Source organism: Xanthomonas sp. BRIP62409, from assembly GCF_003992965.1.
GTDB classification, from domain to species: Bacteria; Pseudomonadota; Gammaproteobacteria; order Xanthomonadales; family Xanthomonadaceae; genus Xanthomonas; species Xanthomonas euroxanthea.
On the sequence record NZ_QEZJ01000028.1, the window covers coordinates 57,672 to 115,342 of the forward strand.

Genomic DNA, 57,671 nt, shown 5'->3' on the forward strand with positions numbered 1-57,671 from the left:
CCGGCCGGCTTGCCTGCTTCGTCGGCGGCCAGCGCGCGGGTCAGTGCCTGCTTCTCCTGCGGGTCCAGCCAGCTTGCCTGCTGCACGCCATCGCTGAGCAGGAACCACACCCCGATGCCCAGCAGCACCGTGGGCAGGCCCTGCAGCAGGAACATCCATTGCCAGCCGGCCAGACCGCCCTGCCCGGCCGAGAAATGGCTGAGGATCCAGCCCGACAACGGCCCGCCCAGCACCCCGGAGATCGGAATGGCCGACATGAAGACGGTCATGACCCGGCCATGCTGGGCGCGCGGGAACCAGCGCGTCAGGTACAGCACGATGCCGGGGAAGAAGCCGGCCTCGGCCGCGCCGGTGAGCAGGCGCAGGGTGTAGAAGCCGGCCGGCGTGCGCACGAACATCAGGCAGGTCGACAGCAGGCCCCAGCTGACCATCATGATCGCCACCCAGCGGCGCGCACCGATGCGCTGCAGGATCAGGTTGCTCGGCACCCCGCAGGCCAGGTAGCCGATGAAGAAGATGCCCGCGCCCAATCCATACACGGTCTCGCTCATGCCCAGGTCGTCCAGCATCTGCAGCTTGGCGAAGCCGACATTGACCCGGTCTAGGTAATTGAACAGGTAGCAGACGAACAGGAACGGGATCAGCCGCCACAGGATCCTGCGGTAGGTCGGGCCCAGGCCGTCGGAGGGCGGCAGAGGCCGGGAGGCTTGGGTCATCGCACGCTCCAGCAGTGGGTAAGCCCACCGGTGCGCGGTGCGTTGGCACTGACGCCACACAGGGGTCGGCGCATTCTAGTTGGTGCTTTTTCCCGGAAGCATCGTCAGCCTGCTGCCTGTCCATGGCAGATCGGCGCTAGTTTTTGTGCAAATGCCCAGCTTCCCCAGGAGGCACGCGAGGCATACGCCGGTTTCGGAGCGCACGCACGACGGACCGCCTCGTTTTTGCGACTCCCGACTTCCGACTGCCCAATCCCAGCACTACCTCCCCACTCCCGATTCCCCATTCCCCGCCGCATACGCCTGCGCCTGCCCCATCACCCGCAGCAGGTTGCCGCCCCAGATGCCGGCGATCTGCGGCTCGGTGTAGCCCTTGCGCAGCAGCCAGGCGGTGATGCGCGGCAGGTCGGAGACATCTTCCAGGCCGACCACGCCACCGCCGCCGTCCCAGTCCATGCCGATGCCCACGTGTTCGGGCCCGACCACCTTGAGCACATGCTCCAGATGGGCGAAGAAATCCTCCTCGGTGGCGCGCTTGATCGGGTAGCGCGCATCCAGGTCCTTGAGCGCGGCGCTCAGGGCGGTGCCGTCGGCGATCTTGATGTGCTCCCAGCCGCCGTATTGCTCGGTCAGCGCCTTCTCGGCGGCCTTGCGCTCGGGGCTGGCGCCGCTGTTGACCAGGTAGCCGCCATAGGAATTGACCTGGATCACCCCGCCGTGTGCGGCCAGCACCTTCAGCCGCGCGTCGTCGATATTGCGCGGATGGTCGAACACCGCACGCGCACCGCTGTGCGAGAGCACGATCGGCACCGGCGACAGCGCGATCAACTGGTCGAACACCGCATCGGAGGCATGCGATTGATCGATCACGATGCCCAATGCCTGCGCCTGCTGCACCAGCTGCTTGCCGGCCGGACTCAGGCCCTTCCATTCCGGTCCCTTGGGATCGGTGGCCGAGTCGGCGAATTCGTTGTTGAGAAAATGCACGGTGCTCATCAGGCGCAGGCCTTGCGCGTAATAGAACCGCAGCAGCGTGGGGTCGGCCACCAACGGGCTGGCATTTTCCATGCTGATGTACACCACGCGCTTGCCAGCGGCCTTGATGCGCGCGGCATCGGCCGGCGTGGTGGCGAAGGCGAAGCGCTGCGGTTGCGCGGCCAGCAGCGTGTGGATCTTCAACAACCGCTGCAGGCCGGCATCGCGATCGTCCAGGTGCGCGGCCGCACTGCGATCGCCCTGCCCGGTGTAGACCGCCCAGAAGCCGCCATCCAGCGCGCCTTCGACCATGCGCGGGTAATCCACCTGCGACAGCCGGTTGCCGGCATGCGCCTGCAGGACGTCGAAGTCGGGGCGCTCCAGATTGGCCGGCGTGTCCAGATGCGAATCCAGCGTGACCAGCCGCTGTTGCAGCGCGGTGGCGCGCGCCAGTTCGGCCCTGGAAAACTCCAGCGCGTGGCTGGGTGCGGCCACGGCCAGACTCAGCACGATGGCGGTGCACAGGCGATGCAGGGTCATGGCAGCTCGCAGAAGTTGGGGGTGTATCGATCATAGCCGCGCTGGCCTCAGCCGCTGCACGATCAGGAGGTTCGCCTGCGTGGTCCGGGGCGTCGTCGCCGACCACGCCCCGGCGCTCACTTGCGTTCGAAGAACTCGTGATAGGCCTTGGATTTGCCTTCCGGCGACTTGCCCACCCCATTGCGGATCAGCGTCTTGCCATCTGCAGAGAACGTCCAGAACTCGCCGACGATCACGTCGTCGTCCTTCATCTTGAGGATCTGGTAGGTGTCGGCGCCGGTCTTGCTCACCGCGATCTGGTTGAAGCGCGCCTGCTCGTTGAGCGGGCTGGGTTTGCCGTCCAGCGTGGTGACGTAATCGACCTTGTACGGCGTGTCCGGGCGGGTGGTGTTGATGGAGTGGTACTCGATGCGGTTGTCGGAGAACTGCACGTTGATGGTCAGCCGCATGCCCTTGGGAAATTTGCCGTCGCTCCAGTTGGATTTGGATTCCACCAGGGTCCAGGCGCCGTCGTGCGGATCGGCCGCCGATGCGGCGAACGTGGCAGTCAACGCCGAGACGGCGAACAGGGCGGCGGTCAGAAAGGTGCGCATGGGCGGTGTCCTTGGAGGCTGGGATAGTGGGCGGTGCTGTCGGGTAGCTGCTTGGCGTCGGGCGATCGTCGGGAGCTGGGCATCAGAAGTCGGTGCGCGATTCCAGGTGCTGTTCGACCTGCTCGCGGGTGGTCCACAAGGTGCGGAACTCGCCCTTGGACAGCAGTGGCAGCTGGTCGCTGATGTGCGCCGAACCAGGCTGGCTGGCATTGCCGTAGCTCATCAGGCCCTTGGCCTTGAGCGGCGTGGAAAACTCCACCAGCGAGACCCAGGTTTCGCCGTGCTGCGGCAGGCGTTGGCCATCGGTATTGGGCGGGTTCCAGGTGATCACATCGAACGCACCGAGATTGCCGAAACCGCCGCGCCCGGGCACATCGACAGCGCCCAGGTGGAAGCGCGACACCTCGCCATACGGCCGGTCGATGGCGCCATAGGTCTTCTTGGTGCTGGCGACGGCCTGCTTGAGTTGGCGCAGCGCCAGCGCCGGGTCCTTCAGGCCGCTGGGTGTGGTCAGCGGCGCGTCCAGCGACCACGGCGTGGCATAACCGGCCTGCGAGAGGTAGCGCGCATCGCCGGTGAACAGGCGCGCCCATTCCTCAAACAACAACGCGCCGCGGCTGTCGGCTTCGAAGTGGCGGTCCCAGGCCTTGAGCACGTCGACCGCAGCGACAATGTCCGGATCGGTGCTGTCTGCGGCTGCGGCGTACAGCTGCGGCAACGTGCGATCGGCCGCCAGCGCCTGTGCGGTGCGCTTGAGTGCCACCAGCTGGTCGAAGTCGATGCTGTCGTGCTCGGCCAGCATCTTCACCGAGTTCTGCGCGCGCAACGACATCGGCCCGGTTGGGGCGACATAGGCCGGAAATGCGCTGGGGTCCAGCGCGCGCGGCCAGCTCGCCAGCCACGGCGGGTCGTTGGTGTTCTGCACGAAACCGCCGGCCGGATTGATCACCTTGGGCAGCTCGTCGTAGCTGTGCACATCGCTCCATAGCGTGGACGCGGTATCGCCGGGCACCAGGCCGCTCCAGTACTTCAGATCGCCTTGCGCATGCCTGGGCAGGATGCCGTTGTCCAGGAACAGCACGTTGCCGGCGTTGTCGGCATAGACGATGTTGAACATCGGCACCTGCAGCTGCTTGAGCGCGCGCTGGAACTGCGCAAAGTCCTGCGCCTTGCCCATGTCCCAGTACTGCTTGAGCATGTCGGGGCGATCCAGGCCAGCCACGCGCAGCGCCACGGTACTGCCGTCGTAGCGTTCGAACACCGGGCCGTGCACCGACTGCCGCACGTCCAGCGTCTGGGTTTTCAGCGCGCCATCGGCCTGACGGATCTTCAGCGTTCTGGTCTCCCGCTTGAACGGCAGCACCTTGCCGTCCAGCAGATAACCCTCGCCCGACAGCGTGAGTTTGTAGGTGGTCTGGCCCAGCAGCGTGTTCACCGTATTGGTGAAACCCAGTTGCTTGTTGAAGCCGAAACGCAGGATCGGCAGGCCCACCTGGGTGGCGCCGTACAGATCCACGCCCGGTCCGTTGAGATGCGCTTCGTAATAGGTGAAAAACCCGCTGCCCCAGGGCAGGTGCGGGTTGGCCAGCAGCATGGCATGGCCGTCGCGGGTCTTGCTCGGCATCAGCGCCCAGGCATTGGAGCCATCGCGGGCCTGGCCGTCCTTGGGTGGCTCGCCCAACACCTTGGCCGGCGAGGCGATGTAGACGTAATTCATCAGCCGGTGCGCGTGCGCCACCACGTCCACACCGGTGATCGGCAGCACCACCTTGACGTTGGCGTCCAGGGCCTCCGGGTGTGCGGCCGCGTAGGCGTTGATGCCTTGCGCGAAGGCGTCCAGGTCGGCACGAAAGCCCGGGGCCTGCTGCCGGTACCACTGCTGCGCGCGTGGGTAGACAGCGTTACTGACCAGCCAGCGATCCTGTTCGGCGTACTTCTCGCCCCAGTATTCGGCGGCGCGGCCGCGCGCTTCGCCATACAGATGCAGCAGCAGATTGCCATGGCTATGGGTCTGCGCCCAACCGAAGCCGTAGAAAGTGCCGGCTTCGGTCCTGGCATAGACATGCGGCACGCCGTAGCGGTCCCACAGGATCTCGCCGGTGTCCTTGCCGGCGCCGGCAAGCGCCGCCGTCGGAGCGCAGAGCACTGCGATCAACAGCCCTGCGCAGATGGAAGCGCTGCGCGCATGCGCCCGCATCGAAGAAAGTCGCGGCACTGGCTCACTCCTCAAAAGGTGTAGGTCAACTTGGTGTAGTAGGACCCGCCGGTGAAGCCGTACGGCACGCTGGTCACATAGAAACCGCTGCCGGTGCTGGCGACCGCACCGATGTTGTTCGGGTACTGGTTGAACAGGTTGTTGGCGCCGAGCGTCCAGGTGATGCGCCCGGACAGTGCGTAGGACGCTTCCAGATCGGTGATCCATTTGGCCGGCACGTGCTCATCGTTGGCCGGGTTGTTTTCCAGCACGTCGAAGCTGCCGAAGCGGTTGACGCGCACGTTGAGCGCGAAGTCGCCGATCACCCAGTTGCCGCCCAGCAGCAGCTTGCTGCGCGGGGTGCGCGACAGGTAGCCGCGCGAGGCACGGTCGAACAGTTCGTAGCCGGCGCCCAGCGAGTCCAGTGCGGCGGGGTTGTCGGCGATGCGGGTGATCTCGGTGGTGTTGTAGTTGTAGCCCAGGTTCCAGTTGACCCGGCCCCAGTCGCCGGCCTCCATGCGCCAGGTCGCCACCACGTCCACGCCTTCAGTGCGGGTGTCGATGGCGTTGGTGAAGTACTGCGCGCTGTCGACGCCGGACACGCCGGCGCGGGTGAGCAGGTCGGTGATCGCCGCACCGGTGATGTAGCCGGTCATGCCGATGCGGTCGTCCAGATCGATGCGGTAGGCATCCACGGTGAGGCTGAGCGCGCGCGTCGGGTTATAGGTGAAGCCGATGCTGGCATTGGTGGATTCTTCCGGCTTCAGCGGTTCGGCCCCCAGTGCCAGCGCGGCGGGGGAATCCACCGGCAGCGTCTTGGCCAGGAACAGCTCGCGGTCGCCGTTGTCCAGCGTGCGCCAGCTGCTGTTGGTGGCCGCGTACAGGGCCTGCGCCAGGGCCGGCGCACGGAAGCCGGTGCTGGCCGCGCCACGCAGCGCGAAGGTCGGGGTGATGGCCCAGCGCGCGGTGAACTTGCCCACCGCGGTGTCGCCGGCCGAATCGTCGAAGCGCTCGTAGCGGCCGGCCAGGCCCAGCGACACGCTGTCGGCCACGTCCCAGGTCAGGTCGACATAGGCCGCGCCGCTGTTGCGATCCAGGCTGCCGGCTTCGTCGGGCTGAAAGGTGATCGCGCCCTGCGCGCCGGGCGGCGGTGCCTGCCCGGCGCGCGGATGCCCGGCCGGGAACACGTAGTTGCCGGCCGCATAGGCCGCCTGCTCGCCGGCCTGGATCTCGTATTTTTCGTAGCGATGCTGCACACCCAGCGACACCTGCAGCGGGCGCTCGGCCAGTTGCAGGCCGCGGGTGATGTCCAGGCTGGTGGTCCAGTCTGTGGAGGTCAGCTGGCCGAGATAGAATTCTGTGGGGCTGGTCGGCCCCAGGCTGGCGTTGAGCGTGTGCAGGCCGTCGCGTTCGGAGGCGTTGCTGCCGTAGCTGGTGGCCAGATCCCAATCCCACTGGCCCCACAGGCCCTTGATGCCGGCGGTGAACTCGTAGTCGGTCTCGTCGATGCGCAGGCGCGGGCTGTACCCGTCCGGATAGATCTCCTGCAGGGTGTTGTTGGCGTTGGGATTGCGGAACGACCATTCCAGGTCGCTCAGGCGGCGGCTGTAGGTGGCGTAGGAATACCCACGCAGCTCGCCGCCCAGGCCCAGTTCGGCGTTGTAGGACAGGTTGGCGCCCTTCTGCCAGGGCTGGCCGAAGTTGCGCGTGATCAGGCGGTTGGCGGTGGCCTCGCGCGGGTCCGGCTGGCCGTTGACCGGGTAGTACAGCCGGTAATCGTCGGCCACCGGCACTGCGCGATTGGAGGTCTGCTGGTACCTGGCGTCGGCGGCCAGATAGACGAAGCCGTCGCTGCCCAGCGCCAGCCCCTTGCCGATGCTGGCGCTGCTGCTGTCGCCATCGGCGCGGTCGATGTTCTGGCCCCACAGCAGGTCGGCCTTGCCGCCCTCGGCATCGGACTTGAGCAGGATGTTGATGACGCCGGCGATTGCGTCCGAGCCGTACTGCGCGGCGGCGCCGTCGCGCAGCACCTCGATGTGGTCCACCGCCGAGACCGGGATCAGGCTCATGTCCACCGGCACCGAACCGCGGCCGACGATGCCGGCGATGTTGATGCTGGCGGTGCGGTGGCGGCGCTTGCCGTTGACCAGCACCAGGGTGTGATCCGGATTGAGCCCGCGCAGCCCGCCGGTGGCGATCACATACGAGGTGCCGTTGCCGGATTTGGCCGGTGCATTGAACGAGGGCACCAGATCGTTGAGTGCCGCCAGCAGGCCCGGGCGACCGGTCTTTTCCAGTTCCGCCGCGCCGATCACATCGATCGGGGTGGGGCTTTCGGTGACGGTGCGCTGCACGCCGCGTGCGCCGGTGACCACCACCGCATCCAGGTTGCCGACTGCGGCATCGGCTGGCGGTGCAGCGGCTGGTGGCGTCGGTGCGGATGCGTCCACCTGTGCGTAGCCCACGGCGGGATATCCGTGCAACGCGGCCGTCATCGGCTGCGCCGAGGCCAGCGTGATGCGTTCGCCATCGTCTTGAACCACGCTCAATCCGGTGCCGGCCAGCAACTGCCGCAGCGCCACGCGCGATTCCAGCGTGCCCTGCACCGCCGGCGTGCGGACCTGCTGCAGGTATTCGCCGGGTGCCACGATCTGCACGCCGGCCTGCCGCGCAAATTCCGGCAACGCCACCACCGCATTGCTCTCGGGGAGCGAGAACGTGCGCCCCTGCGGCGAGGCTGCCAAGGCCGCTCCCGCTGCCATCATCGCCATGGCCGTGCCGATGGCCTTGCTCAAACGCCTGCTTGCTGCCTGCATCACTGCTCTCCGCTGGCGCGCGTGCGCCGCTGTCCGGTCGTCGTCACCGTTGCTGTGTGGCCCCTGTCTGTTGGATGCGTGGCCGCCGCTTTTCCGCCATCGACATTGCGGATGGTGACGTGCAGCGGTGCACCTCACTGCGCGAGTGCGCCGCGCAAGTGGATGCCGCCACGGGTGTGTTCGATCTGCAGGCCCATGCTCAGCGCAACGGAGCGTGCGAAGCCTTCCGGATCGTTGGCCGAATACAGGCCGACCACGGTGCGCCGCGCCACCGCGGGGTCGTCGATCAGGATGCGCATGTCGTTGTAGCGGGCGAATTCGGCAGCGGCCTGCGCCAAGGTGTCGCCGTCGAAGGCGATCATTCCCTCGCGCCAGACCAGCAACTGCTGCACGCGCCGTGCTGGCAGCGGCTGCACCTGCACCGCCCGCGTCGGGCTGACCATGGCCAGCATATTGGCGGCCACCCGCTGCGGTGTGCGCCGGTCGGCCTCCACGTCGACGGTGCCTTCGCGCACGACGACCTTGACCGCATCGTCCTGCCGCCGACGCACGCTGAAACTGGTGCCGACCGCGCGCACTTCCGCGCCGGCCGCCATCACCACGAACGGGCGATGACGGTCCTTGGCCACGTCGAACAAGGCCTCTCCACGCAGCAACTGGATCTGGCGACGGTCGGCGCTGAACTCCACCACCACTTCCGAGCCGGAATTCAGCGTCACCGCCGAGCCGTCTGCCAACGGCAGGCGCAACACCTCGCCGATGCGGGTGAGGTGATGGCCGCTGCCGGGCGCGCCGGTGTCGGGGACGGCCTGCTGCAATGCCAGCATGCCGGTGGCCGCAGCGACCATGCAGGCGGCAAGTGCGGCCAGCCACCTGCCGCGTCGATGCGTGCGCCGCGAATACGTCGCTTCCGCGGCAAAGCCCTGCCCCAGCGCGCGCGCACGATCGAAATGCAGATGCACCGCGTGCGCACGTGCATAGGCGCCGCGATGGCGCACGTCTTCGGCCAGCCAGCGGTCGCGCTGCACGCGCTCGGCCGGCGTGAGCCGGTCGCGGTCCTCGCGTCCCACCCAGGCGGCGGCAATGTCGTCGATGCTGCGCATGCTCAGCTGCCGCGCTGCGGATCGGCCAGGCGCGTGGCCGGCGCGGCGTGGCCCGCGGCCGGTGCCGATGCGGGCGTGCGGCCCATGCGTGCCATCAGCAGACGCAATCCCTTCACGATGTGTTTTTCCACGGTGTTCTCGCTGATTCCGAGCCGCGCGGCGATCTCGCGCTGCGACAGGCCGTCGACCTTGCGCAGCAGAAACACCTGGCGGCATTTGTCCGGCAGTGCCGCCAGCGCTTCGCCGATGCGGCGCAGCTCCTGACCGGCAATGGCGTGGCGCTCGGGTGAGCGCTCGTCCTGTGTGATGTCCAGGCGCTCGATTTCCGCCACGCTCTCGATCGACACGATCCTGGCGCGGCGCACCTGCTGCAGCAGCACCGACTGCGCAGCGGTGAACAGATAGGCGCGCGGATTGGCGATATGACCCACCTCGCCCAGCCCGGCCAGGATGGCGTAGGTCTCCTGGATGACGTCGTCGCAATCGACGTTGCCGGGGGCGTGCTTGCGCAGCCAGCGCCGCAGCGCCGGCTCGTGCGGCAGGACCTGCGTCGCCAGCCAGGCGGCGCGCTGGGAATCGATGGCCGGCATCTAGGACGCGGCCGCTGACGTGCCCGCACGTCGAAGTGAGGAAGTCATTGCGTTCTCCGGGGGTTCGAGCGAAGGACCTGCTCTTGAAGTCACGATGCGCCAGCGGCGCAACTCCGCCATGCCCTCCGACGGGTGGCCCGCTGCGATGGCACTACCCGCGCAGCGCGCGCCGGACATCGACAATGTCCGGTCGGATGCGGCCAACGAAATGGCCGTTGGCAATGACTTGACTGCTTGAGGTTATGCAGGCACGCCACGCACACGGGCGCGCCGCCACGCCAATGGCAACGCGAATGGCAACCCCACGGCGATGGGCGGCGCCGTGCAGGGCACTGCAGTATCTGGCGGTCTGAACGTGTGGCATCCGGGCGCGACGAGCGGCGCCGATGCGCTAGCGAGTACGGTGTTTATGGGGCCGGGCGTACTGTGGCGATGTCGATCCGGGGACCATGACAAAGTCCGGTTTCGGGGCCGATCTGCGCCAGGCGGTGCCGGACATCACCGCAGGGCCGGTGGGTTGGTGATCGGTTGCCGCTGCAACCAGCCGCAGGTCATCGGCGGATGGGCCCGATACGCGCAGGCCGAAGATGGCCTGCGTCAGGCGGTCTTTCGAGCGGCTGGCAGAAGCGATCGGGCGTGCGCAGCACGCAGCACGCAGCACGCAGCACGCAAACGATTTGATCTGGCCTGCACGCAATCCATCGCACGCGCCGATCGGCGCGCAGTGGTGTTGCGCGTCGTGTTCAGTCGCCCAGTTCGGCCAGGCGCGCGCGCACGCTCTCGACATCGACGTGCTCGCGCAGGTGCAGCCACTGTCGCGCCCACACCGAGCGCAACACGATCCAGGCACCGAACACGCCCAGGCAGGTCGAGCCCAGCGCCAGCGTCAACGGATGCAACGGCGAGCCGCTGCCGGTCTGGAACAGATACATGAAGGCCCCGGAAAACAGCAGCCACACGCCGAACACTGGCCAGTTGCTGGCCAGCAGGCTGGCATGGGGCCGCTCGATCTCGCGCAGCAACCGGGTCAGCGCCTTGCGTTCCTCATCGTCCGGTGTCATCGACTGGCCGCTCCACGGATTGGTCGCCGCGCTAGATCACGCGGCAGAAAACAGCCTTCAGGTAGCGCGATTCCTGCACGTGCGCCATGAACGGATGGTCCGGACCGGCACCGGCCACCTTCAGGATCTGGATGGTGCGCCCGGAGAAATACGAGGCGCGCCGCAGCATGTCCAGAAACTCCTGCTCGGCCACCAGCCCGGTGCACGAGAAGGTGGCGAACAGGCCGCCGGGCTTGACCACGCCCAGCGCCAGCTTGTTCATGTCCAGGTACTTCTTCAGCGCCGGGATCACCTGCTCGCGGTCGCGGGTCATCTTGGCCGGGTCCAGGATCACCACATCGAACTGCTCGCCGCGGTTGGACGCATCGCGCAGCCACGGGAAGATGTCGGCCTGCACGAACTTGGGCCGCACGTTGTTGAGCTTGGCGTTGCCCTTGGCGATGGCGATCACGTCCTCGTCGATGTCCACGCCCAGCACCTCAGACGCACCGCGCGCGGCCGCATACACCGCAAAGCCGCCGGTGTTGCAGCACAGGTCCAGCACGCTCTTGCCCTCGACCTGCTCGCTCAGCCACTGGCGGTTCTCGCGCTGGTCCGCGAAGAAGCCGGTCTTGTGCGCACCGGCCGGGTCGGCGCGGAACCTGATGCCGTACTCGGTGATCACCGATGCTTCGGTGGTGGTATTGCCGTGGAAATCGAAGCTTTCCTGCTTCTGCACGTGTTCGTCGGCAAAGCTGTGGAAGCGGCAGCCCGGGAACTGCGCGCGCAGCGCCTCGTAGATCCACTCGCGGTGGCGGAACATGCCGGCGGCGAAGAACTCCACCACCACCAGGTCACCGTAGCGGTCCACCACCAGGCCGGACAGGCCGTCGCCTTCGCTGTGCACCACGCGCCAGGCATCGGACACCGCGTCGAGCTTGAGCCAGTCGCGGCGCAGGCTCACTGCCGCGGCGATCTTGCGCGAGAACCAGCCCGCATCCACCGGCACCGCCTGGTCGGTTTCCAGGATGCGCACGGCGATGCGCGAGTGGCCGTTGTAGAAGCCGCGGCCGACCCACTCCCCGTCCACGCCGACCACATCGACGATGGTGCCGGGTTTGGGCTTGGCGGCGGGCTTTTCCACCAGCTTCTGGAAGATCCACGGGTGGCTGGAGCGCCAGGCATTCTTGAGTCGGACGACGGGGACTGGAGTATTCATCCGCCCATTGTATCCGGCTGGATTGACGTGCCTGCCCTCCGGCACGCAGAATCGGGCGCAGAAGGGGAGTAGCTCCCAGCGTTGTCGCCGTCATGACGAGTCCTGCCCGCCAGGCTCCGGTGCAACGGCAACCGGCCAGGCCGGTTGTGAGCGAGACCTTCGCCGCGCAGGCGAAGGTCCGTCACCCGGAATCCACGATTTCCGTGTCACAAGGCCTCAGCCCACCGGCTGTCCAGGTCGTTTCACTTTCGGGATTCTTTTATGCAAACCATTGGCAATGTCTGGTTATGGGGCGGCTTCGCGATCGTGGTGATCGTGGCGCTGTTGGTCGATCTGGTGCTGATGCGCCACGGCGGTGCCCACAAGGTCACCTTCAAGGAAGCCACCTGGTGGAGCATCGGCTGGGTGCTGCTGGCGCTGGCCTTCAACGCCGGCCTGTGGTGGTACCTGCAGGGCAGCATGGGCGATGCGGCGGCCGACCGCATCGGGCTGGAGTTCCTGACCGGTTACCTGGTCGAGAAATCGCTGGCGGTCGACAACATCTTCGTATTCCTGATGGTGATGACCTACTTCGGCGTGCCCGAGGAACAGCGCCAGCGCGTGCTGATCATCGGCGTGCTGGGCGCGATCGTGCTGCGCGCGATCATGATCTTTGCCGGCTCGGTGCTGCTGACCAAGTTCCATTGGCTGCTGTATGTGTTCGGCGCGTTCCTGCTGCTGACCGGCATCAAGATGTGGTTCTCCGCCGGCAAGGAGCCGGATCTGGAAGCCAACCCGGTGCTGCGCTGGATGCGCGGGCATCTGCGCCTGAGTCCGCAATACCACGGCCATGCGCTGAGCGTGATCAAGGACGGCAAGCGCTGGTTCACCCCGCTGTTCGTGGTGCTGATCCTAATTGCGGTGATCGACGTGATCTTTGCGGTGGACAGCATCCCGGCGATCTTCGCGATCACCACCGACCCGTTCATCGTGCTGACCTCCAACGTGTTCGCGGTGCTGGGCCTGCGCGCGATGTTCTTCCTGCTGGCCGGCATGGCCGACCGCTTCCACCTGCTGCCGTATGGGCTGGCAGTGATCCTGGTGTTCATCGGCACCAAGATGATGATCATCGATCTGTACAAGATCCCGGTGCTGGTCTCGCTGGCAGTGGTGATCATGATCCTGGCTTTCACCATCGTGCTGAGCCTGCTGCGGCCGCCCAAGCCGGCCAGGCACTGAGGGGCTGGGATTCGGGAATCGGGAATCGGGGACGGTAGCGCCGCGTGTGTTGCTGGCATCCAAGCGCGCCGACCATCTCGACAGGTCCTTGCGCTCACCGTCGCGGGCCCTTGAGCGGCATGGATGCCGCGCCAGAGCCTGGCTACCCGAGATCCTGGTCGTCACCATCTGCTGAGTTTGGTGCGGCCACCCAAGCCGGCCCCCGCACTGACAGGCTGGGAGTCCGGAGTCTGCAATTGGGATTCGGGAAAGGCCGCGCTGCATGCACTGCTCACAACCAAGCGCACCGACCAACTCGACGGGACCTTGCCTGCCCACCGTCGCGGGACCTTACGCGGCATGGATGCCGCGTAAGAGCCTCCATGGACGGATTCACGGCGTGTCCCGCGATGGTGGGAGGGCAAGGGCCCTGCAGCCAAGCCGCAGATCGTCTGCCCTAGGACCGAGGAATCCACACCGTTCAATTCCCTCTCAAGGCCGCCGGGATTTCAGGCGCCAGGTCGCTGGGGCGTTCCCGGGCCGAACTGGCGAGGGCGTGATGCCGCGCATGTTCGTGTCGCGCCCCGGTCACCTGCATGGTGCCGTGCGGCCGCGGCGCCAATGTTCGGCGGCGGGGCTGGATTATCCCGTCGTCGGGCCTGCTTATCCCGAGGCGGATAGCTTGTAAAAAATCCGCGCGACGCCATCCGTGAAGGTATGACACCGCCTCCTGTTGCCGCCGCCGACGCCACCGCGCAAGACCGCCTGGATCGTTCCCGGGTATTGCGTGCCTTCAACTTCAGCCTGGCCGCCGTGCTGCTGCTGGTGGCGGTGTTCACCGCCCAGAGCATGTTCGACTGGCGCGCCTGGGCGGTGGCACCGCTGCAGGCAGACGGCCTGCTCGGCATCCTCACCGCACCGCTGCTGCATGGCTCGCTCGCGCATCTGGGCGCCAACGCCGCCGCGCTACTGATCCTGGGCACGCTGGCCGGCAGCGTGTATCCGCGTGCCACCGCCCTGGCGCTGCCGTTGTTGTGGCTGGGCTCGGGCCTGGGCGCGTGGTTGCTGGGCGAGCCCGGCAGCCGGCATCTGGGCGCCAGCGGCGTCACCCACGGGTTGATGTTCCTGGTGTTCGTGCTGGGCCTGCTGCGCCGCGACCGCCCGGCGATCGCCACCAGCATGATCGCCTTCCTGTTCTATGGCGGCATGTTGCTGACCATCCTGCCGCACGAAGCCGGCGTGTCCTGGCAATCGCATCTGGGCGGCGCGGTGGCCGGCCTGATCGCCGCGTTGCTGCTGCGCCTGCGCGACCCGCAACAGGCCAGGCCGCGCTACAGCTGGGAGGACGAAGACGAAGATGCTGCGTGGGAAGTGAGCAATGGCGAGCACGACGTGCTGGAACCGCCACCGCCGCGCCAGGTGCCGGTGCTGTGGCAGCGCCAGGAAGACGGCTCGCACAACGTGGTGCTGCACTTCCCACCGCGCGAGCGCCCGCCGGGCAGCTAGTGCCTGCATGGAGCAACGACCCAAACGGCCCCTGTTTCCCGTAGGAGCGTGCCTGCGCGCGACAGGGCATTACCGGGACCGCCCCATCGCGCGCAGGCACGCTCCTACAAAGGCGCTGCCTAGCGCGATGCTTGCCCCTGCAACGCACGCCGTGCCAGGCCCGGGTCGTCGGCGAAGAAGGCATCGATGCCGGCGTCCAGATAGGTCTTGAGCTCGGCCAGTGCACCGGCGTCGTTACGCTCGGTCACCGCGCCGCTGCTGCGGTTTTCGGCAGCCAAGAAGTAGTTCTCCGGGCGGAACGTATACGGCTGCACCTGCAGTCCTGCCGCATGCGCGTCGTGCACCAGGCTGGTCGGCGTGCCCAGGCGGTGCTGCGCATCCAGCGGAATGATGCTGCGGATGTCCGGGCCGATCGCATCGGCGTAGCTGGCAACCTGCGTCAACCCCTCGGGCGTGATCATCTGCCCGTAGGTCCGCGGCGCGCTGCCCACGCCCGCATCGGGCAACGCCATCTGCGCGCCGGCCAGCAACTGCAGCAGGCGGATATTGCTGCTGCGCCCGATCTTGCCGCGCAAATAACGCAGGTTGCCGGTCTCGAACGATTGGATCACCACCGGCGCGGTCTGCGTGTAGGCATGCGCACGCAGACTCGCCAGCACCTTGTCTTCCATCGCCAGATGCAGCCGGCTGAAATAGCTCGGGTGCTTGATCTCCGGAATCAGCCCGATGCTGCGCCCGGTCGCCGCCGATTCGGCTGCGACAAAATCGATGATCTCGTCGAAGGTGAGGATCTGAAACTGCCCATCCCAGCGCGTGCCACGCAACTGCGGCAGACGCTCGCGCGCACGCAGCGTCTTCAATTCGGCCAGGGTGAAATCCTCGGTGAACCAGCCTTCCATCGCCTGACCATCGATGGTCTTGCGGGTCTTGCGCGCAGCGAACTCCGGGTGACTGGCCACATCGGTCGTACCGCCGATCTCGTTCTCATGGCGCGCCACCAGCACGCCATCCCTGGTGGACACCAGGTCCGGCTCGACAAAATCGGCGCCATCGGCAATCGCTTTGGCATACGCGGCCAAGGTGTGTTCCGGGCGCAGTGCGCTGGCGCCACGGTGCGCAAAGATCTGCACCGTCTTCGCCAACGGCGCCTCTGCCAACGCGGGCCCGCTCATGCCGACCATCATCGCCCCCAACAGCCAGATACGGTGGAACTGCATCATGCCTTTCTCCAACTGAGTGTTGCCATCAAACGCTGGCCCTGATCGTCAAGCCGGCGTGGCAGGTGCTGGTTACCGTCTCATGGATCGCTGATGCGCTGCGTTGCCGAGCACGGTCGATGCCCACCTAACGACGCGTCACAACGTCTGCCAACCACGAAGACGCCCAGCATCATCCGGCATCGGGAATTCCTAAACAGCAACAAGACCCGCTTTTACGATTCCCGAATCCCGATTCCCGATTCCCATCCTCAGAACTTGGCATCCAGCGTCAAAAACACCTGCCGCGGCGCGCTGGCATGGAACGCCAGCTGGCGGCCAGTCGGATCGCTGTTGGCGAACGCGGTGAGGTTGGACGCATAGCGCTTGTCGGTGAGGTTGGTCACGTTGAGCGAGAGCTTGAGCCCCTGCAGCACGCCGGCCTGGCCGAAGTCGTACCCGGCGCCCGCATCGAACGAGGTGTAACCGCCGAAGCCCTGGTCATTGGTGTAGGTGTAGTAGCGCTGGCCGGTGTACTTGCCGCGCAGATTGATGTTCCAGTTGGCGTAGTTGAAGGCGATTTCGCTGGCGAACATGCGCTTGGGCGTATCCACCGTGGTCTTGCCGGCGGTCGGAATGGTCACCCCGTTCTGCACATAGTTGTCGTCGTAGGTCGAACGGTTGATCGAGGCCGAGTTGTACCACTGCAGGTAGCTGGTCGGCTTCCAGATCACCGTCAGTTCGCCACCGCGGCTGCTCACCGAACCCACGTTGAAGAAGCGTGTGGTGCAGGCCGGCGTGGTGCCCTGCTGGATGCTGGCGCAGGGATTGAGCGAGAGCAGGCGGTTGTCGAAGGTGACGTCGTAGCCGACCAGCGAGGCTTCGAAGCGGTCACGCACGAAGCGATAACCGGCCTCCACGGTGCGCGACTTTTCCGGCTCCAGCGCACCGGCGCTGGCATCGAACGAGGCCTGCGTCACCAGCAACGGACCACCGGCACCGCCGCCCTGGAACGCGGCGATGTTTTCCGCGTACGAGGCAAACACCTCCTGCCCGTCGGCGATGCGATAACCCAGGCCGACCTGCGGCAGCACCGACTCGCTGGCCTTGATCGAGCCGGTCGCCACCGGTGCTTCCACCGCCAGCCCCGGCGTCTCGCGCGCGGTCATTTCGGTGCTGGGGCTCTTGATGCCCAGATCCACGCTCAGGCGCTCGTCGAGGAACTTGAAGTTGCCCTGCACGTAGAACTGCCGCGTGGTGATGATGTAGTTCTGCGAGAACAGCCGGCGATCCGGATCCTGCAGGAACTTGTCGTCGCTGACCGGCCCGTCGATCCAGTAGAAATTGCGCTCCACATCGTGATGATTGCGCTCGTACCATAGCCCGGCTTCGAGGTGATGCGCGCCCAGGTTCCAGCCGAGCGACGCGATGCCGCCGGTGCGGTTGATCCAGTAGTTGGTGCTGCGGATCGAGATCGGCAGCGCCTGCGGCGTCCCCGGATTGGATGCCTGGCCCGGCGACCACCAGTGGCCCTGCCCCTTGTTTTCGTGGTGATAGACCTGGGTGTGCAGGCTGATCGCGTCGTTGGGCTGGAAGTCGCCGGCCACGTAGAACAGATCGTCGTCGCGCAACGCGCGGCTCTGGTAGTAGGCATCGTCGACATTGTCCACGCCGCCGCTGAAACCGCAGCGCGCCGCATTGCGCGTGGCCGGTGCGCAGTACGCCGCGGCCAACGCGCGGTTCCAGTCCGGTGCGTACAGGTTCCAGTCCCAGCCCAGGCCACGCGCCATGCCGCTCTTGGACAGATACGCATAGTCCGCCTGCGAGGTGCGCGAGGTATCGGCAAATGCGGTCAGCTTGCCGCCGTCGAACTGGTACACGCCCTTGGCATTGAACTGCCGCGTGGTGGTCGGCGAGTCCGGGCGCGTCCACATGTCGGCTTCGGCATTGATGCCGGACAGATAGGCCGAAAAGCCGTTGTAGTCGCCGGTATCCACACGCAGGAAGCTACGGCGATTGGCGTCCGAGCCCACCGTCTGCGACAGCTGCCCGCCGAACACGCTGGACGGATCGGCCGAGTAGTACTGGATGGTGCCGCCCAGATTGCTGGTGGATGCAGTGCCCAGCGCGCCGATGCCCGAGGCCAGCTCCACGCCGCCGAAGTTTTCCGCAATCAGGGCGCGGCTGATGTTGAGGCCGTTGTAGTTGCCGTAGGCGTTGTCGCCCAGCGGCAGGCCGTCGAGCGTATAGCCCAGGCGCGTGCCGTTGAAGCCGCGCAGGCTGATCGTCTGCGACTCCTCGTTGGCACCGAAGGCATCGTTGGATTGCACGTTCACGCCCGGCATGCGGTTGAGCAGCTTCTGGATGCTGGTACCCGGCGGCAACACCGGGATGTCCTGCTGGGTGATGCGCTGCACCTGACGCGTTTCGCCCTGGCCGATCACCGAGACCGCATCGAGTTGCTGCACGGTCGTGCCGGTGTCGGCAGTCACCTCGGGGTCGGCGGCATGGGCGGCCGGCGACAGCACGAGCGCGGTGAGGACAGCGGCACTTAAGAGATGGGTCTTGGGCATGGGCGGCAGGGAACGAGTCAAAAGATGACGGCAAGCGTGCGACAGCTGTCTTGCGCCGATGCGACGGCCAGGTGACAGTGCCGCGACAGCCGCAGCGCATCCCTCGCAAGCGCTGCGCCGCGCTTGCATGCAGATGTCATCTGCGCGTCGTAATCTGCACCCTCATCCATCTGTGTTGTCCGAGGGTTGGTCCATGTCCCATCGCATTGCCCGTGCTTGTTCCCGGACGCTGACCAGCGTCGCCATCGCGGTGCTGGCATGGGGATGCGGCAGTGCGAGCGCGCGCGACAAGGTGGCTCCGGCGGGCTCGGTGATCGCCACCGATGCACATGGCTACCTGGAAAAGACACACGTGCCCGACAGCCTGCGCCTGGTGCCGCCGCCGCCGCAGGACGGCAGCGCCGCGCTCGCCAATGATCAGGCCATCGCCACGTCCATGCTCGCCCTGCGCGGCACACCACGCTGGGACCTGGCCACACGGGACGCCGCGCTGGGGTTTCCCGCAGCCGCCACCCACTTCAGCTGCGCGCTCGGCATCCAGATTGACCAGGCCCACACCCCGCACCTGCTGCGCCTGCTGGAGCGCAGCATGCGCGATGCCAGCACCAGCACCAGCGCAGCGAAGGCGCGCTACCAACGCCCGCGCCCGTTCATGCGCAACGACCAACCGATGTGCACGCCCGACGACGACGCGGCACTGCGCAAGAACGGCTCCTATCCCTCCGGCCACACTGCCATCGGCTGGAGCTGGGGCCTGATCCTGGCCGAGCTGGCCCCCGCACAACGCGATGCCCTGCTCGCCCGCGGCCGCGCCTTCGGCGACAGCCGCCTGGTCTGCAACGTGCACTGGCAGAGCGATGTCCTGCAGGGCCGCATCATGGGCGCCGCCACCGTCGCCGCGTTGCACGACAATGCCGAGTTCCAGAAGGATCTCACCGCCGCACGTCGCGAGATCGCCAAGGCACGTGCGAAGCAGCCGGTCGCGCTGGCGGAATCGCCAGCCTGCGCGGCAGAGAACGCTGCACTGCAGACCGTGCTGCCTGGGGTGATGTGATTTGTTTCTGCGGCGCGGGCGCGGGTTCTGGGTTTCGATATCACAGTAAGTGACCCTGCCACTCGCGCTTTGCGCCTGTCACCGCTACGGTCCGCAGATCAGAACACCGACAGCGAGCATCTGCATCGGCTCTTCATGCGTCGAGGCAAGTAAGTGGTTTATTTGCCGATACAAAAACTCGAAAAGATCTTGCCCAGCAACTCGTCGGCGCTCAGCTTGCCGGTGATCTCGCCGAGGGCTTCCTGTGCCAGACGCAGTTCTTCGGCGGCCAGTTCGAGTTGTTCGAAACCCAGCTCCAGATCCGCCGCATCTGCGTGCTGTTCGGCACGACGCAGTGCGTCGACATGCCGCGTGCGTGCGGAGAATTCACCTTCCACGCTTTCCATTCCATCGCCCAGCGCGAGCTCACGCAACCGGGCGTGCAACTGCTCCAGTCCCTGCCCGGTCACTGCCGATACTGCGATCGCGTCGCGATCGAGCGCTGCGGGTTCGGCCAGCAGATCGCATTTGTTGTGGATCCACAGCTGACGCGGCACCGCATCGATGGCATCGCCGATCGCATCGCGTGCGGCCTGCGGGTCGCGTGCATCCAGCACCACCAGCGCCAGATCGGCACGCTGCAGTTCGACACGTGCGCGACGCATGCCCTCGCGCTCGATCGCATCGCCACCCTCGCGCAAGCCGGCGGTGTCGACCAGGGTCAGGTCGAAGCCATCGAGCTGGATGGCTTCCTGCAAGGTGTCGCGGGTGGTGCCGGCGACATCGGTGACGATGGCGCGCTCGCTGCCGGCCAGTGCATTGAGCAAGGAACTCTTGCCGGCGTTGGGCGGGCCGATCAGCACCGCATGCAGGCCGTCGCGCAGCTTGCGCCCGCGTTCGGCATCGCGCAGCAACTGCGCGAGCAGGCTGCGAGCCTGGGTCAATCCATCGCGCACCTGCGCCCCGCCCAGCGTGTCCAGCGGCTCGTCGGCAAAGTCGATCGCTGCTTCCACGTGGATGCGCAGCCGGGTGAGGCCGTCGCTGACCGCATCGACACGTTGCGAAAACACACCGTCCAGCGATCTGCGCGCAGCACGTGCCGCGCGCAGATCGCCGGCGGCGATCAGATCGGCGATCGCCTCGGCCTGCGCCAGATCGAGTTTGCCGTTGAGAAAGGCGCGTTCGCTGAACTCGCCCGCGCGCGCCTGGCGCGCGCCCAGGGCAATGCAGCGGCTCACCAGCTGCCGCAACAGCACCGGGCTGCCATGGCCCTGCAACTCCACCACCGCTTCGCCGGTGAAGCTGTGCGGCGCCGGAAACCACAAGGCGATGCCATCGTCGATCACCTCGCCCCGCGCATCGCGAAAGCGTGCGTATCTCGCCTGCCGTGGTTGCAGATTCGGGACACCCAACTCGGCGGCGATCTGCGCGGCCTGCGGCCCGGACAGACGCACGATGCCGATGCCTCCGGTTCCGGCGGCGCTGGCGATGGCAACAATGGTCGATGGCGAAGAAGACATAGGCAGATGGTAAGGCGTATGGTCAAAGACGTGGCTTGCATGCGCCTGCGGGCGTGGCGGCGGTATGGCTGCATTTCACGGATATGCCGTAAGCCTTGCGCACGATGGATCGATCTTCAAGACACCGATCCAGTGTTGTCTGCACGCTGCTTGCGATAGCCGGCCACGCCAACACGCTGGCGCAACGAGGTGCATCGCAAGCGATGCAACAGCGATGACATCACGACAGCATCCGTGGCATAGCTAAAAAAACGACATCCGGGCGCACATACAGAAAGCCCGCCTTGCGGCGGGCTCTGTGCAACTGCTTACTTGGCGTTGGCCTGGATGATCTTGCTCGGCTTCTCGCCGTGCTGGCGGATCATCCACCACTGGATCAGCAACCCCAGGCCGCCGTTGACCACCCAGTACAGCACCAGGCCGGCCGGCATGAAGGCCATCATGACGCCGAACACCAGCGGCATGAACTGCATCATCTTGGCCTGCATCGGGTCCATGCCCGGGGTCGGGGTGAGCTTCTGCGTGGCCCACATGATGGCGATGTTGAGCAGCGGCAGGATGAAGTACGGATCGCGCGCGGTCAGATCCTGGATCCAGCCCAGCCACGGCGCCTGACGCAGTTCCACCGATTCCACCAGCACCCAGTACAGCGCGAAGAAGATCGGCATCTGGATCAGCAGCGGCAGGCAGCCGCCCATCGGGTTGATCTTTTCCTTCTTGAACAGCTCCATCGTCGCCTGTTGATACTTGACGCGATCGTCGCCGTAGCGTTCCTTCAGCTGCGCCAGGCGCGGCTGGAAGCGGCGCATCTTGGCACCGGACTTGTACTGCGCAGCAGACAGCGGATACAGCGCCAGGCGCAGCAGCACCACCAGGCCGATGATGGACCAGCCCCAGTTGTGCAGGAAGCTGTGCAGATGGCTCAGCACCCAGAACAGGCCCTGGCCGATGATGGCCATGATCGAGAAGCGGCTGTAATCGACCACACGGTCCAGCCCCTTCACGTCTTCCTTGGCGATCAGGCTGACCAGTTTCGGGCCGACCCACAGGCGTGCCTCGGTGGTGGCGGTCTGACCCGGCGCGACAGTGAAGGCCGGGCCACGCAGTTCGGCCACGTCACGCGGGCCGTCCTGGTTCAGCACATACAGCGAGGCCTGGTCCTTCTGCGGAATCCACGCGGTGAAGAAGTGGTGCTGCAGCAGCGCCACCCAGCCGCCGGTGATCTGGCGATTGAGGCCGCCGTCGTCCATGTAGTCCTTGAACGCGCGACGCTCGTAGCCTTCCTGCGGGCTGTACCAGGTCGCCCCGTTGAAGCTGAAGGAATCCGGGTTGGTCATGCCGCGGCTGAGGATGGTCGGCACCCGGCTCAGCTTGCGGAACACGTACCCGTTCCACGGCGCGCCACTGTTGTTGATCACCTCGTCCTTGATCGAGATCGCGTAGCGCCCGCGTTCCAAGGTGAAGGTGCGGCGGATCGACACGCCGTTGGGGCCATTCCACACGAACGGCACCACCAGGGTGTTCTGGCCCTTGGCCAGTGCGAACGCGGTGCCCGGCTGTTCGGCGCGGAAGCCGCCCACGCCAGGAACCGGCGAATGCTCGCTGGCCCAGCCGCTGGTGGCGTTGTAGGGGTGCGCGGCATCTTCGGTCAGCAGGCTGACCGGCGCGGTGCCGTCCTTGGTCTGCGGAAACTGCAGCAATTCGGCATCGAGCACGCTGCGGCCGTCCAGTTTCAGGCGCAGCACGTCCGAGGTCAGGGTGATCACCGGCGCAGCACCGGCAGCGGCCGGCGTCGCGGCGGTGGTGCTGGTCGCCGGCACGGCGCCCGGCGCGCCCGCCTGCGGGATGGCCTGTGCCGCCGGCACATTAGCCGCGGTCGCAGCTGCGTCCAGGTCACGCGCGGCCGGCACCGACTGGGTCGCCGCGGCCACCGGCGCATTGGCGGCCGCCTTGTCCTTGCCCCACTCCATCCACAGCAGCGCCGCGACCATCAGCCAGGCAAAAATCAGGAAAACACGGGTCTGGTTCATCGGGCAGCAACTCGCTCAGTCGGAACTGGGTTCCGGCTCTGTCGGGGAAAGGGAGGATGGGTGCATCGTCCTGGCGGGCGGCATTGTGCCGGGCGCGGCAGGCAGGGGCAATGCGCCAGCACGGCGCAGCAGACGCACGAAGGCATCGCGAATCTGTGGATTGGTCGCTTTTGCGGCCGCCGAGCGCGCCACAATCACATAGTCGCCGCCGGCAAGCTCGGGCAGCAGATGGCGCATGGCATCGCGCAGGACGCGTTTGATCCGGTTGCGACCCACCGCACGCGTATCGACCTTGCGCGACACCGCCATGCCCAGGCGCGGCGGCGTATCGCCGGTCCGCCAGTGCAGGCTGAGCAACGGGTCCGAGGTACGACGTGCAGTATCGAAAACGACCGTATATTGCGCACGCGTACGAACCCGCGCAGAGCGAGGAAATCGCCTGCACGGGTTCGATGCGTTCACGTTAGGGACTGCCTCGGCCGCAGTGAGCGGCGCGGCAATCAAGCGCTCAGGCGCTTGCGGCCCTTGGCGCGGCGGCGAGCCAGGATCTTGCGGCCGTCGGCGGTTGCCATACGTGCGCGGAAACCATGGTCGCGTGCTCGCTTGAGGTTGCTGGGTTGGAAAGTACGCTTGGTGGCCATGGGGCCCTCTGCATGAATGGAGACGAATAGAACCGGCAATTCTATAGGGCCACCTGCGTCCGGGTCAACTCCCCGCACGCTTTACCGGAGGTGACGGCGGTGGCGCCCTGTGGATGGACCTGTGAATAAGTCTGGGAAAACCCTGCCCTCGGTGCTAGTCTGGCCCATCCTCTTTTCACTACCGGGCTGCGAGCACGGCGCTTTTCTGCGCGCCGCAGCCAGCAACAGATGATCATACTTTGATGGATGCTTGGCCCCGCTGTCTGGAACGTCTCGAAGCCGAATTCCCGCCCGAAGACGTCCATACCTGGTTGAAACCCCTGCAAGCCGAAGACCGCGGCGACAGCATCGTGCTGTATGCGCCCAACGCCTTCATCGTCGACCAGGTCCGCGAGCGCTACCTGCCGCGCATCCGCGAACTGGTGGCGTATTTCGTCGGCAACGGCGAAGTGGCGCTGGCGGTCGGCTCGCGCCCACGCGCGCCGGAACCGCAGCCGGCACCGATGGCCACGCCCAGCGCGCCGGTTGCCGCGCCGATCGTGCCGTTCGCCGGCAATCTGGATTCGCACTACACCTTCGCCAACTTCGTCGAGGGCCGCAGCAACCAGCTCGGGCTGGCCGCCGCGATCCAGGCCGCGCAAAAGCCCGGCGACCGCGCGCACAACCCGCTGCTGCTGTACGGCAGCACCGGCCTGGGCAAGACCCACCTGATGTTCGCCGCCGGCAATGCGCTGCGCCAGGCCAACCCGGCCGCCAAGGTGATGTATCTGCGCTCGGAACAGTTCTTCAGCGCGATGATCCGGGCGCTGCAGGACAAGGCGATGGACCAGTTCAAGCGCCAGTTCCAGCAGATCGATGCGCTGCTGATCGACGACATCCAGTTCTTTGCCGGCAAGGACCGCACGCAGGAGGAGTTCTTCCACACCTTCAACGCGCTGTTCGATGGCCGCCAGCAGATCATCCTGACCTGCGACCGCTACCCACGCGAGGTCGAAGGCCTGGAACCGCGGCTGAAGTCGCGCCTGGCCTGGGGCCTGTCGGTGGCGATCGACCCACCGGATTTCGAGACCCGTGCGGCGATCGTGCTGGCCAAGGCGCGCGAGCGCGGCGCCGAGATTCCGGACGACGTGGCGTTCCTGATCGCCAAGAAGATGCGCTCCAACGTGCGCGACCTGGAAGGCGCGCTCAACACCCTGGTGGCACGCGCCAACTTCACCGGCCGCTCGATCACGGTGGAATTTGCCCAGGAGACGCTACGCGACCTGTTGCGTGCCCAGCAGCAGGCGATCGGCATCCCCAACATCCAGAAGACCGTGGCGGACTACTACGGCCTGCAGATGAAGGATCTGCTCTCCAAGCGACGCACCCGGTCGCTGGCGCGTCCGCGCCAGGTGGCGATGGCGCTGGCCAAGGAACTGACCGAACACAGCCTGCCGGAGATCGGCGACGCCTTCGCCGGCCGCGACCACACCACCGTGCTGCATGCCTGCCGGCAGATCCGCACGCTGATGGAGGCCGACGGCAAGCTGCGCGAGGACTGGGAAAAGCTGATTCGCAAGCTCAGCGAGTAGGCCGGGGACGGCCCTGACGGCCCGCGTGGAGAAAAGCGTGGAAACGTTGGGGTCAAATGCGGGAGAATCTGTGGATAACGTTGCCTCGCAGGTCGGGCGGAAAACTATCCACAGGTTTTACCGCTAGACCAGGGGCACTAGTCCAACGACTTTCAGGCGTTAAAATTTCTTTGGGAACAAAGAGTTACGGTGGTTATCCGCTGAAAACGGCCCTACCATCACCACCAAGCTTTTGATTTATTCCATATCTTTTAAAGCATAGGGGCACGGAACCACATGCGTTTTACACTGCAGCGCGAAGCCTTCCTCAAACCATTGGCCCAGGTGGTCAATGTGGTCGAACGCCGTCAAACCCTGCCGGTTCTGGCCAATCTGCTGGTGCAGGTCAAGGACGGACAGGTCTCGTTGACCGGTACCGACCTGGAAGTTGAAATGATCTCGCGCACGATGGTGGAAGACGCGCAGGACGGCGAAACCACGATTCCGGCCCGCAAGTTGTTCGACATCCTGCGCGCCCTGCCCGACGGCAGCCGCGTCACCATTTCGCAGACCGGCGACAAGGTCACGGTGCAGGCCGGGCGTAGCCGCTTCACGCTGGCCACGCTGCCTGCCAACGATTTCCCGTCGGTGGATGAAGTCGAAGCCACCGAGCGCGTCGCAGTGCCGGAAGCGGCGTTGAAGGAGCTGATCGAGCGCACCGCGTTCGCCATGGCCCAGCAGGACGTGCGCTACTACCTCAACGGCTTGCTGTTCGACCTGCGCGAGGGCCTGCTACGTTGCGTTGCGACCGACGGCCACCGCCTGGCGCTGTGCGAGACCGAACTGGAGAAGTCCGGCGGCGCCAAGCGCCAGATCATCGTGCCGCGCAAGGGCGTGACGGAACTGCTGCGCCTGCTGGAAGCGGCAGATCGCGACGTGGAACTGGAAGTGGGTCGTAGCCATATCCGCGTCAAGCGTGGCGATGTGACCTTCACCTCCAAGCTGATCGATGGCCGCTTCCCGGATTACGAGGCAGTGATTCCCATCGGCGCCGACCGCGAGGTCAAGGTCGATCGCGAAGCGCTGCGTGCGTCGCTGCAGCGTGCGGCGATCCTGTCGAACGAGAAATACCGTGGTGTGCGTGTGGAAGTCTCGCCGGGCCAGCTGAAGATCAGCGCACATAACCCCGAGCAGGAAGAAGCACAGGAAGAAATCGAGGCCGACACCAAGGTCGATGACCTGGCCATCGGCTTCAACGTGAACTACTTGCTGGATGCGCTATCGGCATTGCGCGATGAGCACGTGGTCATCCAGTTGCGGGATGCGAATTCGTCGGCACTGGTGCGGGAAGCCAGCAGCGAGAAGTCGCGCCATGTGGTGATGCCGCTACGTCTCTGACGTGCGTTCCACGTGGAACACGCGAAGCCCGGCGATTGCCGGGCTTTTTGTTTGTGCAGCGAAGGGGCGACTCGCTTGCTGCGTCAAGCTTTCTAAGCGCTGGCAATCACCGGCTGAGCAGGAGCGGCATTGCCTGTCTCGCTGCCTCGGCGCTTTGCCCCGAATCGCCTGCTATGGCGTGCTGAGTGGTCGCAGAGGTCGCCGGAGCCGATCGCCAGGCAGTTGGCCAAGCGAGGCTCGATGGACACGCTGCTTTTCCGGCGGTCGAGGATCGGGTGGTACGCGCGTCAGCTCGCTTCCTTGAAGCCACGACCGCTGAAGCACCCAGGCATTCGCAGGCCACGATCGTGCAGCTGTTCTGCCGCTGTCATCGACGTGGACGTTGGGACGATCGCGTGTGGTGCTGCACTACATCCTTGCGACAGGCAGCGAGCTGTCTCGTTACCGCATTGCTTTAAACGCTAGGTGCCTGGGTTGGACCATCCGCCGCTCCCAGAGCAAGCTGGTCCCCAGGCATGCTGTCGGTGGGATCCCCCAGAGTTGACCTGACCCAGGTCGTCGCCCTTCGAGGATCGGCGATACCGCGAGTCGCACCCGACAGTGAGATTGGCTTTTAGTCGGGGCGCTTCTTCGATACCCCAATCGACATCACGCGAAGCTCGGTTGGCCTGAACGACTTCACCTGAGTCCAAGGTTTCCTGCTCCGTACTCAATTGCTCGGCAGCGCCCGGTTGACGTGTTTCCTTGGCCTGTTTTTGACTTATGCACATCGAGCTTTGCTTTTAAATCTATAAATAATTTAAGAGCTTGGTGGTGATGGTAGGGCCAGATTTCGCCAGAAACCAGACTATCTCTATGTTTTGAAAGGATTTTATTGCCTCGAAACCCTGTGTCTAGACCCCTGTGGAAGGGTCAGCAACCTGTGGATAAGCACGCGGCGCTTCTCAGGCCTGCTTTTTATCCACAGCTTGTCCCCTGCTTGTCCGTGGACCGCTTCACGTGACCACGCGCAGGATCCGCATCGATCACGTATCCTCCGCTCCGACCGGGATGCCGGATCACAGCGCAGAGCACACCGATCGATGCACGTAGTGCGGTTGTCCATCCATCGACTTCGTCGTTTCGCGACCGTCGACCTCCACCCCGCCCGTTCCTTGAACCTGCTGACCGGCGATAACGGTGCAGGCAAGACCAGCGTGCTGGAAGCGCTGCACCTGATGGCCTACGGCCGCAGCTTTCGTGGCCGCGTGCGCGACGGACTGATCCAGCAAGGCGCCAGCGATCTGGAGGTCTTCGTTGAGTGGCACGAGGGCACGGCCGAGACGGGCGAACGCACGCGTCGGGCAGGTCTGCGCCATAGCGGGCAGGAATGGACCGGCCGGCTGGACGGCGAGGATGTCGCACAGCTCGGCGCCCTGTGTGCCGCACTGGCTGTGGTGACCTTCGAGCCCGGGAGCCATGTGTTGATCAGTGGTGGCGGTGAACCGCGGCGACGGTTCCTGGATTGGGGCCTGTTCCACGTGGAACCTGACTTCCTGGCGCTATGGCGGCGCTATGCGCGGGCGCTCAAGCAGCGCAATGCCTTGCTCAAGCAGGGCGCACAGCCGCGGATGCTCGACGCCTGGGATCATGAACTTGCCGAATCCGGCGAAACGCTGACATCGCGTCGCCTTCGCTACCTGGAGCGGCTGCAGGAACGGTTGATCCCGGTCGCCGCTGCTATCGCCCCGTCGCTGGGATTGTCCGCGCTGACATTCGTGCCGGGCTGGAAACGTCATGAGGTCTCGCTTGCCGATGCGCTGCTCCTGGCACGCGAGCGTGACCGTCAGAACGGCTACACCTCGCAGGGGCCGCACCGCGCCGATTGGGCACCCGTCTTCGACGCGCTCCCGGGCAAGGATGCGCTCTCGCGTGGCCAGGCAAAGCTCACCGCCCTCGCCTGCCTGCTGGCGCAGGCCGAAGACTTCGCCCATGAGCGTGGCGAATGGCCGGTGATTGCATTGGACGACCTGGGTTCGGAGCTGGATCGCCACCACCAGGCGCGCGTGCTGCACCGCTTGGCCTCCGCACCGGCCCAGGTGCTGATCACCGCCACCGAAGTGCCGCCCGGCCTGCTCGACTCCGGAAAGCTGCTGCACAAGTTCCACGTGGAACATGGCAATGTCGCCGTGTTGAGGCCCGTGGCCTAGCCATCCGCGGCGCAGGTGGGCCGACTGGTATAATTTCCGGGCTATCCCCCTTTTCCCACGGTGCGATGCGGCTCCTGCCGCCTGCGCCCGTGTTGTGGAGCTAACGGCACACGCATGACCGACGAACAAAACACCTCGCCTACTCCCAACGGCACCTACGACTCCAGCAAGATCACCGTGCTGCGTGGCCTGGAAGCCGTCCGCAAGCGCCCTGGCATGTACATCGGCGATGTCCATGACGGCACCGGCCTGCATCACATGGTGTTCGAGGTGGTCGACAACTCGGTCGACGAAGCCCTGGCCGGCCATGCCGACGACATCGTGGTCAGGATCCTGGTCGATGGCTCGGTCGCGGTGTCCGACAACGGCCGCGGCGTGCCGGTCGACATCCACAAGGAAGAAGGCGTCTCTGCGGCCGAGGTGATCCTCACCGTGCTGCACGCCGGCGGCAAGTTCGACGACAACAGCTACAAAGTGTCCGGCGGCCTGCACGGCGTGGGCGTGTCGGTGGTCAACGCGCTGTCCGAGCACCTGTGGCTGGACATCTGGCGCGACGGCTTCCACTACCAGCAGGAATACGCGTTGGGCGAGCCGCAGTACCCGCTCAAGCAGCTGGAAGCATCGACCAAGCGCGGCACCACATTGCGTTTCAAGCCAGCCGTGGCCATCTTCAGCGATGTCGAGTTTCACTACGACATCCTGGCGCGCCGCCTGCGCGAGCTGTCGTTCCTCAATTCCGGGGTCAAGATCGCGCTGATCGACGAGCGTGGCGAAGGCCGTCGCGACGATTTCCATTACGAAGGCGGCATCCGCAGCTTCGTCGAGCATCTGGCCCAGCTCAAGTCACCGCTGCACCCGAATGTGATCTCGGTGACCGGCGAGCACAACGGCATCGTGGTGGACGTGGCCCTGCAATGGACCGACGCCTACCAGGAAACCATGTACTGCTTCACCAACAACATCCCGCAGAAGGATGGCGGTACCCATCTGGCCGGCTTCCGGGCCGCGCTGACGCGGGTGCTCAGCAACTACATCGAGCAGAACGGCATCGCCAAGCAGGCCAAGGTGGCGCTGACCGGCGACGACATGCGCGAAGGCATGATCGCGGTGCTGTCGGTCAAGGTGCCCGACCCCAGTTTCTCCTCGCAGACCAAGGAAAAGCTGGTCAGCTCGGATGTGCGTCCGGCAGTGGAAAACGCCTTCGGTGCGCGCCTGCAGGAGTTCCTGCAGGAGAACCCGAACGAAGCCAAGGCCATCACCGGCAAGATCGTCGACGCCGCACGTGCGCGCGAAGCCGCGCGCAAGGCGCGTGACCTGACCCGCCGCAAGGGAGCGCTGGACATCGCCGGCCTGCCCGGCAAGCTGGCCGACTGCCAGGAAAAAGACCCCGCGCTGTCCGAACTGTTCATCGTCGAGGGTGACTCGGCAGGTGGCTCGGCCAAGCAGGGCCGCAACCGCAAGAACCAGGCGGTGCTGCCGCTGCGCGGCAAGATCCTCAACGTCGAGCGTGCGCGTTTCGACCGCATGCTGGCGTCCGACCAGGTCGGCACGCTGATCACCGCGCTCGGCACCGGCATCGGCCGCGACGAGTACAACCCGGACAAGCTGCGCTACCACCGCATCATCCTGATGACCGACGCCGACGTCGACGGCTCGCACATCCGCACCCTGTTGCTGACGTTCTTCTACCGGCAGATGCCGGAGCTGATCGAGCGCGGCTACATCTACATCGGCCTGCCGCCGCTGTACAAGCTCAAGCAGGGCAAGAGCGAGCTGTATCTCAAGGACGATGCGGCGCTCAATGCCTATCTGGCCAGCAATGCGGTCGAAGGCGCGGCGCTGATCCCCGCCACCGACGAGCCGCCGATCACCGGCGAAGCGCTGGAAAAGCTGTTGATGCTGTTCACCAGCGCCAACGAGGCGATCGCGCGCAATGCGCACCGCTACGACCCGGCGCTGCTCACCGCGCTGATCGACCTGCCGCCGCTGGACGTGGACCAGTTGCAGGCCGAAGGCGAGGCGCATCCCACCCTGGATGCGCTGCAGGCGGTGCTCAACCGCGGCACCCTGGGCACGGCGCGCTACCAGCTGCGTTTCGACCCGGCCACCGACAGCGCCTCGGCGTCGCTGGTGGCGGTGCGCAGGCACATGGGCGAGGAATTCACCCAGGTGCTGCCGATGGGCGCGTTCGAAAGTGGCGAGCTGCGTCCGCTGCGCGAGGTCTCGCTGGCCCTGCACGACCTGGTCCGCGAAGGCGCGCAGATCGTGCGCGGCAACAAGACCCACCCGATCACCAGCTTTGCACAGGCGCATGCCTGGCTGCTGGAAGAGGCCAAGCGGGGCCGCCAGGTGCAGCGCTTCAAGGGCCTGGGCGAAATGAACGCCGAGCAGCTGTGGGAGACCACGGTCAACCCGGATACGCGTCGCCTGTTGCAGGTGCGTATCGAAGATGCCGTGGCCGCCGATCAGATCTTCAGCACCTTGATGGGCGATGTGGTCGAGCCACGCCGCGACTTCATCGAGGACAACGCGCTGAAGGTGTCCAACCTGGACATCTGAGCCACCGTCGCCCGCCGGCACATCGCGCAGGTGATGCGCCGGCGTCTGCGGTTTTTTCAGGACGACGATGCGCACAGATCCTCCACCGAGGCCGGCTGCCGGCAATGCCCCGCTGCTTCCGCCCTTGCTCGGCTTCGGCATCGATGTACTGATCGCCACCGGCCTGCTGTTGTTGCTGAGCGTGGCCGGTTTCGCGCTCTGGGGCGTGTTCCGCGGCGTCAGCGCCGTGCAGGCCGCCAAGGCGCAGGGCCTGACGCCCTCCCCGACCCAGATCATGGCCACGATCGGCCAACCCGGCGTGCTGGTGCAACTGCTCACCGCGCTGGTCAGCACGGCCTCGCCGGCCCTGCTGCTGTACTACTGGCGCCGCCGTGCGACCGCAGACGAACGCAGGGCCTCGCGGGCCGCCACCAGGCGTGCCTCGACCTGGGGCTGGACCGCGCTGATCGCGGTTGGCGTGTTCCTGCTCAGCAATCTGGTCAGCGTCGCGGCGTCCGCGCTGGGCATCAAGCCGGTGCCGACCAACCTGCCGTTGATGGAAGAAGCCATCAAGCAATGGCCGCTGGCGCTGGTGGTGTTTGCCGTGGCCATCGCCCCGGCGTACGAAGAACTGCTGTTCCGACGCGTGCTGTTCGGCCGCCTGCTCGCCGCCGGCCGGCCCTGGCTGGGCATCGTGCTGAGCAGCGCGATCTTTGCGCTGGTGCACGAGGTGCCCGGCGTCAGCGGCAACGGCCCGGCCGCCATCGCGCAACTGTGGCTGGTCTACGGCAGCATGGGCGCGGCGTTTGCATGGCTGTATTGGCGCACCGGCACGTTGTGGGCACCGATCGTGGCGCATGGCGTCAATAACGCCACCGCCCTGGCGGCGCTGTACTTTTTTGGCCTCGGCTGAGCCGTTTGACGAAAAGTTAAGACGAGCCTGCCAAAATGCCCCCAGGGTTCAAGGGGGACTGAATGAAAGCCAGGCTGTTGATCGTTGTCGCCGTCTTTGCATTGACGGCATGTGCCACCACAACCTCGCCGACCGGCCGCCGACAGGTGGTGGGAGGCGTCACCCAGGACCAGCTCGACAAGCTTGGCGCAGAGTCCTTCGCGCAGAACAAGGCCAAGGAAAAAGTCAGCACCGACGGCAAGCAGAACGCCTACGTGCAGTGCGTGGTCAATGCGCTGGTCGCGCAGCTGCCGCCGCAGTGGCGCGAGACCCGTTGGGAAACCGCGTTGTTTGTCGATGACGAAGCCAATGCCTTCGCCCTGCCCGGTGGCAAGGTCGGCGTGAACACCGGCATCTTCACCGTCGCCAAGACCCAGGATCAGCTAGCTGCCGTGCTTGGGCACGAGATCGGGCACGTGATCTCGCGCCATCATGAAGAACGCATCACCCGTCAGCTTGGTGCGCAGACCGGCCTGGGTATCATCGGCGCGCTGGCCGGTGCGGCCTATGGCGACGGTGCAGCCAGTGCCGTCAACCAGGTCGGCGGGATGACCGCCCAGACCGTGTTTCTGCTGCCGGGCTCACGGACCCAGGAGAGCGAGGCCGACGTGGTCGGCCAGCGCCTGATGGCCCAGGCCGGCTTCGATCCTGCCCAGGCGGTGACGCTGTGGCAGAACATGATGGCCGCCAGCGGCAACCGCCAGCCGCAGTGGCTGTCCACCCACCCCGACCCGGCCAATCGCATCCGCGAATTGCAGACAGACGTCGGTCAACTCGAACCGGTTTACCAGCAAGCGCGACAGGACGGACGCGTGCCGCGCTGCGGCTGATCGTGCAGCGCTTACGTACCGAATGTCGCAACACAGCATGGAAACCGTTTTCGGGAACTGAGACTTTCTGCTAACTTTGCCGGCTCAGATTTTTCGTACAGCGTTTATTCCGCTTTCCGTACCGCCCGACGGCGGCTCGTCCGAGGTGAAACATGAAACTGCTCAACCGCAAGCAAGCCCTGTTGTCCCTGTTCATCGCCGCGTCGCTGGGCGGGGCTGTCGTCGCCGATGCGGTCGCGCAGTCGGATCGTTCGTCCGAGCGCGCCAGCCGCAAGTCCAAGGGCAGCGGCAAGGCCGAAGAGTTGTATCCGCAGTCCACCCGCGCCGCGCCGACGATCAAGCCCTCGTCCAAGCTGGGCAGCAAGCTGCAGAAGCTGATCGAAACCTTCAACAAGGGCGAAGACTTCCCGGCCGTGCGTACCCAGGCCGATGAGATCCTGGCCAATGGCTCGGCCAACGAAGCCGACAAGGCGCTGGCGGCGCAGCTGGCCGCCCAGGCGGCGTACAACATGGACGACACCGCCGCTGCCAAGACGTATCTGCAGCAGGCCATCGGCCTCAATGCGCTGGACAACAACGGCCAGTTCCAGTCGATGCTGATGCTGGCGCAGTTGCAGATGCAGGACGATCAGCAGGCCGAAGGCCTGGCAACGCTGGACAAGTATCTGGAAGAAAGCAAATCGCAGCGCCCTGAAGATCTGATCCTCAAGGGTCAGGCGCTGTACCAGGCCGAGCGCTACAAGGAAGCCATTCCGGTGCTGAAGCAGGCTATCGCCGCCTCGCCCGAGCCGAAGGACACCTGGAACCAGTTGCTGATGGCGGCCTATGCCGAAGCCGGCCAGACCGGTGAAGCGGTGGCCGCTGCCGAAGCGCTCGCCGCCAAGACGCCCAACGACAAGAAGGCCCAGCTCAACCTGGCCAGCATGTATATGCAGGCCGACCAGATGGACAAGGCTGCCGCAGTGATGGACAAGCTGCGCGCGGCCGGGCAGTTGACCGAAGAAAAGGAGTACAAGCAGTTGTATTCCATCTACGCCAACACCGAGAACAAGGAAAAGGACGTCATCGCGGTCATCAATGAAGGTATGCAAAAAGGCATCCTTAAACCCGATTATCAGACATACCTTGCGCTGGCACAGTCGTATTACTACAGCGAAGATGTGCCCAAGGCGATCGAGAATTGGCAAAAGGCCGCACCGCTTTCCAAGGACGGCGAGACCTATCTGAATCTGGCCAAGGTGCTGCATTCGGAAGGTCGCATCCCGGAGGCCAAGCAGGCCGCGCAGCAGGCAATCGCCAAGGGTGTCAAAAAACCTGATGACGCCAAGAAGATCATCAATCTGAAGTAAAAAAGAAAATAAACCCCCGAAATCGCTGTATTTTTAGTGGTTACAGGACTCGGGATTGGTATAAGCTTGGGGGTTCCTGCGGTGTCAAAGCCGTCCGAAAACCTGGGGATCATCACAGTGATCCGGGGCCCCCACTGAAAGAGCCATTGGCGCATGACGGAACAACTCGTTATCCACAGGCATGACTATGATGCCGGGAACCAGGGTCTGAGCTGGGCCCGCATTATCGGCATTGCTTTTGTAATTGCCCTGCACCTCACTGCACTGATGATGTTGCTGATCCCTGCAGTGGCGCCGAAGGCTCCGGCAGAGAAGGAGCGCACCACCATGGTCACCTTGGTGGATGCACCGCCTCCTCCTCCGCCGCCGCCGCCGCCGCCGCCGCCGGAAGACAAGCCGCCACCGCCGGTCAAGAATCTGTCGCCGCCGAAGCCGTCACCGGTTCCGCCGCCGCCGGAAGCACCGGTCGTCGATGTTCCCGAACCGCGTCCCAGCGATATCGTCACGCCGCCAAGCCCGCCGGCTCCGCCGCAACCGCCGAGTGACATCGGCGCCAGTGTCGATATCTCGTCCAAGAACATGAACCCGCCGAAGTATCCGCCGGCTGCATTCCGGGCCGGTGTCCAAGGCGAGGTCATCCTGATCGTGGATGTGGATGCAAGCGGCAACGTGACCAACGTGTCGGTCGAAAAGTCCAGCCGCAACCGCGACCTTGACCGTGCCGCGATGGACGCAGCACGCAAGTGGAAGTTCAACGCCTCCACTGTCAACGGGCAGAAAGCCGCCGGACGTGTCCGCGTCCCGGTCAACTTTGCTCTGAACTGATCCCACGGGCCGGCCACGGTCGGCCCAGGATCCTGTCTTCCTTTCGCTCCACCCTTCATCACCACACACAACAAAGGTAAGCGTCATGCTGCAGGAAATCTTTATCGCCGCCGCTGCAGGGGGCTCCAATCCGTCGGCCGGTCTTTCGCAGATGGGCTTTGAGCATCTGATGACCGAAATGACCTCCAGCCCCGGCGATTTCGCCGTGTCCTGGGTCGTCCTGATCACGTTGATTGCCATGTCCGCTTCATCTTGGTACTGGACTGTCATCAACATCTTCCGCGCCACCCGTCTGAAGAGCGCGGCTGACCGTGTCACCACCGCGTTCTGGGATGCCCCGAATGCGCAGGACGCCATCCGCGCCATGGAAGAGCAGCCGGCGTCCGAGCCGTTCTCGAAGATCGCGCTGGACGCAGCCCAGGCCGCTGCTCACCACCAGCGTGCTGAAGGCACCAGCGTCGGGGGTCTAGGCGAGAGCCTGAGCCGTTCCGAGTTCGTCGACCGCGCCCTGCGTCAGGCCGTGACCCGCGAAAGCACCAAGCTGCAGTCCGGCATGACCCTGCTCGCCACCGTCGGTGCGACCGCGCCGTTCGTCGGTCTGCTCGGTACCGTGTGGGGCATCTACGGCGCGCTGATCAAGATCGGTGCAACCGGCTCTGGCTCCATTGAGGTAGTGGCCGGCCCGGTGGGTGAAGCGCTGATCATGACTGCGATCGGTCTGTTCGTCGCCATCCCGGCCGTGTTCGCGTTCAACTTCTTCTCCAAGGTCAACAGCTCGGTGATCGCCAAGTTCGATACCTTTGCCCACGATTTGCACGACTTCTTCGCCACTGGTTCGCGCGTTCGCTAATCCGTAGTAAAGAACGACCTCGCAACGATTTAGACGGAGCCCGTTATGGCCTTCAGTAGTGGAAACAGCGGTGGCCCGATGGCCGACATCAATGTGACGCCCCTTGTGGACGTGATGTTGGTGCTGCTGATCATCTTCATCATCACCGCACCGCTGATGTCCCATAAGGTCAAGGTGGATCTGCCGCACGCTAACTTGAACAAGGAAGAGGAAGCAACAAAGCGCTCTGATCCAATCACCTTGGCGGTTAAAGAAAACGGCGATCTGTTCTGGAACGATCAAGCAATTTCAAAAGAGGCCTTGGAGTCGCGCCTGTCCACTGCCGCACAGCAGACGCCGCAGCCGCCGCTCAATTTGCGTGGCGACCGCACGACCAAAATGCGTACGATCAACGAGATCACCAAGATCGCGCAGGGTCAGGGCATGCTCGACATCGGCTTCGTCGCGACCAAAGAGAAGGGGCAGTAAGCCATGGCATTCAGTACCGGTGGAAACCGTGGCCCGATGGCCGACATCAATGTCACGCCCCTGGTGGACGTGATGTTGGTGCTGCTCATCATCTTCATCGTCACTGCGCCGATCATGACCTATCCGATCGCCGTGGATCTGCCGCAGCGGGTACTCAACCCGCCACCGCAGACAACCGAACCGCCGCCGCCGATCGAGTTGCGGATCGACGCGAGCAACCAGGTGTTCTGGAACAACAGTCCAGTGCAGGTGGATCAGCTGCAGCAGAGGATGGAAGAAGTGATCGCCAGCGATCCGACCAATCAGCCGGAACTGCGCATCGATGCGAACCAGGACGCGGAGTACGAGGTGATGGCCAAAGTCCTGGCTGCGGCAAAGAACTCGCAGATGAAGAAAATCGGCTTCATGCAGTAAGATTTCGCAAGACCGCACCACCACAGTCATGACGCGACTGCAGACGCCACCGGAAACGGTGGCGTTTTTTATGCATGATCCACTCCCGGAGTGACGCTTCGGCTCGCTAGATAAACGCTGCTTCCCTGCAGTCGCCCTGCCCCGGCCTGTCGCTGCGCCCGACCAGGTGTATGCTCGATCGTGCAGCACCCACGGTCACAGCACGGGAGGCAGTCATGGCTTTCAGTACGGCCGGCAATCGGGAACCGCTGGCGGAGATCAATGTCACGCCGCTGGTGGATGTCATGTTGGTGTTGTTGATCATCGTCACCGTGCCGATGCTGACGCGAGCAATCACGGTGAATCTGCAGCAGCGTAGCGACTTACCGCAGCGACAGTTGGAGCCGCCTGCACCGCTCGCATTTGTGTGGGTGCTGGTGGCAAGGTGATCTAGAATGCCAGCCTGGCGACACTGCAGAAGTTGCAGCTGCGGTTCACCGAGCAGATGCACGAAACAGCTGGAAATCAGCCGGAACTGCGGATCGCCGTCAGTGCCGATGCGGAGTACGCGGTGATGGCCAAGTTGTTGGCTGAGGCAAAAAAAATGCGCAGACCGATCGCATTAGTTTTGTGTAGTAACTAATGGAGTTAATAATGCATCTGGGCAGTGAAAATTTGCTTCGGTGTAAATAATGATCTTTACAGCGTTCAGCGCTTTAAATTAACAAAAAACGTAGCAAGCTGTCGTCAGGCGCGCGTAGAAGGTGGGCAGGAATCGAACGCGCGGGAATCCAGAGGTCAATGCGATTTCGACCTCAAACCGCGCCCAGTATTGCGGTCAGCACCGTCGTTCTTGATACACGTGCTTGTTAGCCTGAGTATCTCAAGCGCCAACCGATGCGCTGCGCAGTATCATCAGATACGAACGCACGCTCGCATCCAACCCTTGATACAAAGCCTCGCCGATCAGCGCGTGGCCGATTGACACTTCAAGCACGCCGGGGACAGCGTTCAGAAAGTCGGCAAGGTTGTCCTGCGACAGATCATGACCGGCATTGACGCCAAGACCTGCCGCGGCTGCGCGTTGTGCAGCGTCGGAAAACAGCTTGAATGCAGCACTCGGCTGGCCGCTCAGATGCGCCTGCGCATAGGGGCCGGTGTACAACTCGATACGGTCTGCACCCAGTACCGCCGCTTGCGCAATATCGGGATTGCCTGCATCGACAAACAGGCTGACGCGCGCACCGATTGCCTTGAATGAAGCAATCAGCGCGGCGAGTTGGGTGGTGTCCTGTGCAAAATCGAACCCGTGGTCGGACGTCAGTTGTCCATCGCCATCCGGTACCAGGGTGACCTGCTCGGGCCGCGTGGCACGACATAACGCCAGTAGACCTGGATAACCGTCGCGCGGTGGCGCAAACGGATTGCCTTCGATATTGAATTCGACGCCGTGCTCGCGCGTCAGCGCGCTCAGTGCCAGCACATCATCGGCGCGGATATGCCGCTGGTCCGGGCGCGGGTGTACGGTGATGCCATGCGCGCCGGCGGCAATGCAGGTGCGGGCGGCCTGCACCACATCCGGGTCGTGCCCGCCGCGCGAATTGCGCAACACCGCGATCTTGTTGACGTTGACGCTGAGCTGGGTGGTCACTGCGTCGGTCTCAGGCCTGCGGCTCGCCATCACGGGTGGCGTTGAGTGCGGCGGCCTTGCGGGCTTCGGCAATCTCGCGCAGGCGGCGCAGCTCGGCCGGGTCGATCAGGCTGCTGGTGTCGCGCTGGGCATCGCCCATGCGCGAGGCGAACCAACCGCGCGTCCACAGCAACAGCAACAGCAGTGCCACCAGCAGCGAAGCCACCAGCAACCACACGTGCGGCGTGCTGAAGGCCAGCACCAGCGCACCCAACGCCATAAGCAGAAACAGCCAGTGCATGACGAGCTCCCCGATCAGTGGCGGCAGTGTAGCGCCGCGCCCGGCACGGTTCCACGTGGGCGCGGCGGTGCGGGTCACAGCAGCGGGGACAGCAGCCGTGCGCAGGCTTCGGGCAGCCGCGAGCGCCACAACGGTCGATGGCGGACAAAGCGCACTTCCTGCGCGTGCTGCAGGTCGGCGTCGATCAAGCCGGCCAGTTCGGCCGCGACCGCCTGGTCGCGGAACAGCATCGACAGCTCGAAGTTCAGGCGAAAGCTGCGGCTGTCGAAATTGGCGCTGCCGACGATGCAGACGTCGTCGTCGGCCAGCAGCGCCTTGGTGTGCAGCATGCGCGGGCCATATTCGTAGATGCGCACGCCGGCCTCGAGCAGCTCGTCGAAATACGAACGCGCCGCGTAGGTGACCAGACGCGAATCGCTGACGCGCGGCACCAGCAGGCGCACGTCCAGGCCACCCAATGCGGCCGAGGTCAGCGCCATGCGCGCGGCCTCGCCGGGAACGAAGTACGGCGTGACCAGCCAGACCCGATGCCGGGCTTCGTGAATCGCAGCGACCATCAGCCGGTGGATGGACTCCCACGAGGAATCCGGCCCGGAGATCAGCACCTGCGCGTCGACATCGCCCTGCGCGCGGCTTGGCACGTCCTCGGGCCAGAGCTGCTGGCCGTGGAAGGCGGCGCGGCCCTGCCCGGTGGCGTAGAGCCAGTCTTCCAGGAACACCAGCTGCAGGCTGCGCACCACGTGACCCTGCAGGCGCACGTGCAGGTCGCGATAGGCATCGCTGCGGACCTGTTCGTTCTCTTCGTCGGTGACGTTGATGCCGCCGGTGAAGCCGATCCTGCCGTCGACCACGACCACCTTGCGGTGGGTACGCAGGTTCAGCCACGGCCGCTTGAACGGCTTGAGCAACTGGGACGGATGGAACCAGGCGGTCTCCACGCCGGCCGCACGCAGCGTCCGCAGGCTGCGCCGGGTCATCGCCGACGAGCCCACCGCATCCATCAGCAGGCGCACCTTGACGCCAGCGCGTGCGCGCTCCATCAGTGCATCGCAGATCGCGGTGCCGCTGTGGTCGGGCTGGAAGATGTAGTACTCCAGATGGATGTGGTCGCGCGCGCCGCGGATGGCCTCGATGATGGCCGCATAGGTGGCCGCGCCATCCACCAGCCAGTGCACCTCGGTGGCGCTGCTGGGGGCCAGGCCGGTGGTGGACTGGGCGATCTTGGCCAGCTCGGTGCAGTCTGCGTCCGGCGGGCAGACGCTGCTATAGCTCTCCATGCCCGAGCGCGAGCGGCCGCGCCGCAGCCGCTGGCGTTTGACCTTCTGCGGGCCGAGCCAGTAGTAGATCAGCAGGCCCAGGTACGGCAGCGCGGCCAGCGACAGCACCCAGCTGAGCGTGGCCACCGGCTCGCGCTTCTGCAGCACGATCCAGCTGGCGATCCACAGCAGGTACAGCACATAGGCGGCCAGGAGTAGCGCTTCGAGGTGGGGAACGGTGGCCAGCCGATCCCACGCGCCCTGTACGGATGCGAGCATGCGCGGATTCTACGGGCCGCACGCGCCGCTGCGATGACCGGGCGACCAACACGATCGCCGCGCCGGGCCTGAAAGCTTCATCGTGGCGCTGCGCGTGGTCGCATTGCCTGAGACCTGCCGGCCGTACGATGGCGCGATGGCAACTGCGATCAAGGGCCGCGGTGCGACCGGCCACCTCCCCGGACGCTTCGAAACCACCACCCAGCAGGCAGTGGACGATGGCTGGTACGTCGACGACAGCGAGGAGTTCGCCGCGCCGGCGTTACGCACGCAGGTCACCGAGGAAACCGCGCGCAGCATCATCAGCCGCAATCAATCGCCGGACATCGGCTTCTCGCAATCGGTCAATCCGTACCGTGGCTGCGAGCATGGCTGCAGTTACTGCTTTGCGCGGCCCTCGCATGCCTATCTCAACCTGTCGCCCGGGCTGGATTTCGAGACCAAGCTGTTCGCCAAGACCAATGCACCGGAGCTGCTGCGGCGCGAACTGTCGCGCCCGGGCTATGTGCCCAGCCCGATCGCGCTGGGCATCAACACCGATGCGTACCAGCCGATCGAGCGCAAACGCGCACTGACGCGGCGCCTGATCGAGGTGCTGTGGGAGACCCGGCACCCGTTCACGCTGATCACCAAGAATGCGTTGGTCACGCGCGATCTGGATCTGCTCGCACCGCTGGCACGCGAGGGCCTGGTCAACGTGCATTTTTCGGTGACCACGCTGGACCCGCATCTGTCGGCCAGGCTGGAACCGCGTGCGTCCGCACCGCACGCTCGCCTGCGCGCGATGCGGGCACTGCACGAGGCCGGCGTGCCGGTCGGGGTGATGGCCGCGCCGGTGATCCCGTGGATCAACGACCATGAGCTGGAGGCGATCCTGCAGGCCGCGTCCGATGCCGGCGCGCACAGTGCCGGCTACGTGCTGCTGCGGCTGCCACACGAAGTGGCGCCGCTGTTCCGCGACTGGTTGCAGACCCATCACCCGCAACGCGCCGCGCATGTGATGAGCACGATCCAGCAACTGCGCGGCGGCAAGGACTACGACAGCGCCTTCGGCGCACGCATGCGCGGCCAAGGCGTGTACGCGGAGTTGCTGGCACGCCGCTTCGCCCTGGCCCACCGCCGCAGCGGTTTCGACGCCCGCGCCATGCCGGCGTTGGACACCGGCAAGTTCCGGCGCCCTGCTCCACCGGCCAAGCCGGTACCGCAATCGCCGCAAGGCAGTCTGTTCTAGGGGCGGAGATTGGGGATTTGGGATTGGGGATTCGTAACAGCCGGCGCACTGCAGTGACCTGCCCTTACCAATCCCCAATCCCGAATCACGAATCCCCGCCGTACAAGGCGCTTGCCGACTGGAACAGGATCCAGCTGGTGGCAATGAACTTGTCGCCGCCGACCGGGCGGTTGCCGCGGTGGGTGTGGGTGAAGGCGGTGGGGGCGATCAGCAGGCTGCCGGTGCGCGGGCGGGCCTTGCGCTGCTGGAACAGGAATTCGGTTTCGCCCTGTTCGAACTCCTCGTTGAGGTACAGCGTCCACAGCAGATGGCGGTGCAGCGTGTCGGCGCTGGCATCGCGTGGATATAGTTCGCAATGCCAGTACGGATAGCCGCCCTGGTCGGCGGTGTACCACTGCAGGTTGATCGCGCCCGGGCGCAGGCAGGTGCGGGCCAGGTCGCCCAACGCCTGGTCGCTCATCTGCACGATGTCCTCGGCCACCAGCCGGTGCGGGCTGCCGTTGGCGGTGGTGACCTGCAGCATCAGCGGTGAAATCAGGGCTTGTGGATACTGCCGCAGGTAGGTCAGCACGCCTTCGAACACGGCCTGTTGCAGGCGGTTTTCCACCGCGGCCCATTCGGCCACGCCGCTGATGCGCAGGTCGCGGCTGTGCTTGAGTTCGGGAAACACGCCGCTGCCCACGCGCCCCGGTTGCAGTTGCTGGCTGGCGCGCATGCGCTGCACGATAGCGGCGCAATCCTCGCGCGAGACGGCGTTGTCGGTGATCTGGATGAAGTCGGGTTGGTCCATGCGCATGACCATACCAATCGCGACAACACCTTGCACTACATATAAGTCACTTACAGGCGGCGAGAAAAATACAAAGATGTCGGTGTAAAAATCAAATTAATCTTGACGCATTGACGAAAAATCGATGTCAAAAAGTAGATGCGTAGAGGAAAGCTCTGAACAACCCGCAAGGATCTTCGAAGTTCAAACGACATCATCGAGATGAGGCGTGTAGTTGGCCTGAGTTGCGTAATCTATGCAACTTCTGGGGGATCATTCCGCCACCAGGCAGCACCACGCTCTGATCGGCAGTCACTGCCGGAGCACCATCCACAGATTGGAGAGCGCAAACAACATCGGCGCCTGCACGGTGTTCTTGGCTAGGCTCGTGCGGTAGGCTTTGTGTGTTTGACGGCGATATGTCGCTGGATTCCGGAGACTTTCTTGCCTGCGTCATAGTCTTTCTGACTTGCCGTATCCGTGTTCTCTCGCTCTGTATGTCGACGATCAACTGCTTGCTGCACGCGTTGCGCACCAGTTTCTCGTGGGCAACGCTAACCTGATTTTATATTGGCGAAAAATTTTATTCACGTCGCCCGGACACCAGGTAGTCGTCGCTCCCAGGCTAGAGCATTCTCTACAATCAGATCGAGATCATCGTACCGTGGAGACCAACCGAGTACCGAACGAATCTTCCTGGAATCGGCGATCAGAAAGGGTGTATCACCAATCCTTCTACTCCGCTCAAGGACCGGGAGCGGGCCGCCACAGGCCCGCTCGACCGCGCTCAATACCTCACGTACCGACGAGCCATGCCCGTATCCACAATTAAGAACAACCGATGTTCCGTTGGCTCTGAGATAATCGAGGGCCTGGGAATGTGCGTATGCTAAATCCTGAACATGGATATAATCGCGTACACCTGTTCCATCGGGCGTTGAAAAATCTGTACCGTAGATTTCGACACAATCCCGCTTACCATCCGCCACTTCGCATGCGATCTTGATCAAAAGTGTGGCATCTCGGGTAGATTGTCCTATACGTCCTCGCACATCAGCACCAGCGACATTGAAATAACGCAGCGCTACATAACTCAGCTGCTTGGCGGTCGCAAGATCGCGCAACATCCACTCGCTCATCAGCTTCGAGGTACCGTACGGGTTTATCGGTACTGGCGGTGTCTCTTCACTGGCTTTACCCGACTCCGGCATGCCATACACGGCAGCCGACGAGGAAAATATAAAGTTCTTCACGTTCGAATTAACGCAAGAAGACAGTAGATTGCTAGTGAATACGGTGTTGTGAGTGTAATAGCGCAGTGGAGCTTCGATAGATTCCGGTACAACTGTGCGCGCAGCGAAATGCATCACCGCATCGACATGGTAATCCTGGATCAGCCGGGATACGAGTTGAATGTCGCCGACATTACCCACCACCAGCTCCGCTCCTATTACAGCTTCGGCCAATCCGGTACTCAGATCGTCCAATACCACGACTCTTTCACCCTTCTCCAACAGCTCCAGGACGACATGACTTCCGACATAACCAGCGCCACCGGTAACGAGAACTGATCCAGTCTTCTTCCTGAAATCGGTCACAGCACAACCTCCTTCCATAATTCGCTGAATGCCACGTCCAGGGAAGCTCAAGCAGCAAGGATCTTCGAAGTTAAGACGACATCGTCGAGATGAGGCGTGTAGCTGGCCTGAGTTACGTGATCCATGCAGCTTCTGGCGGCTCGTTCCACCACCAGGCAGCATCCCCCTGACCGGTAGCGCCTGCCGGAGCACCACCCACAGACATGCCAGTGCTGTAGCAAACGAATCCGCAACATCCGCCCGTGCGTACGGCCGTCGACCAGGGCGTCCTGGCACCGGTAGTGCGGCTCGATCAGCTGAAGCAACTGCTGCCACGAAACGACCTGCTCCATCTCGGCCAGGAAGATCTCGCGGCGGGTCTGCTTGCGCTTGCCCAAGCCCTCAGCGTCACCGAACGTCAGTTGCATGGGTCACTCCTCAACGTGTGCGGGCCAATGTTGTCTACTGTGCGTTGTTCACAGGCTCCATTCAGGTGGGCTGACTTGGTATGGGAGCAGCGCAGCAACAACCTGCAACGCCAAAAAATGGAGCGTTCCACCACAAGATGGAGTAAACGCTCTGGCACCTACCATAACAATAATTTCACTGATCAGCGATGCCATTGAGCAGCTGGGTGGCAAGCTTAAAAAATATGAGCCAACATCCTCCAGCCATCACTACCGAATCCTGAAATGTTAAATTTTAACTGTTACATGGAAGATCACTATTTCAAGGTTCCGGGAATGTCCTCGGCATTTTCGGCGAGGATCTGCTACGCACTGCTACGAGGGCAGACACACTTTGGATGGGGCGGGCACATCGCAGAAATAGGTGCTTTCGAGGGGCGTTTCTTGATAGCACTGGCAATTGGGCTGCATGAGCAGGAGCGCGCGGTGGCAATAGACCGATTTGACTGGCCGGATATCCACGTCAATGTCAGGCTTGATGAGCGTCTGCGTCTGTTTGGTCTAAGGGATCGTGTGGATATTATCTGTGGAGATAGTCGATCAATGAAGGCTGAAATGATCGTTCCTAAAAGGGAACGCGAGGCTTTCAGGTTCTTTCATATCGACGGTGATCATGACGGGACGTCATTGATGCAGGACATGGCACTCGCATTTAGCTGCATGAAGCCCTACGGTGTAGTTTGCCTTGACGACATGCTAAGCCCTGCTTATCCGGATCTTATGCTTGGAGTCGCTGAAGCGCTGAGCGCCCACCCCGATTGGATAGTATTTTGCGTGATTGATCGGGAAGACATCGCCGCTGCCTCGAAGTTCCTGCTTTGCAGGATAGACTACGCAGAGCACTATCGCGCTCAACTGAGCGAAACCTTTCGTGAAAAAGTTTGGAAAATGGACGCTAGGTTTGCTACGACTCATTCTCTGGTACTGACGCCAAGGCCGCGATTGGAGCGTTTCAATCCAGGCGGGACAGTCGACATCATTCAGTCATAGGATCGAATTTTCAATATGGCGCGGGTGAGGTGCCTGAATCCAGCCAGCACGCATCAAGCTATACAAATTTTACAAGGAGTGCACAAAGATCAGACGCCAGCAATACTCGTCCCTGCGTTGCTATGCGGGTGCGGCTTCGTCCCATGTTCCACGCATAGCCGTCACGGGTACAGGTGTGTGTCCACCGCTCTGTCAATCTTCTCCTGCTGCTCCGCTAAGTGCTGCATTGCAGCATCAAGCTCGGGCGACTCGGGTCTATCAGCTGCTTATCCAGGCACTGGCGTGTTACGCCGAAATGTGCTGGCCATGACTCAAGCTGGCGTTCGAATAGCGCGTTGGAGCATGCAGTGAAGTTGTGTGAGTGCCGACACAAAGGCATCGTTTCACGATGCATGAAAATCGGAAGCTGTCGGTAAGGATGATGCCAATCCAGGCAGTCAGCTTGTTCATTGTTGATGTTAAGTTGAGATCGATCCGAACCCAAGAAATCTTAACGAGCACGCCAGAATCGTTAGTGATGTGAAACCTGACGACAACCAAGCTGCAAAAAATTTGTGGCAGTCCAGTCTGTCATCAATGCGCTCGCTCAATGGCGTTCTAAGCTTCAACCCGTAACTTCAACGTAATGGCTAGCGAGGAGAATCGACTAGCTTGACTAGGACGATTGATCGTAAGAGGATGCGAAGTACGTCCTCGATCAGCGCTTGCTGGATGCGCAAGAGGCCCTCAACGTGGAGTGCAGGATGCCTTGTAGACGTTGCTTGGATTCAGAGTCGACCCCTCTTGCGATGGCAAGATGATGGCGCACCTTTACGGTAATTTTGATGCGTTGCAGCCCTGCAGCGGTGCTGCAGCGACTCAAGAATTACCTTTTCAACAGAATCAGCCAAGTGTTGGGTGGTTATGCTGGATCTCGCTTAGTCGTCAGACGTCAGACGTTGTTGATTTCATGTGTCGGTGATGCAAGCGACAGATGCCTTTTCGTGAGCAACCAAAGCTCTGGAAGAGCTGACGTTAAAGTCGGGGCGGCACGGTCTGAAATTCCGTGACACTAGGAGTTCTCAAGGATGCGGAACAGGCAGTCTTACATCATCTGCACCACGATGCGCAGCGGAAGTACATTGCTCGCAAGCGGATTACGCCAGACGAATGTGGCGGGCCGGCCCGAAGAGTATTTCGCGCCCCCTGTGCGTCTGCCACAAGCGCAGATCTTCGACATGGACCCTGCACGCTACCAGGCGCTCCTACAGGCGCATCGGGAGGCACATCCTGCAGATCAGACGCTGCGCCAAATTATCGATGCAGGCACTACCGACAACGGCGTGTTCGGCGTAAAAATTCACTTTCAGCGGCCATTTTCCGACTTCCACAACGCAGTGGAACTACTCCAGGCTAACTTTAACGATCGTCTGGCATCCCCCCATGTCTTGTTCAGCCGGGCTTTTCCGCGCCTTTCTTATATCTGGTTACGCCGTTCCGATCGCATCGAGCAAGCCGTGTCGCTGTTCAAGGCCCTCAAGACCAGCGAGTTTGTCCGTGTGGAGGGCTCTGATGATCCGATAAAGCCGATCCACGTCGAGGACTTCGACTCCGCGGCGATCCGACGTCTTGCCGATTGGTTACAGAGCGGCGACGACGCGTGGCGCTCGTTCTTCAAGCGATACAGGCTCCAGCCGTTGACCATCGACTATGAAGATCTCGCAGCGAACTATGAATCCACACTGCGCTCGGTGTTGAACTTCCTAGAGCTGTCGGCGCACTGCGGAGCCATCGCACCAACCCGGCATCGGCGCCAGTCCGATGAAATCTCCGAAGAATGGGTGATGCGTTATCGTGAGATGTATGCGTGACGACCCCTATGGACGTAGCAACACGTAGTCGTAATGCCCCAGTGAGCAGTCCCGCTGATCCCGACGGGCTTGGGTCATCGTTGCTGGACCGTTTCATGGCGCAAGTCGAATGCGCACCCGATGCGATTGCGCTGACATGGGGCAGCATCCATGTCACCTATCGCGAACTACAGGAGCGCGCCTGGCGGCTCGCGTACAGGTTCCAGGAGCTGGGCGCAGGGCCGGGTTGCATCGTCGGACTGTGCATTGAACGATCGCCACTGCTGATCAGCAGCGTACTTGCCGTTCTGCGAACCGGCGCTGCGTATTTACCCATCGATCCAGGGACGCCTGCTGCGCGCATTGCATTCATGCTGGACGATAGCGGTGCAAGCCTGCTGTTGGCCGAGCCGGACCTCTGCGATGAGCCAGCGTTAAAGGGCCGCACCGTCGTGCGGCTGGACCGTGACGCCGGAAGCGCAACGTCGAGCGCAATGGCCGGCTCACCCCGAGCATTTTCGCAAGGTGCGTTGGCCTACGTGATCTACACCTCCGGATCGACCGGCCAGCCTAAGGCGGTGTTAGTGCCACAATCCAACGTGGCGGCCTTGTTCGATGCATCCCGGGTGCGCTTCGGCTTCGGTCCGCAGGATGTCTGGACGCTGTTTCACTCTTATGCGTTCGACTTTTCGGTATGGGAGATGTGGGGAGCCTTGTTGCATGGCGGCCGGCTGGTCATCGTCCCCAGCAACGTCAACCGCAATGCCGAGGCTTTCTACGATCTTGTCAGCCAGGAGTGCGTCACTGTCCTTAACCAGACGCCTTCTGCATTTTCGCAGTTTATGGCGGTCGACGAGCTCCGACGTCTGGCATTGCTTCTGCGGCTGGTCATCTTCGGTGGCGAAGCACTACGCTTCAGCGGTCTACGTCGCTGGATAGAGCGGCACGGCGACACTACCCCGGAGCTGGTGAACATGTACGGCATCACCGAAACGACGGTGCATGTCACTCAGCGGCGTGTGGTGGACGTAGACGCACAGCAGCAGCCCGCAAGCCTCCTAGGGCAGGCGCTACCGCACCTTGCGATCCATATCCTCGACGAATCACTGCGACCGGTCGAAGACGGTACCCCAGGTGAACTTTACGTAGCCGGCGCCGGGTTGGCGTGGGGCTATCTCAACCGCAGCTCGTTGACCGCCTCTCGCTTCATCGCCAGTCCCTTTGCTGTGGGGGAGCGGTTGTATCGCAGTGGCGATATGGCCAGACGCACTCCAGACGGCGAGATCGAGTATCTCGGTCGCACTGATCAGCAAATCAAGCTGCGCGGCTTCCGGATCGAGCTTGGGGAAATCGAGGCTGCTCTGCTGCGGCATCCAGCCGTTCGACAAGCGGTCGTGACGGTCAGGCAAAACGATGATCAGCAGGGCGCTCTGATTGCTTATGTCGTCGGCTCGTCCGCCTCGGCATCCGAGATCGCGTCGTGCGCCGACGAGAGCGTCGAGCAATGGCAGGCGCTCTACCAACAGACCTACGAACCTGTCGGTACGCAGTGCGCGCCCAGTTTTACCGGCTGGCTAAGCAGCTACACCGGCGCACCCATTCCAGAACAGGACATGCGGCAGTGGCTGCAGGCAACGGCGAGCAGGATCCTGGCACGGCATCCGCAGCGGTTGTTGGAAATCGGATGCGGAGTGGGCCTCGTGCTGGAGCAGCTTGCGCCCCATTGCCAATGCTACGTCGGTACCGATCTCTCGTCAGCAGCGATATCACGCCTGAGAGAGTGGATACAGTCGGCCGATCGCCTGCAGCATGTCAGCGTCCATGTGCAGCCGGCGATCGAGTTTGCAGGGTTGCCGGACGGCTTCGATACGGTCGTATTGAACTCGGTCATCCAGTACTTCCCCGGCACCGACTACCTGCTGGAGGTGCTACGACAGGCGGTCGAGCGGGTGAAGGCGGGGGGACGGATCTTCATTGGCGACGTACGCAACCACGACCTGCTTGAGGCCTTTCATGCGTCCGTACAGCTGGCACGGGCCAACGACGATATGCCAGTGGCGCAACTGCGCCTGGCGATCGACCGTAGCATCCGGCAGGAAAAGGAACTCCTGGTTGCGCCCGACTTCTTTCGAGCCTTGCCGCACTGGTTGCCTACGATCACCCATGTCGAGATCCTGCTCAAGCGTGGCGATGCCCAGAACGAACTCAACCAATACCGATATGACGTATGGCTAGAAGTGGGAGCCGCAGAGCAAGCAATCCCCCTCCCGGAAGTGTGGCGGCCGCAAGGCAACGATCCGCTGCAGGAGCTCGACGGGTATTTTTCCCAGCACAAGCCCGCATGCGTGCGGTTGACCGACATGCCCAATGCCCGGCTTGCGATCGCGTTGGCCACGCTGACATGTCTACGCAGCTGCAGCGACACCCTGTCTGTGCGCGAGCTGCGTGAGCAGGTCGGAAAGCTGCAGGTGCCTGCGCTGGAGCCGGAAGCACTGTGGCAACTGGGAGAACGCCATGGCTACGACGTGATACTTACCTGGTCGCAGACCGTGGCCGGGTATCTGTCGGCGGATCTCATCGACCGTCGCGCCACCGTGACCGCCTTGCAGCCTAGTGCAGTAGCGACGACGCTAGCGGCTGATTTATCGCACTACACCAACGATCCGTTGGCCGGTGCCTTTCAGCAAACGCTCCTGCGCGAGCTGCGCGAGCACCTGCGCAGCTCGCTTCCCGAGCATATGCTGCCGTCGGCGACCATCCTGTTGCCGGCGCTACCGCTCACCGCCAATGGCAAGGTGGATACGCGACGTCTGCCCGCGCCCGACGAGCGGCCCGACGTGGCCGACTACGCTGAACCTCATACGCCATTGCAGCGAACCCTGGCTGGAATCTTCGCCGATGTCCTGCGCCTGGATCGGGTGGGGCTGCACGATAGCTTCTTCGAGCTCGGCGGCAACTCGCTGTTGGCGATGCGTATCGTCACTCAGCTGCGCAGCCAGCTGGCGATCGATATTCCGTTGCGAGCGATCTTCGAACATCCGGCCATCTCCGGGCTGGAGACCGAGGTGGAACAGCATTTGGATCGGGTCTCGCAGGAGCCGGGAGCGCCGCTAAGGCCACGTCTTGGCTGGGAGCACATCCCGCTTTCGTTCCCGCAAGAGCGGCTCTGGTTTCTCGAACAGCTTGGCCTGGTGGGCGCCGCCTACCACGTGCCATTGGCTTTCCGGCTCCATGGAGCACTGGATGTGCAGGCGCTGCGAGGCGCGGTCGCCGAGCTTGTGCAACGTCACGAGATGTTGCGCAGTCGGTTCGTCGTCGAAGACCAGCAGCCGCGGCAGGTGATCGATGCCGGCTCGCAAGACCCTCTGGTCGTCCAAGATCTCAGCTGCCTGGACACTGTACAGGCGCAGGCACGCGTCGCCGACCTGCTGGCCAGCGAGGCAGGCCACCAGACAGATCTCCAACGTGGCCCACTGTTCCGTGCGCGCTTGCTGTGCATTCATGACAACGAACATGTGCTGATCCTGGCCGCGCATCATCTTGCCGCGGATGGTTGGTCGCACACGGTGATGTTTCGCGAGCTCAGCGCGCTTTACCGCGTCCGCACCTGCCCAGGCACTCCGCCGTTGCCTGCGCCTGCGCTGCAATACGCCGATTACGCCGTATGGCAGCGTCGGTGGCTGACAGAAGCACGCATCTGCCAGCAACTGGATTACTGGAAGCGGCAACTGGCCGATGCCCCGGATCTGCTGGCGTTGCCCACCGACCGGCCGCGTCCGGCCGTGGCCAGTTTTCGTGGCGGCATGTATCGGTTCACGCTGCCGTCCGCGGTTTCGCACCGCCTGCCCGGCTTCGCCCGCGAGGAGGACGTCACTCCCTTCATGGTGTTGCTCGCGGCGTTTCAGATCCTGCTTGCGCGCTGGAGCGACAGCTCGGACATTGTGGTCGGAACGCCGACCGCCGGCCGCACGCGCCAGGAAACCGAGCAACTCATCGGTTTGTTCATCAATACGCTGGCGCTGCGCGCACATATCGATCCATCTGCGAGCTTTCGCGAGATCCTTGCACACGCCAAGGAAACCGCGCTTGCTGCATATGCCCACCAGGATGCGCCGTTCGAGAAGGTGGTGGCCGAGCTAAGGCCAATCCGTAATCTCTCGCGTCAGCCGATCGTGCAGGTGATCTTCGCGCTGCAGAACACGCCCCCCGGCGAGTTGCGCTTCGGTAACGCACGCGTCGAACCCATCGCTCTGCCCAGCGCGACCTCCAAGTACGACCTGACCTTGAACGTCATCGAGGTCGGAAGCCGCCTGGTTGCTGAGATCGAATACGCCACCGATCTATTCGATGCGACCACCATCGCGGATGTGGCACAGATGTACAGCACGTTGCTGCAGGCGGCGATGGAGCGTCCCGTTCAGAGGGTTTCGCGTCTGCCCCTGACAGGCGAAACACCTGTGCTCCAGCCGGGGGCCGCGTCTGCGCCACGCCGCAGTGTCAGTGATTTGTTCCAGGCCCAGGCCGCGCTCACCCCGCATGCACCAGCGATCGAATCGCCCTCCCTTTGCCTCAGCTATGCCGAGCTGAACGCGCGCGCCGATGCTTGGGCGCTGTGGCTGCGTCGAAACGGCATCGGCCCTGGCGATATCGTCGCGGTGATCAGCAATGGCGACGTCGATACGTTCGTGGCGATGCTTGCCGTGATCAAAGCCGCAGCGGCGTATCTTCCGGTCAATGCGGGATCCCCCGAAGAGCGGCTGAGAGGTCTGCTCGAGGACGCTTGTCCACGTCTGGTACTGGTGGATGCGTCGATGCTCGCACAGTTGCCGGAGCGGGCGACTGCCGTCGCTTTCCAGTCCATCGCCACGGCGGTGGTGACCGCGGATGCAACAGGGCTGCAAGACGTATGTGCCGGACCCTCCGTCGATGACCTGGCCTATGTCATCTACACCTCCGGCTCGACTGGCAGACCCAAAGGTGTGTTGATCGAGCACCGTGGACTGCGCGATCTGGTCGTCGCACAAATCGAAGCGTTCGCCATCACCCCGGCCAGCCGGCTCCTGCAGTTCGCCACGCTGGGCTTTGATGCCTCGGTCTCGGAAGTGTTCACCGCCTTGTGCAGCGGTGCCTGCCTATGCCTGCCCGGCCGAATGGACATCCTGGCCGGCGACACCCTTGCTGCCACCCTGCAGGCACGCGCGATCACCCATGTGACGTTGCCACCCAGCGCGATTCCCGGGCTTGTGCAGGCTGGTGCCGCGACGAGGCTGGAAACGCTGGTGGTCGCCGGCGAAGCCTGCGCGGCGTCCATCGTGCAGTGTTGGCCAACGACAGTGCGCTTCATCAACGCCTATGGGCCGACCGAGGCGACTGTCTGCGCAACCCTTCACCTCTGCGATCCGGCAGATCCTCGCAACCCTCCGATCGGCAAGCCGCTGACGCATGTGCGCGTCTACGTACTCGACGACGCGCTGCAGCGTGTGCCGGCGGGAATTGCGGGCGAGATCTACATCGGTGGAACCGGAGTGGCGCGCGGCTACCACGGCAGGCCGGCACTCACGGCCGAGCGCTTCCTCGCAGACCCCTTCGCCGATCCCGGTTCGCGCATGTACCGGACCGGCGACCGTGGACGGTTACGCCCGGATGGCAGCCTGGAATTCCTTGGACGTCTTGACCGCCAACTGAAAGTGCGCGGCTACCGCATAGAACCGGGCGACGTGGAGGCGGCATTGCTCCAGCAGGGTAGTGTCGGCCAAGCCTTGGTACTGGCTCAGGGAGAACTCGACAGCCGGCGACTGATCGCTTACGTGGTCGCCACCGTTCCAGGTGCTGTCTCGCCAGAGGCATTGCTGGCCGCTGCACGCGTTCGTTTGCCGAGCTACATGGTGCCTTCCACGGTGGTCGTGCTGGAGCAGTTTCCGCTGACATCCAGCGGAAAGATCGATCAGGCCGCCTTGCCGCCGGCGGTGGCGGCGGTCTCCACGGCGCAGACACACACCGCTCCGCGAACGCCAAGCGAACGGCAACTGGCCGCGATCTGGGTCGAGGTCCTGGGGTGTTCGCCACCAAGCGTGGAAGACAGCTTCTTCCGTCTGGGCGGACATTCCCTGCTTGCCACTCGCGCCGTGGGACGGATTCGCGAGGCGATGCACGTGGATCTTTCCGTACGCGACTTCTTCGCTGCCGACACCTTGGAACAGTTGGCCAAGGCGGTCGCGTCGGGTGCGGCGTTGCTTCCGTCAGTGGCAATGCCGCGGCGGGTTGCGCGTTCGGAGCGGATGCCGTTGTCCAGCGCCCAGCAGAGTCTATGGATGCTTGACCGGCTGGGCTTGGCCGGTGGCGCCTACAACATGCCCATCACCTTGCGCCAGCAGGGCAGGCTCGACACCCCGGCCCTGCAGCGGGCGTTGTCAGAGCTCGTGCGCCGGCACGAGGTCCTGCGGACCATCTTCGTTTGCGATACCGAAGGTCCCCACTGCGTCATACAGCCGCCTCAGGGCGTCGAGCTGGATATCCACGATCTTCGCGCAGTGCCCGAGGCAATCTGTGCCGATGCGTGCATGGACCTGCAGCGGGCGCACATAGAACGCCGCTTCGACTTGAGCAAGGACCTTCTCCTGCGCGCGCGCTTGCTGCAGTGCGCGGACCAGGTCTGGTTGCTCTGTCTGGCGACGCACCATATTGCCGCGGATGGTTGGTCGATCGCACTGCTGGTGAAGGAACTGCGCCTGCTTTACACAGCCTTCGCCGACCATCGTGACACACCACTGCCGGAACCGGTGCTGCAGTATGCCGACTACAGCGCCTGGCAGCGGGAGCGTAGCGACGGGCATGCGTTGGATGCGCACAAGCGCTACTGGCTGGAACAGCTGGCGGGCGCGCCGATGGTTTTCGAACTGCCGGCCGACCGCGCGCGCCCGCCGTCACAGTCGTACCGCGGCGCGCTCCACCGCTTCACCTTACCGGCGGACTTGCATCGCGGGCTGTCGACGCTGAGCGAAGCGCGCGGCGTCACCTTGTACATGACGATGCTCGCAGCCTTCAACGTCCTGTTGACCAGGTTGAACGGCTGCCAAGACGTGCTGATCGGCTCGCCCATCGCCACACGCATGGAACCGGGTCTGGTCGATGTGGTCGGGCCGTTGTTGAACACCATCGTCCTGAGGTTGGACCTGACGGATGATCCATCATTCGACGCGCTGCTGGCGCGTGCCCGCGTCGTGACATTGGACGCCTACGATCACCAGGCACTGCCGTTCGAGCACCTGGTCGACGAGCTGCAACCACCCCGCGACCTGGCCAGACAGCCGCTGGTACAGGTGTTTTTCTCGCTCCAGAACCAGCCGTCTCCCCAGAGCGGTCCTTCGTCCGCATGGCAGTGCGTGGATGGTCCCTGGAACTATGCCAAGTACGATCTGTCGTTGTACGTCGAGGAATCGGCAGACGGCCTGTCGTGCCAGTACGAATACGCCACCGATGTCTTCGACGCTGCCACGGTCGAGCGCTGGGGCGATCACCTGCTTTGCCTGCTTGCCGGAGCGCTTGCAGATCCAATGACGCGGGTCAGTCGACTACCGCTGCTCGGCGAGGTCGAGCGCACACGTCTGCTTCACACATGGAACGCCACTGCACGCGCAGGCCTGCACACTCGGTCGATTCCCGAGCTGATCGGACACCATGCACGGTACCGGCCGCAGACCATCGCGGTGAGCTGCGCCAAGCGTTCGCTGACATATGCCGAGCTTGATCGGGACAGTGCGCTGATGGCCGAGCGGTTGCAACATTCGGGGGCACGCGCAGGTTGCCGGGTCGGCATCTGCGTCGAGCGTTCGGTGGAGCTCGTGGTGGCGATGCTGGCAGTGCTCAAGTCCGGGGCCGCCTATGTGCCGCTGGATCCGGCTTATCCGCAGCATCGCCTCGACTACATGGTGCAGGACAGCGAGGTGTGTTGCATCCTGACCGATCGCGCGAGCGGCGCGTCCATGGCCTCCTGTATCGCAAGCGATCGTCTGCTCTTCATCGACGATCCGGATCTGCTGTCGGCCAGGTCCGGGCAGGCCGACCCGGTCACACGTTCTGCCGATAGCGTTGCGTACATCATCTACACCTCGGGGAGCACCGGGCGGCCCAAAGGCTGCGTGATCACCGATCGCGGGCTGCTGAACCTGCTCGGCGCAATGGCAGATCAGTTCGCCGTGGGCCATGGCGACCGACTGCTTGCGGTCACGCCCTACAGCTTCGATATTGCCGGGCTGGAACTGCTGATGCCGTTGCTACGCGGCGCCAGGACGCATATCTGTTCGTCGGCGCAGGCGCGCGATGCGCGGCGCCTGATGCAGGCCATGCACGAGGTCGGGCCGACGATCATGCAGGCCACGCCGGCCACCTGGCAGATGCTGTATCGCGCTGGCTGGCGCAATCAGGGCGACATGCAAGCCCTGTGTGGCGGCGAAGCGCTTCCGGATGCCCTGCGTGATCGTCTGGCCAAGGACGGCATCGCATGGAATATGTATGGACCGACCGAGACGACGATCTGGTCCACCACAGGACCGATCACGCCGACGGGTCCGATCACCATCGGCAAACCGATCGCCAACACCTGCACCTATGTCCTGGATGCGGCGATGCAACCGGTGCCGATCGGCGTGGAGGGCGATCTGTATGTCGGTGGTCACGGCGTATCACGCGGGTACTGGAAGCAGCCCGCTCTGACCGCGCAGCGCTTTGTCGCCGATCCGTTCGCGGTTGGTCGGGTCGTTTACCAGACCGGTGATCGGGCGCGCTGGCTGGCCGATGGATGCCTGCAATACCTGGGGCGTCGGGATGCCCAGGTCAAGCTACGGGGCTTTCGCATCGAACTGGGCGACGTCGAAGCGGTACTGGCCAGGCACCCGGGCGTGGATCTATGCGCCTGCGCGATACGCCAGGATGCCGAGCCCCAACTCGTCGCAGCCTATGTGCCCGCACCGGGACAAACGCCGGGCCGTCGCGAACTGATGGACTACCTCCGCGCGCATCTGCCCGACCACATGATTCCTGTGGCCTACGTCGATGTACCCGCACTGCCGCTGACGGCGAACGGAAAGATCGACCGTGCAGGGGTCGGTGCCTTGGCTGATCCAGCCCCGGTGCCGGTGCAGGCCTCTGCGGCAGATACCATCACACAACGCCTGCTGCTCATCTGGCAGGCCGTGCTCGGCCGGCGCGACCTTCGCCCTGACGACGGCTTCTTCGAACAGGGCGGGACGTCGCTGCAGGCGATTGTCGTTGCAGAGCGAATCGCTGCAGAACTCCATCCTGGTTTCGAGGTCACCGCGATCTTCGAATTCGGGTCCATCGCCCGCCTTGCCCGTCATCTGGAATCGCTGACCGATGCGGCCACTGGACCAGAGCCCGTTGAGCGTGCACCTACGCCGGGTGCCGTTTCAGCACCGACAGACGTACCGGCGTATTACGCCGACAGTGTCGCCATCATCGGCATGTCCTGCGCCTTCCCCGGTGCCAGCAATGCCGAGGAATTCTGGCATAACCTGCTGACCGGAAAAGAGAGCATCGAGCGCGTCCCGGATGGCGAATTGCGCCAACTCGGCATTCCCGCGCATGTCCTGGCCAATCCTAAGTACGTCCCGGTACGCTCGCAGCTGCACGATCGCGATGTGTTCGACGCGGCGTTCTTCAACGTCTCGGAGCGCGATGCGCAGCTGATGGACCCACAGCTACGCCTGCTGCTGATGCATTCATGGCGCGCGATCGAGGATGCCGGCTATCGCATCGACGATGTAGCCCGCACGGCGGTGTTCGCCACCGCCAGCACCAGCGCCTACCACGCTCATCTCCTGGCCTCGGCCTCCGCATCGGCGCAGAGCATCGAGCAGTATGTGGGTTGGATCATGGCCCAGAACGGCACGCTGCCCGCGGTGATCTCCAACAAGCTCGGCTTGGTGGGACCAAGCCTGTTCGTGCATTCCAACTGTTCCTCCTCATTGAGTGCGTTGGACCTGGCGCACCGGCGACTGCTGGAGGGCGAATGGCCATTCGCCCTCGTCGCAGCGGCGCGTGTGGCCAGCTTCGAAGGCACCGGTTACGTGCACCAGGAGGGCATGAATTTCTCCAGCGACGGCCATCTGCGCGCCTTCGATGCCGCTGCCGATGGTGCCGTCGGCGGCGAGGGTGTAGCGGTGCTGTTGCTCAAGCGCGCACACGACGCGATCGCCGATGGAGATCCCATTTACGCAGTGCTGCGTGCCACGGCGACCAATAACGACGGAGGCAACAGCGCTGGCTTCTACGCTCCCAGCGTGGCGGGCCAGCGTGACGTGGTGGACCGTGCGCTGGCTGTCAGCGGTATCGACCCGGAGTCGATCAGTTATGTCGAGGCGCACGGTACCGGCACGCCGCTTGGCGACCCGATCGAGATTGCCGCACTGTCACAGGCCTATGGCGCCCGTACAGAACGACGGCAGTATTGCGGCATCGGCTCGGTCAAGACCAACATCGGCCATCTCGACACGGCTGCAG

Annotated in this window: 38 protein-coding genes and 3 pseudogenes (2 of these 41 cut by a window edge); 19 read left to right on the forward strand and 22 right to left on the reverse strand. The window is 64.0% G+C overall.

Going from position 1 to position 57,671, the window contains the following annotated elements; genetic code table 11:
• The 9 genes from EO170_RS17425 to EO170_RS17470 all read right to left on the reverse strand — a co-directional run.
• Positions 1–716: the 5' portion of an MFS transporter gene (locus tag EO170_RS17425; protein ID WP_164741087.1), read on the reverse strand. The gene continues 595 nt to the left of window position 1, outside the view; 716 of the gene's 1,311 nt are visible here — the first part of the coding sequence; it begins with the start codon at positions 714–716; its stop codon lies off the left edge, out of view.
• 261 nt (positions 717–977) lie between these two features.
• Positions 978–2,231 (reverse strand): dipeptidase, encoded by a 1,254-nt coding sequence (locus EO170_RS17430; RefSeq protein ID WP_126946917.1) that lies wholly within the window; start codon positions 2,229–2,231, stop codon positions 978–980.
• A gap of 116 nt (positions 2,232–2,347) precedes the next feature.
• Positions 2,348–2,824, reverse strand: a complete 477-nt coding sequence (locus tag EO170_RS17435; RefSeq protein WP_126943771.1) for a hypothetical protein — start codon at positions 2,822–2,824, stop codon at positions 2,348–2,350.
• Positions 2,825–2,906: 82 nt separating this feature from the next.
• Complete coding sequence (locus tag EO170_RS17440; protein WP_241239467.1) at positions 2,907–5,039, reverse strand: acylase; 2,133 nt, start codon at positions 5,037–5,039, stop codon at positions 2,907–2,909.
• An 11-nt stretch (positions 5,040–5,050) separates the two neighbouring features.
• Positions 5,051–7,813 carry a TonB-dependent receptor gene (locus EO170_RS17445; protein ID WP_206514033.1) on the reverse strand — a complete coding sequence of 921 codons (2,763 nt, stop codon included), beginning with the start codon at positions 7,811–7,813 and terminating at the stop codon, positions 5,051–5,053.
• A 155-nt stretch (positions 7,814–7,968) separates the two neighbouring features.
• Complete coding sequence (locus EO170_RS17450; RefSeq protein ID WP_126946923.1) at positions 7,969–8,937, reverse strand: FecR domain-containing protein; 969 nt, start codon at positions 8,935–8,937, stop codon at positions 7,969–7,971.
• Between the two features lie 2 nt (positions 8,938–8,939).
• Complete coding sequence (locus tag EO170_RS17455; protein WP_104585912.1) at positions 8,940–9,527, reverse strand: RNA polymerase sigma factor; 588 nt, start codon at positions 9,525–9,527, stop codon at positions 8,940–8,942.
• 743 nt (positions 9,528–10,270) lie between these two features.
• Complete coding sequence (locus EO170_RS17465) at positions 10,271–10,588, reverse strand: hypothetical protein (RefSeq protein WP_104585914.1); 318 nt, start codon at positions 10,586–10,588, stop codon at positions 10,271–10,273.
• 31 nt (positions 10,589–10,619) lie between these two features.
• Complete coding sequence (locus tag EO170_RS17470; RefSeq protein ID WP_104585916.1) at positions 10,620–11,786, reverse strand: class I SAM-dependent rRNA methyltransferase; 1,167 nt, start codon at positions 11,784–11,786, stop codon at positions 10,620–10,622.
• A gap of 261 nt (positions 11,787–12,047) precedes the next feature.
• On the opposite strand from EO170_RS17470, the gene EO170_RS17480 reads away from it, so the two are divergent.
• Both EO170_RS17480 and EO170_RS17485 read left to right on the forward strand, forming a co-directional pair.
• Positions 12,048–13,004 (forward strand): TerC family protein, encoded by a 957-nt coding sequence (locus tag EO170_RS17480; RefSeq protein ID WP_126946926.1) that lies wholly within the window; start codon positions 12,048–12,050, stop codon positions 13,002–13,004.
• Positions 13,005–13,700: 696 nt separating this feature from the next.
• Positions 13,701–14,489, forward strand: coding sequence for a rhomboid family intramembrane serine protease (locus EO170_RS17485; RefSeq protein WP_126946929.1), 789 nt, complete (start codon positions 13,701–13,703; stop codon positions 14,487–14,489).
• A gap of 119 nt (positions 14,490–14,608) precedes the next feature.
• Here EO170_RS17485 and EO170_RS17490 read toward each other — a convergent pair whose 3' ends face one another.
• The gene (locus tag EO170_RS17490) at positions 14,609–15,709 is read right to left on the reverse strand and encodes a glycerophosphodiester phosphodiesterase (RefSeq protein ID WP_164741088.1); all 1,101 of its coding nucleotides are present in this window, start codon (positions 15,707–15,709) and stop codon (positions 14,609–14,611) included.
• Positions 15,710–15,957: 248 nt separating this feature from the next.
• Positions 15,958–18,258, reverse strand: coding sequence for a TonB-dependent receptor (locus EO170_RS17495; protein ID WP_126946935.1), 2,301 nt, complete (start codon positions 18,256–18,258; stop codon positions 15,958–15,960).
• A 193-nt stretch (positions 18,259–18,451) separates the two neighbouring features.
• Between EO170_RS17495 and EO170_RS17500 the strand changes: the two genes are divergently transcribed.
• Positions 18,452–19,312 (forward strand): phosphatase PAP2 family protein, encoded by an 861-nt coding sequence (locus tag EO170_RS17500; protein ID WP_126946938.1) that lies wholly within the window; start codon positions 18,452–18,454, stop codon positions 19,310–19,312.
• A gap of 158 nt (positions 19,313–19,470) precedes the next feature.
• On the opposite strand, the gene mnmE is transcribed toward EO170_RS17500, so the two are convergent.
• The 4 genes from mnmE to rpmH form a co-directional block, all read right to left on the reverse strand.
• Positions 19,471–20,811 carry a tRNA uridine-5-carboxymethylaminomethyl(34) synthesis GTPase MnmE gene (gene mnmE, locus EO170_RS17505; RefSeq protein ID WP_126946941.1) on the reverse strand — a complete coding sequence of 447 codons (1,341 nt, stop codon included), beginning with the start codon at positions 20,809–20,811 and terminating at the stop codon, positions 19,471–19,473.
• Positions 20,812–21,119: 308 nt separating this feature from the next.
• Entirely contained in the window at positions 21,120–22,841 is a 1,722-nt protein-coding gene (gene yidC, locus EO170_RS17510; RefSeq protein WP_126946944.1) for a membrane protein insertase YidC, read from the reverse strand.
• A gap of 15 nt (positions 22,842–22,856) precedes the next feature.
• Complete coding sequence (rnpA, locus tag EO170_RS17515) at positions 22,857–23,303, reverse strand: ribonuclease P protein component (protein WP_104650389.1); 447 nt, start codon at positions 23,301–23,303, stop codon at positions 22,857–22,859.
• 38 nt (positions 23,304–23,341) lie between these two features.
• Positions 23,342–23,482 carry a 50S ribosomal protein L34 gene (rpmH, locus tag EO170_RS17520; protein WP_002805908.1) on the reverse strand — a complete coding sequence of 47 codons (141 nt, stop codon included), beginning with the start codon at positions 23,480–23,482 and terminating at the stop codon, positions 23,342–23,344.
• Positions 23,483–23,724: 242 nt separating this feature from the next.
• Between rpmH and dnaA the strand changes: the two genes are divergently transcribed.
• The 12 genes and pseudogenes from dnaA (at position 23,725) to EO170_RS17585 (ending at position 37,467) form a co-directional block, all read left to right on the forward strand.
• The gene (gene dnaA, locus EO170_RS17530; protein ID WP_024939149.1) at positions 23,725–25,053 is read left to right on the forward strand and encodes a chromosomal replication initiator protein DnaA; all 1,329 of its coding nucleotides are present in this window, start codon (positions 23,725–23,727) and stop codon (positions 25,051–25,053) included.
• A 276-nt stretch (positions 25,054–25,329) separates the two neighbouring features.
• Positions 25,330–26,430, forward strand: coding sequence for a DNA polymerase III subunit beta (gene dnaN, locus EO170_RS17535; RefSeq protein WP_104650390.1), 1,101 nt, complete (start codon positions 25,330–25,332; stop codon positions 26,428–26,430).
• Between the two features lie 1,082 nt (positions 26,431–27,512).
• Positions 27,513–28,619, forward strand: coding sequence for a DNA replication/repair protein RecF (gene recF / locus EO170_RS17540; protein WP_126946947.1), 1,107 nt, complete (start codon positions 27,513–27,515; stop codon positions 28,617–28,619).
• Between the two features lie 114 nt (positions 28,620–28,733).
• Complete coding sequence (gene gyrB, locus EO170_RS17545) at positions 28,734–31,178, forward strand: DNA topoisomerase (ATP-hydrolyzing) subunit B (protein ID WP_104586350.1); 2,445 nt, start codon at positions 28,734–28,736, stop codon at positions 31,176–31,178.
• A 67-nt stretch (positions 31,179–31,245) separates the two neighbouring features.
• Positions 31,246–32,070, forward strand: coding sequence for a CPBP family intramembrane glutamic endopeptidase (locus EO170_RS17550; RefSeq protein WP_126946950.1), 825 nt, complete (start codon positions 31,246–31,248; stop codon positions 32,068–32,070).
• Positions 32,071–32,132: 62 nt separating this feature from the next.
• Positions 32,133–32,939: a M48 family metallopeptidase gene (locus tag EO170_RS17555; protein WP_126946953.1), complete on the forward strand. Its 807-nt coding sequence runs from the start codon at positions 32,133–32,135 to the stop codon at positions 32,937–32,939.
• A gap of 152 nt (positions 32,940–33,091) precedes the next feature.
• The gene (locus EO170_RS17560; RefSeq protein WP_104586347.1) at positions 33,092–34,288 is read left to right on the forward strand and encodes a tetratricopeptide repeat protein; all 1,197 of its coding nucleotides are present in this window, start codon (positions 33,092–33,094) and stop codon (positions 34,286–34,288) included.
• A gap of 267 nt (positions 34,289–34,555) precedes the next feature.
• Positions 34,556–35,113 carry an energy transducer TonB gene (locus tag EO170_RS17565; protein ID WP_016901836.1) on the forward strand — a complete coding sequence of 186 codons (558 nt, stop codon included), beginning with the start codon at positions 34,556–34,558 and terminating at the stop codon, positions 35,111–35,113.
• An 85-nt stretch (positions 35,114–35,198) separates the two neighbouring features.
• Positions 35,199–35,963 carry a TonB-system energizer ExbB gene (exbB, locus tag EO170_RS17570; protein ID WP_053046134.1) on the forward strand — a complete coding sequence of 255 codons (765 nt, stop codon included), beginning with the start codon at positions 35,199–35,201 and terminating at the stop codon, positions 35,961–35,963.
• 45 nt (positions 35,964–36,008) lie between these two features.
• Positions 36,009–36,431: a biopolymer transporter ExbD gene (locus tag EO170_RS17575; RefSeq protein ID WP_119130014.1), complete on the forward strand. Its 423-nt coding sequence runs from the start codon at positions 36,009–36,011 to the stop codon at positions 36,429–36,431.
• A gap of 3 nt (positions 36,432–36,434) precedes the next feature.
• Positions 36,435–36,845 carry a biopolymer transporter ExbD gene (locus tag EO170_RS17580; protein ID WP_104606212.1) on the forward strand — a complete coding sequence of 137 codons (411 nt, stop codon included), beginning with the start codon at positions 36,435–36,437 and terminating at the stop codon, positions 36,843–36,845.
• A 215-nt stretch (positions 36,846–37,060) separates the two neighbouring features.
• A pseudogene (locus EO170_RS17585) lies at positions 37,061–37,467 on the forward strand (biopolymer transporter ExbD).
• A gap of 240 nt (positions 37,468–37,707) precedes the next feature.
• On the opposite strand, the gene EO170_RS17590 reads toward EO170_RS17585, so the two are convergent.
• From EO170_RS17590 to cls, 3 genes are all read right to left on the reverse strand, one after another.
• Positions 37,708–38,475: a pyridoxine 5'-phosphate synthase gene (locus tag EO170_RS17590; protein WP_126946955.1), complete on the reverse strand. Its 768-nt coding sequence runs from the start codon at positions 38,473–38,475 to the stop codon at positions 37,708–37,710.
• 10 nt (positions 38,476–38,485) lie between these two features.
• On the reverse strand, positions 38,486–38,755 hold the full coding sequence (locus EO170_RS17595) for a hypothetical protein (protein WP_104535352.1): 270 nt from the start codon (positions 38,753–38,755) through the stop codon (positions 38,486–38,488).
• Between the two features lie 74 nt (positions 38,756–38,829).
• A complete protein-coding gene (gene cls / locus EO170_RS17600) occupies positions 38,830–40,290 on the reverse strand; it encodes a cardiolipin synthase (protein ID WP_104586248.1) in 1,461 nt (486 codons plus the stop codon).
• Positions 40,291–40,426: 136 nt separating this feature from the next.
• On the opposite strand from cls, the gene EO170_RS17605 reads away from it, so the two are divergent.
• Positions 40,427–41,521 (forward strand): PA0069 family radical SAM protein, encoded by a 1,095-nt coding sequence (locus EO170_RS17605; protein WP_126946958.1) that lies wholly within the window; start codon positions 40,427–40,429, stop codon positions 41,519–41,521.
• A gap of 85 nt (positions 41,522–41,606) precedes the next feature.
• Here EO170_RS17605 and EO170_RS17610 read toward each other — a convergent pair whose 3' ends face one another.
• The 4 genes and pseudogenes from EO170_RS17610 to EO170_RS17625 form a co-directional block, all read right to left on the reverse strand.
• Positions 41,607–42,323, reverse strand: coding sequence for a 2OG-Fe(II) oxygenase (locus EO170_RS17610; RefSeq protein ID WP_164741089.1), 717 nt, complete (start codon positions 42,321–42,323; stop codon positions 41,607–41,609).
• A 355-nt stretch (positions 42,324–42,678) separates the two neighbouring features.
• A pseudogene (locus EO170_RS17615) lies at positions 42,679–42,801 on the reverse strand (IS5/IS1182 family transposase); the annotation flags it as partial.
• Positions 42,802–42,877: 76 nt separating this feature from the next.
• Complete coding sequence (gene galE, locus EO170_RS17620) at positions 42,878–43,888, reverse strand: UDP-glucose 4-epimerase GalE (RefSeq protein WP_241239468.1); 1,011 nt, start codon at positions 43,886–43,888, stop codon at positions 42,878–42,880.
• A 203-nt stretch (positions 43,889–44,091) separates the two neighbouring features.
• Positions 44,092–44,295 (reverse strand): annotated as a pseudogene (locus EO170_RS17625) (IS5/IS1182 family transposase); the annotation flags it as partial.
• Positions 44,296–44,580: 285 nt separating this feature from the next.
• Between EO170_RS17625 and EO170_RS17630 the strand changes: the two are divergent.
• The 3 genes from EO170_RS17630 to EO170_RS17640 form a co-directional block, all read left to right on the forward strand.
• Entirely contained in the window at positions 44,581–45,324 is a 744-nt protein-coding gene (locus EO170_RS17630; RefSeq protein WP_164741090.1) for a class I SAM-dependent methyltransferase, read from the forward strand.
• Positions 45,325–46,391: 1,067 nt separating this feature from the next.
• Positions 46,392–47,174, forward strand: a complete 783-nt coding sequence (locus EO170_RS17635; protein WP_126946967.1) for a Stf0 family sulfotransferase — start codon at positions 46,392–46,394, stop codon at positions 47,172–47,174.
• An 8-nt stretch (positions 47,175–47,182) separates the two neighbouring features.
• Positions 47,183–57,671, forward strand: the 5' portion of a protein-coding gene (locus EO170_RS17640) for a non-ribosomal peptide synthetase (RefSeq protein WP_126946970.1). 8,225 nt of this gene lie beyond the right edge of the window; the window shows 10,489 of its 18,714 coding nt (coding positions 1–10,489); the start codon lies at positions 47,183–47,185; the stop codon falls past the right edge of the window.

Bases quoted from the DNA above. Each gene is read 5' to 3' on its own strand.
- EO170_RS17430 (WP_126946917.1), bottom strand. From the start codon at position 2,231: ATGACCCTGCATCGCCTGTGCACCGCCATCGTGCTGAGTCTGGCCGTG.
- EO170_RS17435 (WP_126943771.1), bottom strand. From the start codon at position 2,824: ATGCGCACCTTTCTGACCGCCGCCCTGTTCGCCGTCTCGGCGTTGACT.
- EO170_RS17450 (WP_126946923.1), bottom strand. From the start codon at position 8,937: ATGCGCAGCATCGACGACATTGCCGCCGCCTGGGTGGGACGCGAGGAC.
- EO170_RS17455 (WP_104585912.1), bottom strand. From the start codon at position 9,527: ATGCCGGCCATCGATTCCCAGCGCGCCGCCTGGCTGGCGACGCAGGTC.
- EO170_RS17465 (WP_104585914.1), bottom strand. From the start codon at position 10,588: ATGACACCGGACGATGAGGAACGCAAGGCGCTGACCCGGTTGCTGCGC.
- EO170_RS17470 (WP_104585916.1), bottom strand. From the start codon at position 11,786: ATGAATACTCCAGTCCCCGTCGTCCGACTCAAGAATGCCTGGCGCTCC.
- EO170_RS17480 (WP_126946926.1), top strand. From the start codon at position 12,048: ATGCAAACCATTGGCAATGTCTGGTTATGGGGCGGCTTCGCGATCGTG.
- EO170_RS17485 (WP_126946929.1), top strand. From the start codon at position 13,701: ATGACACCGCCTCCTGTTGCCGCCGCCGACGCCACCGCGCAAGACCGC.
- EO170_RS17490 (WP_164741088.1), bottom strand. From the start codon at position 15,709: ATGATGCAGTTCCACCGTATCTGGCTGTTGGGGGCGATGATGGTCGGC.
- EO170_RS17495 (WP_126946935.1), bottom strand. From the start codon at position 18,258: ATGCCCAAGACCCATCTCTTAAGTGCCGCTGTCCTCACCGCGCTCGTG.
- EO170_RS17500 (WP_126946938.1), top strand. From the start codon at position 18,452: ATGTCCCATCGCATTGCCCGTGCTTGTTCCCGGACGCTGACCAGCGTC.
- mnmE (WP_126946941.1), bottom strand. From the start codon at position 20,811: ATGTCTTCTTCGCCATCGACCATTGTTGCCATCGCCAGCGCCGCCGGA.
- yidC (WP_126946944.1), bottom strand. From the start codon at position 22,841: ATGAACCAGACCCGTGTTTTCCTGATTTTTGCCTGGCTGATGGTCGCG.
- rpmH (WP_002805908.1), bottom strand. From the start codon at position 23,482: ATGGCCACCAAGCGTACTTTCCAACCCAGCAACCTCAAGCGAGCACGC.
- dnaA (WP_024939149.1), top strand. From the start codon at position 23,725: ATGGATGCTTGGCCCCGCTGTCTGGAACGTCTCGAAGCCGAATTCCCG.
- dnaN (WP_104650390.1), top strand. From the start codon at position 25,330: ATGCGTTTTACACTGCAGCGCGAAGCCTTCCTCAAACCATTGGCCCAG.
- recF (WP_126946947.1), top strand. From the start codon at position 27,513: ATGCACGTAGTGCGGTTGTCCATCCATCGACTTCGTCGTTTCGCGACC.
- gyrB (WP_104586350.1), top strand. From the start codon at position 28,734: ATGACCGACGAACAAAACACCTCGCCTACTCCCAACGGCACCTACGAC.
- EO170_RS17550 (WP_126946950.1), top strand. From the start codon at position 31,246: ATGCGCACAGATCCTCCACCGAGGCCGGCTGCCGGCAATGCCCCGCTG.
- EO170_RS17555 (WP_126946953.1), top strand. From the start codon at position 32,133: ATGAAAGCCAGGCTGTTGATCGTTGTCGCCGTCTTTGCATTGACGGCA.
- EO170_RS17560 (WP_104586347.1), top strand. From the start codon at position 33,092: ATGAAACTGCTCAACCGCAAGCAAGCCCTGTTGTCCCTGTTCATCGCC.
- EO170_RS17565 (WP_016901836.1), top strand. From the start codon at position 34,556: ATGATGTTGCTGATCCCTGCAGTGGCGCCGAAGGCTCCGGCAGAGAAG.
- exbB (WP_053046134.1), top strand. From the start codon at position 35,199: ATGCTGCAGGAAATCTTTATCGCCGCCGCTGCAGGGGGCTCCAATCCG.
- EO170_RS17575 (WP_119130014.1), top strand. From the start codon at position 36,009: ATGGCCTTCAGTAGTGGAAACAGCGGTGGCCCGATGGCCGACATCAAT.
- EO170_RS17580 (WP_104606212.1), top strand. From the start codon at position 36,435: ATGGCATTCAGTACCGGTGGAAACCGTGGCCCGATGGCCGACATCAAT.
- EO170_RS17595 (WP_104535352.1), bottom strand. From the start codon at position 38,755: ATGCACTGGCTGTTTCTGCTTATGGCGTTGGGTGCGCTGGTGCTGGCC.
- cls (WP_104586248.1), bottom strand. From the start codon at position 40,290: ATGCTCGCATCCGTACAGGGCGCGTGGGATCGGCTGGCCACCGTTCCC.
- EO170_RS17605 (WP_126946958.1), top strand. From the start codon at position 40,427: ATGGCAACTGCGATCAAGGGCCGCGGTGCGACCGGCCACCTCCCCGGA.
- EO170_RS17610 (WP_164741089.1), bottom strand. From the start codon at position 42,323: ATGGTCATGCGCATGGACCAACCCGACTTCATCCAGATCACCGACAAC.
- EO170_RS17630 (WP_164741090.1), top strand. From the start codon at position 44,581: ATGGAAGATCACTATTTCAAGGTTCCGGGAATGTCCTCGGCATTTTCG.
- EO170_RS17635 (WP_126946967.1), top strand. From the start codon at position 46,392: ATGCGGAACAGGCAGTCTTACATCATCTGCACCACGATGCGCAGCGGA.